63 protein-coding genes and 1 tRNA gene (2 of these 64 running past the window's edge) are annotated in these 56,576 nt (G+C 37.3%); 43 read left to right on the forward strand and 21 right to left on the reverse strand.

The features are described 5' to 3' along the window. The 5 genes from JU57_RS02945 to JU57_RS02965 all read left to right on the forward strand — a co-directional run. Positions 1-292 carry the end of a formate dehydrogenase subunit alpha gene (locus tag JU57_RS02945; RefSeq protein WP_294875528.1) on the forward strand. 2,570 nt of this gene lie to the left of the window's left edge, so the window shows 292 of its 2,862 coding nt (coding positions 2,571-2,862); its start codon lies off the left edge, out of view; it ends in the stop codon at positions 290-292. Between the two features lie 10 nt (positions 293-302). Continuing rightward, positions 303-905: a formate dehydrogenase FDH3 subunit beta gene (gene fdh3B / locus JU57_RS02950; protein WP_037956910.1), complete on the forward strand. Its 603-nt coding sequence runs from the start codon at positions 303-305 to the stop codon at positions 903-905. An 11-nt stretch (positions 906-916) separates the two neighbouring features. After that, positions 917-1,816 carry a formate dehydrogenase subunit gamma gene (locus JU57_RS02955; RefSeq protein WP_037956732.1) on the forward strand — a complete coding sequence of 300 codons (900 nt, stop codon included), beginning with the start codon at positions 917-919 and terminating at the stop codon, positions 1,814-1,816. A gap of 360 nt (positions 1,817-2,176) precedes the next feature. Then, positions 2,177-3,493 carry a 2-isopropylmalate synthase gene (locus tag JU57_RS02960; protein WP_051906528.1) on the forward strand — a complete coding sequence of 439 codons (1,317 nt, stop codon included), beginning with the start codon at positions 2,177-2,179 and terminating at the stop codon, positions 3,491-3,493. Positions 3,494-3,576: 83 nt separating this feature from the next. Further along, positions 3,577-4,194, forward strand: a complete 618-nt coding sequence (locus JU57_RS02965; protein ID WP_037956733.1) for a LysE family translocator — start codon at positions 3,577-3,579, stop codon at positions 4,192-4,194. A 4-nt stretch (positions 4,195-4,198) separates the two neighbouring features. Here the strand turns inward: JU57_RS02965 and JU57_RS02970 are convergent, their stop codons facing one another. Together JU57_RS02970 and JU57_RS02975 are read right to left on the reverse strand one after the other, a co-directional pair. Continuing rightward, positions 4,199-6,403: a PAS domain S-box protein gene (locus tag JU57_RS02970; protein ID WP_051906530.1), complete on the reverse strand. Its 2,205-nt coding sequence runs from the start codon at positions 6,401-6,403 to the stop codon at positions 4,199-4,201. A 119-nt stretch (positions 6,404-6,522) separates the two neighbouring features. Further along, complete coding sequence (locus JU57_RS02975; RefSeq protein WP_037956736.1) at positions 6,523-8,130, reverse strand: methyl-accepting chemotaxis protein; 1,608 nt, start codon at positions 8,128-8,130, stop codon at positions 6,523-6,525. A gap of 335 nt (positions 8,131-8,465) precedes the next feature. Between JU57_RS02975 and JU57_RS02980 the strand changes: the two genes are divergently transcribed. Next, positions 8,466-8,708 carry a helix-turn-helix transcriptional regulator gene (locus JU57_RS02980; RefSeq protein ID WP_051906532.1) on the forward strand — a complete coding sequence of 81 codons (243 nt, stop codon included), beginning with the start codon at positions 8,466-8,468 and terminating at the stop codon, positions 8,706-8,708. Positions 8,709-8,734: 26 nt separating this feature from the next. Here the strand turns inward: JU57_RS02980 and JU57_RS02985 are convergent, their stop codons facing one another. Further along, on the reverse strand, positions 8,735-9,445 hold the full coding sequence (locus JU57_RS02985) for a YebC/PmpR family DNA-binding transcriptional regulator (protein ID WP_037956740.1): 711 nt from the start codon (positions 9,443-9,445) through the stop codon (positions 8,735-8,737). 122 nt (positions 9,446-9,567) lie between these two features. On the opposite strand from JU57_RS02985, the gene JU57_RS02990 reads away from it, so the two are divergent. The 5 genes from JU57_RS02990 (at position 9,568) to JU57_RS03010 (ending at position 14,635) form a co-directional block, all read left to right on the forward strand. Beyond that, positions 9,568-10,164, forward strand: coding sequence for a lactate utilization protein (locus JU57_RS02990; RefSeq protein WP_037956743.1), 597 nt, complete (start codon positions 9,568-9,570; stop codon positions 10,162-10,164). 181 nt (positions 10,165-10,345) lie between these two features. Continuing rightward, the gene (locus JU57_RS02995; RefSeq protein WP_037956745.1) at positions 10,346-11,287 is read left to right on the forward strand and encodes a TAXI family TRAP transporter solute-binding subunit; all 942 of its coding nucleotides are present in this window, start codon (positions 10,346-10,348) and stop codon (positions 11,285-11,287) included. Positions 11,288-11,321: 34 nt separating this feature from the next. Then, positions 11,322-13,388 carry a TRAP transporter permease gene (locus JU57_RS03000; RefSeq protein ID WP_037956748.1) on the forward strand — a complete coding sequence of 689 codons (2,067 nt, stop codon included), beginning with the start codon at positions 11,322-11,324 and terminating at the stop codon, positions 13,386-13,388. Next, the gene (locus JU57_RS03005) at positions 13,385-13,762 is read left to right on the forward strand and encodes a DUF1850 domain-containing protein (RefSeq protein WP_037956750.1); all 378 of its coding nucleotides are present in this window, start codon (positions 13,385-13,387) and stop codon (positions 13,760-13,762) included. Before JU57_RS03000 ends, JU57_RS03005 begins: the two co-directional genes overlap by 4 nt. 39 nt (positions 13,763-13,801) lie before the next feature. After that, positions 13,802-14,635: a YitT family protein gene (locus tag JU57_RS03010; protein ID WP_037956753.1), complete on the forward strand. Its 834-nt coding sequence runs from the start codon at positions 13,802-13,804 to the stop codon at positions 14,633-14,635. Here the strand turns inward: JU57_RS03010 and JU57_RS03015 are convergent. The 3 genes from JU57_RS03015 to groES are packed head-to-tail and all read right to left on the reverse strand — an operon-like array spanning position 14,632 to position 17,406. After that, entirely contained in the window at positions 14,632-15,414 is a 783-nt protein-coding gene (locus JU57_RS03015) for a hypothetical protein (protein ID WP_037956755.1), read from the reverse strand. The two genes, JU57_RS03010 and JU57_RS03015, sit on opposite strands and share 4 nt — an antisense overlap. 58 nt (positions 15,415-15,472) lie before the next feature. After that, positions 15,473-17,113: a chaperonin GroEL gene (gene groL / locus JU57_RS03020; protein WP_037956758.1), complete on the reverse strand. Its 1,641-nt coding sequence runs from the start codon at positions 17,111-17,113 to the stop codon at positions 15,473-15,475. 26 nt (positions 17,114-17,139) lie between these two features. Further along, complete coding sequence (groES, locus tag JU57_RS03025) at positions 17,140-17,406, reverse strand: co-chaperone GroES (protein ID WP_037956760.1); 267 nt, start codon at positions 17,404-17,406, stop codon at positions 17,140-17,142. Positions 17,407-17,615: 209 nt separating this feature from the next. Here groES and JU57_RS03030 point away from each other — a divergent pair. After that, positions 17,616-17,692 (forward strand) — tRNA-Met (locus JU57_RS03030). A 324-nt stretch (positions 17,693-18,016) separates the two neighbouring features. On the opposite strand, the gene JU57_RS03035 is transcribed toward JU57_RS03030, so the two are convergent. Further along, positions 18,017-18,211: a hypothetical protein gene (locus tag JU57_RS03035; protein WP_037956764.1), complete on the reverse strand. Its 195-nt coding sequence runs from the start codon at positions 18,209-18,211 to the stop codon at positions 18,017-18,019. 90 nt (positions 18,212-18,301) lie between these two features. Next, the gene (locus JU57_RS03040; protein WP_037956767.1) at positions 18,302-18,931 is read right to left on the reverse strand and encodes a prepilin-type N-terminal cleavage/methylation domain-containing protein; all 630 of its coding nucleotides are present in this window, start codon (positions 18,929-18,931) and stop codon (positions 18,302-18,304) included. 58 nt (positions 18,932-18,989) lie between these two features. Here JU57_RS03040 and JU57_RS03045 point away from each other — a divergent pair, with 58 nt between their 5' ends. Further along, the gene (locus JU57_RS03045; protein ID WP_037956770.1) at positions 18,990-19,298 is read left to right on the forward strand and encodes a hypothetical protein; all 309 of its coding nucleotides are present in this window, start codon (positions 18,990-18,992) and stop codon (positions 19,296-19,298) included. A gap of 23 nt (positions 19,299-19,321) precedes the next feature. Here JU57_RS03045 and JU57_RS03050 read toward each other — a convergent pair whose 3' ends face one another. After that, on the reverse strand, positions 19,322-20,164 hold the full coding sequence (locus JU57_RS03050; RefSeq protein WP_037956774.1) for a DUF3800 domain-containing protein: 843 nt from the start codon (positions 20,162-20,164) through the stop codon (positions 19,322-19,324). A 510-nt stretch (positions 20,165-20,674) separates the two neighbouring features. Here JU57_RS03050 and JU57_RS03055 point away from each other — a divergent pair. From JU57_RS03055 to JU57_RS03075, 5 genes are all read left to right on the forward strand, one after another. Continuing rightward, the gene (locus JU57_RS03055; protein ID WP_037956776.1) at positions 20,675-21,430 is read left to right on the forward strand and encodes a DNA/RNA non-specific endonuclease; all 756 of its coding nucleotides are present in this window, start codon (positions 20,675-20,677) and stop codon (positions 21,428-21,430) included. An 11-nt stretch (positions 21,431-21,441) separates the two neighbouring features. Next, positions 21,442-21,708: a hypothetical protein gene (locus tag JU57_RS03060; RefSeq protein ID WP_037956779.1), complete on the forward strand. Its 267-nt coding sequence runs from the start codon at positions 21,442-21,444 to the stop codon at positions 21,706-21,708. A gap of 441 nt (positions 21,709-22,149) precedes the next feature. Beyond that, positions 22,150-23,091, forward strand: coding sequence for a hypothetical protein (locus JU57_RS03065; RefSeq protein ID WP_037956782.1), 942 nt, complete (start codon positions 22,150-22,152; stop codon positions 23,089-23,091). A gap of 202 nt (positions 23,092-23,293) precedes the next feature. Then, positions 23,294-25,864, forward strand: a complete 2,571-nt coding sequence (locus tag JU57_RS13635; protein ID WP_051906536.1) for a hypothetical protein — start codon at positions 23,294-23,296, stop codon at positions 25,862-25,864. Next, entirely contained in the window at positions 25,809-27,281 is a 1,473-nt protein-coding gene (locus JU57_RS03075) for a hypothetical protein (protein ID WP_037956785.1), read from the forward strand. Before JU57_RS13635 ends, JU57_RS03075 begins: the two co-directional genes overlap by 56 nt. 100 nt (positions 27,282-27,381) lie before the next feature. Here JU57_RS03075 and JU57_RS03080 read toward each other — a convergent pair whose 3' ends face one another. Together JU57_RS03080 and JU57_RS03085 are read right to left on the reverse strand one after the other, a co-directional pair. Next, a complete protein-coding gene (locus JU57_RS03080) occupies positions 27,382-27,639 on the reverse strand; it encodes a hypothetical protein (RefSeq protein ID WP_037956788.1) in 258 nt (85 codons plus the stop codon). A 5-nt stretch (positions 27,640-27,644) separates the two neighbouring features. Continuing rightward, positions 27,645-28,205 (reverse strand): ParA family protein, encoded by a 561-nt coding sequence (locus tag JU57_RS03085; RefSeq protein WP_037956791.1) that lies wholly within the window; start codon positions 28,203-28,205, stop codon positions 27,645-27,647. Positions 28,206-28,576: 371 nt separating this feature from the next. Between JU57_RS03085 and JU57_RS03090 the strand changes: the two genes are divergently transcribed. The 4 genes from JU57_RS03090 to JU57_RS03105 all read left to right on the forward strand — a co-directional run bounded on the left by JU57_RS03090 (position 28,577) and on the right by JU57_RS03105 (position 29,746). Beyond that, on the forward strand, positions 28,577-28,951 hold the full coding sequence (locus tag JU57_RS03090; RefSeq protein ID WP_037956794.1) for a hypothetical protein: 375 nt from the start codon (positions 28,577-28,579) through the stop codon (positions 28,949-28,951). Then, positions 28,948-29,259 carry a hypothetical protein gene (locus tag JU57_RS03095; RefSeq protein WP_037956798.1) on the forward strand — a complete coding sequence of 104 codons (312 nt, stop codon included), beginning with the start codon at positions 28,948-28,950 and terminating at the stop codon, positions 29,257-29,259. The genes JU57_RS03090 and JU57_RS03095 overlap by 4 nt, the downstream gene beginning before the upstream one ends. After that, positions 29,256-29,438: a hypothetical protein gene (locus tag JU57_RS03100; protein WP_037956802.1), complete on the forward strand. Its 183-nt coding sequence runs from the start codon at positions 29,256-29,258 to the stop codon at positions 29,436-29,438. Before JU57_RS03095 ends, JU57_RS03100 begins: the two co-directional genes overlap by 4 nt. Positions 29,439-29,557: 119 nt before the next feature. Beyond that, complete coding sequence (locus JU57_RS03105) at positions 29,558-29,746, forward strand: hypothetical protein (protein WP_037956804.1); 189 nt, start codon at positions 29,558-29,560, stop codon at positions 29,744-29,746. A gap of 540 nt (positions 29,747-30,286) precedes the next feature. Here the strand turns inward: JU57_RS03105 and JU57_RS13960 are convergent. After that, on the reverse strand, positions 30,287-30,457 hold the full coding sequence (locus tag JU57_RS13960; RefSeq protein ID WP_294875560.1) for a hypothetical protein: 171 nt from the start codon (positions 30,455-30,457) through the stop codon (positions 30,287-30,289). A 67-nt stretch (positions 30,458-30,524) separates the two neighbouring features. Between JU57_RS13960 and JU57_RS03110 the strand changes: the two genes are divergently transcribed. Further along, a complete protein-coding gene (locus tag JU57_RS03110) occupies positions 30,525-30,707 on the forward strand; it encodes a hypothetical protein (protein ID WP_037956808.1) in 183 nt (60 codons plus the stop codon). Positions 30,708-30,939: 232 nt separating this feature from the next. Here JU57_RS03110 and JU57_RS03120 read toward each other — a convergent pair whose 3' ends face one another. Next, positions 30,940-31,194, reverse strand: coding sequence for a hypothetical protein (locus JU57_RS03120; protein ID WP_037956814.1), 255 nt, complete (start codon positions 31,192-31,194; stop codon positions 30,940-30,942). A gap of 229 nt (positions 31,195-31,423) precedes the next feature. Further along, positions 31,424-32,365 (reverse strand): Dna2/Cas4 domain-containing protein, encoded by a 942-nt coding sequence (locus tag JU57_RS03125; protein WP_037956819.1) that lies wholly within the window; start codon positions 32,363-32,365, stop codon positions 31,424-31,426. A 1,175-nt stretch (positions 32,366-33,540) separates the two neighbouring features. Between JU57_RS03125 and JU57_RS03130 the strand changes: the two genes are divergently transcribed. The 3 genes from JU57_RS03130 (at position 33,541) to JU57_RS03140 (ending at position 35,501) form a co-directional block, all read left to right on the forward strand. Further along, positions 33,541-33,720 (forward strand): hypothetical protein, encoded by a 180-nt coding sequence (locus tag JU57_RS03130; protein WP_037956822.1) that lies wholly within the window; start codon positions 33,541-33,543, stop codon positions 33,718-33,720. A gap of 152 nt (positions 33,721-33,872) precedes the next feature. Next, the gene (locus JU57_RS13640) at positions 33,873-34,670 is read left to right on the forward strand and encodes a DUF2971 domain-containing protein (protein ID WP_051906537.1); all 798 of its coding nucleotides are present in this window, start codon (positions 33,873-33,875) and stop codon (positions 34,668-34,670) included. A 363-nt stretch (positions 34,671-35,033) separates the two neighbouring features. Beyond that, positions 35,034-35,501: a hypothetical protein gene (locus JU57_RS03140; protein ID WP_037956825.1), complete on the forward strand. Its 468-nt coding sequence runs from the start codon at positions 35,034-35,036 to the stop codon at positions 35,499-35,501. Between the two features lie 16 nt (positions 35,502-35,517). Here the strand turns inward: JU57_RS03140 and JU57_RS03145 are convergent, their stop codons facing one another. Then, positions 35,518-37,830, reverse strand: a complete 2,313-nt coding sequence (locus JU57_RS03145) for a hypothetical protein (RefSeq protein ID WP_037956828.1) — start codon at positions 37,828-37,830, stop codon at positions 35,518-35,520. A 114-nt stretch (positions 37,831-37,944) separates the two neighbouring features. Here JU57_RS03145 and JU57_RS03150 point away from each other — a divergent pair, with 114 nt between their 5' ends. The 3 genes from JU57_RS03150 (at position 37,945) to JU57_RS03160 (ending at position 40,341) form a co-directional block, all read left to right on the forward strand. Next, the gene (locus JU57_RS03150; RefSeq protein WP_037956830.1) at positions 37,945-38,583 is read left to right on the forward strand and encodes a tyrosine-type recombinase/integrase; all 639 of its coding nucleotides are present in this window, start codon (positions 37,945-37,947) and stop codon (positions 38,581-38,583) included. 112 nt (positions 38,584-38,695) lie between these two features. Continuing rightward, entirely contained in the window at positions 38,696-39,031 is a 336-nt protein-coding gene (locus tag JU57_RS03155) for a hypothetical protein (RefSeq protein ID WP_037956833.1), read from the forward strand. Next, entirely contained in the window at positions 39,028-40,341 is a 1,314-nt protein-coding gene (locus tag JU57_RS03160) for a type II toxin-antitoxin system HipA family toxin (RefSeq protein ID WP_037956836.1), read from the forward strand. The genes JU57_RS03155 and JU57_RS03160 overlap by 4 nt, the downstream gene beginning before the upstream one ends. A gap of 188 nt (positions 40,342-40,529) precedes the next feature. Here the strand turns inward: JU57_RS03160 and JU57_RS03165 are convergent, their stop codons facing one another. From JU57_RS03165 to JU57_RS03175, 3 genes are all read right to left on the reverse strand, one after another. Continuing rightward, positions 40,530-41,540, reverse strand: a complete 1,011-nt coding sequence (locus JU57_RS03165) for a hypothetical protein (protein ID WP_037956839.1) — start codon at positions 41,538-41,540, stop codon at positions 40,530-40,532. Beyond that, complete coding sequence (locus tag JU57_RS03170) at positions 41,533-42,069, reverse strand: hypothetical protein (RefSeq protein WP_294875570.1); 537 nt, start codon at positions 42,067-42,069, stop codon at positions 41,533-41,535. Before JU57_RS03170 ends, JU57_RS03165 begins: the two co-directional genes overlap by 8 nt. A 126-nt stretch (positions 42,070-42,195) precedes the next feature. Beyond that, entirely contained in the window at positions 42,196-42,573 is a 378-nt protein-coding gene (locus JU57_RS03175; protein WP_037956844.1) for a DUF2513 domain-containing protein, read from the reverse strand. A 579-nt stretch (positions 42,574-43,152) separates the two neighbouring features. Between JU57_RS03175 and JU57_RS03180 the strand changes: the two genes are divergently transcribed. The 5 genes from JU57_RS03180 to JU57_RS03200 all read left to right on the forward strand — a co-directional run bounded on the left by JU57_RS03180 (position 43,153) and on the right by JU57_RS03200 (position 49,086). Then, positions 43,153-43,647, forward strand: a complete 495-nt coding sequence (locus tag JU57_RS03180) for a hypothetical protein (protein ID WP_037956846.1) — start codon at positions 43,153-43,155, stop codon at positions 43,645-43,647. A 52-nt stretch (positions 43,648-43,699) separates the two neighbouring features. Next, positions 43,700-43,981, forward strand: coding sequence for a hypothetical protein (locus JU57_RS03185; RefSeq protein WP_037956849.1), 282 nt, complete (start codon positions 43,700-43,702; stop codon positions 43,979-43,981). Between the two features lie 94 nt (positions 43,982-44,075). After that, a complete protein-coding gene (locus JU57_RS03190) occupies positions 44,076-45,665 on the forward strand; it encodes a conjugal transfer protein TraH (RefSeq protein WP_037956851.1) in 1,590 nt (529 codons plus the stop codon). Between the two features lie 148 nt (positions 45,666-45,813). After that, entirely contained in the window at positions 45,814-46,260 is a 447-nt protein-coding gene (locus JU57_RS03195) for a hypothetical protein (protein ID WP_037956856.1), read from the forward strand. A gap of 9 nt (positions 46,261-46,269) precedes the next feature. Continuing rightward, entirely contained in the window at positions 46,270-49,086 is a 2,817-nt protein-coding gene (locus JU57_RS03200; RefSeq protein ID WP_037956858.1) for a conjugal transfer protein TraG N-terminal domain-containing protein, read from the forward strand. 40 nt (positions 49,087-49,126) lie between these two features. Here JU57_RS03200 and JU57_RS03205 read toward each other — a convergent pair whose 3' ends face one another. Continuing rightward, on the reverse strand, positions 49,127-49,930 hold the full coding sequence (locus JU57_RS03205; RefSeq protein WP_037956861.1) for a PIN domain-containing protein: 804 nt from the start codon (positions 49,928-49,930) through the stop codon (positions 49,127-49,129). A 126-nt stretch (positions 49,931-50,056) separates the two neighbouring features. On the opposite strand from JU57_RS03205, the gene JU57_RS13965 reads away from it, so the two are divergent. The 3 genes from JU57_RS13965 to JU57_RS03215 are packed head-to-tail and all read left to right on the forward strand — an operon-like array spanning position 50,057 to position 51,004. Further along, positions 50,057-50,209, forward strand: a complete 153-nt coding sequence (locus JU57_RS13965) for a hypothetical protein (RefSeq protein ID WP_294875579.1) — start codon at positions 50,057-50,059, stop codon at positions 50,207-50,209. Continuing rightward, positions 50,209-50,766, forward strand: coding sequence for a hypothetical protein (locus tag JU57_RS03210; protein WP_037956863.1), 558 nt, complete (start codon positions 50,209-50,211; stop codon positions 50,764-50,766). The genes JU57_RS13965 and JU57_RS03210 overlap by 1 nt, the downstream gene beginning before the upstream one ends. A 37-nt stretch (positions 50,767-50,803) precedes the next feature. Further along, positions 50,804-51,004, forward strand: a complete 201-nt coding sequence (locus JU57_RS03215) for a hypothetical protein (RefSeq protein ID WP_037956864.1) — start codon at positions 50,804-50,806, stop codon at positions 51,002-51,004. Here JU57_RS03215 and JU57_RS13645 read toward each other — a convergent pair. After that, the gene (locus tag JU57_RS13645) at positions 50,990-51,412 is read right to left on the reverse strand and encodes a helix-turn-helix transcriptional regulator (RefSeq protein WP_051906540.1); all 423 of its coding nucleotides are present in this window, start codon (positions 51,410-51,412) and stop codon (positions 50,990-50,992) included. The two genes, JU57_RS03215 and JU57_RS13645, sit on opposite strands and share 15 nt — an antisense overlap. A gap of 78 nt (positions 51,413-51,490) precedes the next feature. Here JU57_RS13645 and JU57_RS03225 point away from each other — a divergent pair, with 78 nt between their 5' ends. Genes JU57_RS03225 through JU57_RS13655 form a run of 4 tightly spaced genes read left to right on the forward strand, consistent with a single transcriptional unit; the run spans position 51,491 to position 54,193 of the window. After that, on the forward strand, positions 51,491-52,105 hold the full coding sequence (locus tag JU57_RS03225; protein WP_037956866.1) for a hypothetical protein: 615 nt from the start codon (positions 51,491-51,493) through the stop codon (positions 52,103-52,105). Positions 52,106-52,107: 2 nt separating this feature from the next. Then, on the forward strand, positions 52,108-52,866 hold the full coding sequence (locus JU57_RS13650) for a helix-turn-helix domain-containing protein (RefSeq protein ID WP_051906542.1): 759 nt from the start codon (positions 52,108-52,110) through the stop codon (positions 52,864-52,866). Further along, a complete protein-coding gene (locus tag JU57_RS03235) occupies positions 52,863-53,108 on the forward strand; it encodes a hypothetical protein (RefSeq protein WP_037956868.1) in 246 nt (81 codons plus the stop codon). The genes JU57_RS13650 and JU57_RS03235 overlap by 4 nt, the downstream gene beginning before the upstream one ends. Continuing rightward, positions 53,105-54,193, forward strand: coding sequence for a site-specific integrase (locus JU57_RS13655; RefSeq protein ID WP_051906544.1), 1,089 nt, complete (start codon positions 53,105-53,107; stop codon positions 54,191-54,193). The genes JU57_RS03235 and JU57_RS13655 overlap by 4 nt, the downstream gene beginning before the upstream one ends. A gap of 217 nt (positions 54,194-54,410) precedes the next feature. Here the strand turns inward: JU57_RS13655 and JU57_RS03245 are convergent, their stop codons facing one another. Continuing rightward, positions 54,411-55,931: a hypothetical protein gene (locus JU57_RS03245; protein ID WP_037956870.1), complete on the reverse strand. Its 1,521-nt coding sequence runs from the start codon at positions 55,929-55,931 to the stop codon at positions 54,411-54,413. A gap of 192 nt (positions 55,932-56,123) precedes the next feature. Here JU57_RS03245 and JU57_RS03250 point away from each other — a divergent pair, with 192 nt between their 5' ends. Together JU57_RS03250 and JU57_RS03255 are read left to right on the forward strand one after the other, a co-directional pair. Further along, positions 56,124-56,330, forward strand: coding sequence for a helix-turn-helix domain-containing protein (locus JU57_RS03250; protein WP_037956872.1), 207 nt, complete (start codon positions 56,124-56,126; stop codon positions 56,328-56,330). Beyond that, positions 56,327-56,576: the 5' portion of a hypothetical protein gene (locus tag JU57_RS03255; RefSeq protein ID WP_037956875.1), read on the forward strand. Its footprint extends 221 nt past the window's final position; the window shows 250 of its 471 coding nt (coding positions 1-250); the start codon lies at positions 56,327-56,329; its stop codon lies beyond the right edge, outside the window. Before JU57_RS03250 ends, JU57_RS03255 begins: the two co-directional genes overlap by 4 nt.

A 56,576-nucleotide genomic window follows, 5' to 3' on the forward strand; every position in this document is an offset into this window, starting at 1 on the left:
AGCCAGTCAACATGGCATTAAAAACGGTCAGATGATGTGGGTACACTCTCCTGCAGGCACGAAAATCAAAGTGAAAGCGAAGTACTCGCATACGGTTTTACCGCATATGGTCTTTTTACCGTTCCACTTTGGCGGATATATGCAAGGTGTGGATATGACGGGTAATTTCCCAGCAGGCACGAAGCCTTATGCGAGTGGTGAATGTGCCAATACGGTTGTCAGTTACGGTTATGACATCATGACGCAGATTCCTGCATCTAAAGCGGGTTTATGCCGCGTAGAGAAAGCGTAGGGGGTGGATGATGGAAAACGCTAGAATGAAATTTTACTGCGATGAGAGCCGATGTATCGAGTGTGACGGTTGTACGATCGCATGTGCGGAAGCGCATGAACTTCCTGTAGGCATTGCACGACGAAAAGTTATTACCATCCATGAAGGCATTCCAGGTAAAGAGGTTTCGACTTCGGTTGCGTGTATGCACTGTACGGACGCTCCGTGTGAGCAGGTTTGCCCCGTAGATTGTTTCTACATCCGCGAAGACGGTGTGGTGCTTCACGATAAAAACAAATGTATCGGTTGTGGATACTGCTTATACGCGTGTCCGTTTGGTGCGCCACAGTTCCCAAGAGAGGGCATTTTTGGCTCTAAAGGTGCAATGGATAAATGTACCATGTGTGCAGGAGGTCCGCTTACGACCAATTCACATCATGAATTTGAACTCTATGGTCAAAACCGTATCGCCGAGGGTAAAGTGCCTGTGTGTGCAGCGATGTGTTCAACCAAAGCATTGCTTGTAGGAGACGCAGAATCTGTGTCCAATGTCATTAGAGCACGTGTCACCGCTCGTGGCGGAAAAGGCGTGAACTCATCGTACGGATGGGACAAAGCCTATAAAAACCAATGAAAGGAATAGCAATGAGAAAGTATATTTACGCACTCATTGCGCTCCTAAGTTTGGCTACGGTGGCATTGGCTACCGATAGTCAAATCTGGGGTGAAATGCGTATACAAAATATCTTAGGATACGGACAAGAAGAGAGTTTAAAACTAGGCGTTTGGTTTACCTTTTTGCAGAGTAAATACTTTGCATGGGTATTTTTAGGTGTTTTAATAGGCGTTCCAACGGTCTTTTTCTTACACTATAAAATTGTAGGACAAAAAGTATTTCCACACAGCCATAAGAAACATTATGCTTTTAACCTGTTCCATAGAACCATTCACCAAGTAGCAGCGGTAAGCTTTATGGTGATTATTCCTACAGGATTTATCATCGTATTTGGTGACTTTTTTGGAGGCGGTACGTTGGTGAGAGCGGCGAAAAACCTTCATGGTATTTTTACCATTCCTTTTGCCATTGTCATTATTCCTATGGCGCTGATGTGGATTAAAGAGGCGATTTTTAATCTGGAAGATATTAAATGGTTTATGATTTTAGGCGGTTATCTCTCCAAAGAGAAGCAGATCATTAATGCAACCCAATTTAACGCAGGTCAAAAAATGTGGTATTGGGTCTGTGTTCTTGGTGGTTTAGTGATGATCCTCAGTGGCGCCATGATGTTCTTCATGGATTTTAAAATTGAGATGTTGCATAATCTCACAGGCTTAAGCCACATTGATATGTTAAGGGCTTCTGCGATTATTCATAACGTGATGGGCTTTATCTTGGTTGCTGTTTTCTTTACCCATATTTATATGGCAGCAGTGGCGATTAAAGGGGCAATTCATAGCATTATTACAGGCTACGTGGAAGAAGAGGAAGTCAAATTCCTTCACAACGCGTGGTATAAAAAACTCAAAGAAAAAGGCAAGTTTTAGTCTTTACATGTAAGGAGAAATCTCTCCTTACATGACCTCAAACGTTTTACATGTAAAACCTCTTTTGCGATTTTCAAACTTCTGTGCTATACTTTTGTCAAATTTTCTTAAAGGAGACCCGATGGCAACTTTTATATCCCATCAAACCATACACCAACCTCAGAGCATTGCGCAATTTTCTAACGCATCACTCGTCGTCGTCCTCCTCCTGAAGCTCCGTTAACACTTCACACTCACCCCTTTTATTTTTCATTGTTCATTGTTTAAATTGGCTTTTTAGCCCTGAGGATACTTCTCTCTAAATTGCACAATTTTTTATTAATTTTTTACATCTATCATGATGTCCATAAGGATATTTCTATGCAAAGTACACAAACATTTAAAAAATACAAACCGTACCCGTTGGTACCTTTAGCACACCGTGAGTGGGCAAGTAACATTATAACCAAGGCGCCCATTTGGGTTAGTACCGATCTTCGAGATGGCAACCAAGCCCTTGTAGAGCCGATGAATGCGACTAAAAAATTGGCGTATTTTCAAAAATTGGTGGAGATGGGATTTAAAGAGATCGAGATCGCATACCCGAGCGCTTCGCAAACGGACTTTGACTTTTGTCGTATGTTGATCGAGCAAGATTTAATCCCTGAAGATGTTAGGGTTGCAGTTTTGATGCCTTCCATTGATAAACACATCAAAAGAACCTTTCAAGCGTTAAAAGGGGCTAAAAAAGTCACGATGCACCTTTACAACCCAACGGCAGACAATCAGCGCAAAATTGTGTTTGACAAAAGCAAAGCGGAGATTATCGCTTTAGCGGTTGAGGGCACGCGCATCATTAAAGAAGAGGCGGCAAAATTCAAAGGCGATGTGATGTTTCAGTACTCGCCTGAGAGCTTTTCGCAAACCGAGTTGGAGTTTGCACGCGATGTGGTGAATGCGGTTATCAGCGAATGGATGCCAAGTAAAAATGCACCGATGGTGATTAATTTGCCCAACACCTTAGAAGCCTGTACACCCAACATCTATGCCGATAGAATCGAGTGGATGAGCAAACAGATGTTGGAGAGAGACGCGGTAATATTGAGCGTTCATCCACACAATGACAGAGGCACAGCGGTTGCGAGTGCGGAGATGGCGATCTTGGCAGGGGCGCAAAGGGTTGAAGGAACGCTTTTGGGCAATGGCGAGCGAGCGGGCAATGTTGACTTGGTTACGATGGCGTTTAACCTTTACTCTCAAGGGATTGACCCGATGTTGGACATTTATAACATCGATACGATTTTGCAGGAGATCATCACGTTAACGCACAGCACGATTCCTCCCCGTCACCCCTATGTGGGCTCTATGATCTACACGGCTTTTTCTGGGACGCATCAAGACGCTATAAAGAAGGGTATGGAGTTTCAAAAGGTGAGCTTAGATGGCTATTGGCACGTGCCGTACCTTGTGATCGACCCAAAGGACATTAAGAGAGATTATAAAGATGTGGTGCGCATCAATTCGCAGTCGGGCAAAAGCGGCGTGGCGTATGTTCTCAAAGAGTTTTATGGCATTGAGACGACCAAAGCGATGCAAACTGAAATTGCTTTGGAAGTACAAAAGTTATGTGATGAGAAAGGAATCGAGGTGAATGCGGAGGAGATTTTCAAAGTCTTTCGCCAAATGTGCAAGCTTTAGTGCTTTACATGTAAAGATTTTGAGGTAAAGAAAATAGGTCTTGTGGTACACTAAATCAATCATTTTAAGCAGGAGTTACCGTTATGATAAGCATTGAATTTCTGATCACCTCTTTGATTGTGGTGCTGATTCCTGGTACGAGTGTGCTGTTTACCATCTCGACAGGATTGGCACAAGGTCGAAAAGCCAGTGTGTATGCCGCGCTTGGGTGTACCTCAGGGATTGTGCCACATCTTTTAGCGACGATTTTTGGGCTTGCTGCCATTATGCACACGAGTGCGCTGGCGTTTGAAGTCTTAAAAATTGCAGGGGTTGTGTATCTGTTTTATCTGGCACTCATGACATGGAGAGACAAAAGTGGGTTTGAAACTCAAGCAATCTCTTCGCGATCAACGGCGCTCTCTTTGGCGACCAAAGCGTTTTTGCTCAACATCCTCAACCCCAAATTGACCATCTTCTTTTTGGCGTTTTTACCGCAATTTGTCTTGCCTGAAACGACGTCGCCGCTGGGCGATATGGTAGTTTTAAGTGCGGTATTTATGTTGATGACGTTTGTGGTGTTTGTCTTGTATGGTCTTTTGGCACATGGTTTTCGCCATCGTGTTATGGACTCACAGCGTGTTCAAACATGGCTGAAACGTGGTTTTGCGCTAAGCTTTGCAGGACTTGGAATAGAGTTGGCTTCTTCAACGCAGAAGTAACCCCTTAGATCGCGTAGTTGATGGAGTCTTTTAGGCTATCGCGAATGGCTAAAAAGTCCTCTTTCGCGCTGAGGAAAAGATCGACGATTTGCGGGTCAAAGTGTTTCCCACGCTCGTGTTCAAAAAATTCAAAAACAGCTGCATCTTCCCAAGCTTTTTTGTAACAACGATCATGACTCAGCGCATCAAAAACATCGGCGACGGCGACGATGCGCGCGTAGAGATGAATGTCTCTTCCTTTAAGATTGAGCGGATAGCCCGTTCCATCGTACTTTTCATGATGCTCTTTGGCGATGATGGCTGCGGCTTGAAGCAGTGGGCGTGTTGAGTTTTGCAAAATCGTGTAGCCCAGCATCGCGTGGGTGCGCATGATCTCCCACTCTTCATCGCTCAAAGGTCCTGGCTTTTGCAAAATCGAATCAGGAATGCCCACTTTGCCGATGTCGTGCATTGGAGAAGCAGAGCCTATGAGGTCGGACTCTTTTTTATCCAGTCCGTATTTTAAAGCTAAAAGGCGCGAGTAGGCGGCGACGCGTCTGACGTGATTGCCGGTCTCTTTGCTACGACTCTCCGCAATCTCGCCCATGCGGTAAATAACCTCTTGTTGGGTTGCTTCAAGCTCTTCATGCAGGTTGATAATTTCCGTGATGTCGCGACGAATTGCCATGTATTCAAGGGGAATATTGTGCTTATTGCAAATGGGCAAAATCGTGGAGTAAACCCATGAAGCATTGCCATCTTTGCGTTGGTTTTTAAAGACGCCTCTCCAAACATTTCCCTCTTTGAGCGTTCGCCACAAATCGGCAAAAACTTCGTTGGGCGTGTCTTTATGGCGAATAATGTTGTGATTTTTACCGATGACTTCGTCTTCGCTAAAGCCGGTTGTTTTATAAAAATTTTCATTGGCAAAGGTGATGTTACCCTCTAAATCGGTACGGGTTAGGATGGTGCTTTCATTGATGGCGTGTTCGTATTGTTTAAACATGTGGTACGCATCTTCAAAGTTTTTCTCAGAAATTTTGAGTTGATTTTGCAGCGAATCATGAATCTCATGCACACTGCTAATGTCGGTTCGGATGCTGATAAATTCGATAATAGTGCCATCATTATCAATGATGGGATTGATCACGGCATTGACCCAATAAGCTGAGCCATCTTTGCGTCTGTTTTTAACGACACCTTCCCATCTTTCACCCTTTAAGATCGTTTCCCACATCTGTTTGAAAATCTCTTTTGGCATACTGGGATGGCGGACAATGCTATGCGGTCGCCCAATGAGCTCTTCATAACGATACCCTGAGATGTGGCAAAATTTGTCATTGGCATAGGTGATGATGCCTTCTTTGTTGGTTTTTGAGACAATCGTACTGCGATCGATTGCATTTTTATACTCGTGCAACACGGTTCTTTGATAGCTGTTTTCTTTGGTTTTACGCCCAAAATCGATCCAAAAATTGACTTTTAAGAGCAGCTCTTCTTCAATAAACGGCTTATGGAAAAACTCATTTGCCCCTTGTTGGATGTGCTTTCTAATCGTGTGGGCATCGTAATGCTCGGTGAGCATAAAAATAGGGATGTGCATGCTCTGTTTCATGTTTCGAAACTGCACCAACAATGACGCTCCTAGGCTATTTAAAGCAGACGCATCTACGATAATAAGATCAAATGCGGTGATGCAGAGGAGTTTTTGAGCAGTCGCCTGATCGTAAGCAATCTCAACATCGTAATGATGTGGACGCAAAATGGTCTGAAGGTACTGCGCACTGATGGGCGAATCATCCACCACTAAAATAGAATAAAGGGTGTTGTACAACAGTGTTTTCATCGTTTTATGAATCTCTTTCATCACAACAGGCAACGCAGAAGTTTTACACAAAGAGCCCAAAACGCCATACTCTGACCACGTCTCATGCAGGGTTGCTGTGGCATCGGAAGTGTAAATAAAAATTTTAGGATTTCCAAAAATATGCAGATTTTGCAGAATCATCTCCCCTTCACCATCCGGAAGGCTCAGATCTACAATGATAAGGTCAAACGAAAAAAATGTGAGCAGTTCGATGGCAGCATGCAGTGTGCTTACATGCCGCACAGGATACCCTAGCGCTTTGAGCTCTCTTTGAAGCATTTTTGAAAACATTTGAGAGCAATCGATAAGAAGAATTGAGCCGATCCTTGGCTCTCCCAAAGTAGTATTTAGGGCGACAGTCATGCACATTCCTCATAAAGCGTTAAATAAAGGGTTAATTATACAGAATTGAAAATTTATTCGGCTGATATTTTACATGTAAAGAGAGATTTTCCTCCTTTACATGTAAAGATTTTATCTTTTTACTGAAATTGCCCTAACTTCACATTGAGATTTTCCGCTAGCTTCGAGAGATGATCCGCCGCAGAGGCGATCTCTTCCACACTTCTAGCATTCTCAGAGGTAATGGAGTTGATATTGGTCACAAGATCGACGATCTTATCGGTATCTTTTGCGATCTTATTGGAGTTATTCGCACTAATGGTGACCGATTTTACACTTTCATCCATCACCGATGTGGTACTGATGATGGTCTCTTCGACTGTCGTTGAAACTCCTGCTAAACGTCTAATGTTTTGAGCATTTTTGGTCATCTTATCGGAAGAGTTCACAATGGATTGAACAATGATATTAATCGTTGCATTAATCTCGGTTAAAGAAGTTTGGGTACGTTCTGCTAACTTTCGTACTTCATCCGCAACCACCGCAAAGCCACGTCCATGATCTCCTGCTCTGGCTGCTTCAATCGCAGCATTTAATGCTAGTAAATTGGTTTGATCGGCAATATCAGAGATCACAGTCAAGATTTGTTTAACTTGTTCGGCATCTCTACTCATCTGTTCTAATTGCTGTGCTAGTGCGGTTTCAGCTTCACTTGCCAGTTCGACTTCATCTTTAAGCATGATGACCTCTTTCTTAGCCGATTCTAGTTTATCACCTGCTAGGGCAATGCTCTTTTTCATCTCTTCGGAGAGAATAGCGGTCTCTTGCACAAACTTCTTAATCGTCACGATCTCTTCAATCGTGTTGTTCACGATGACCGTACTGTTTTCAGCATTACGTCCAATTTGCATACTCGTGGTAGAGAGTTCATGCGAAACCGAAGCATTTTCACTGGAAGAGCGCTTCACATCATCAATGATGACCTCTAAGGTATCCACCAAGCTATTAAAGCTATTGACGATCTCTTGAATCTCATTGTTTTTACCGTATTTGATTCTAAATTTGAGCTCTTTGTTTTGCACGAAACCACTGATGCCATCACGGATCAGTGAGACACCTTGCATGATGTTATTGCGGATCATGATGCCTATGATGATCATCACAAGGGCAATGAGCAAGGAGAGTCCTATCATCATGGTGCTGGCATTACTTTTTTCTACTCCAGCTTCTTGTGCACCTTTAAAAGCTCTCTCTTTCTTCACATCTATATACTCGTAAAGTGTTTTGGTTGCAGCTGTAACCGTAGCACGGTTTTCATAAATCAGTGCTATCGCCTCTTCTTGTTTTCCCTCATACGAAAATTTAAATACTTTTTCCGATAACGCCGTGTACGAAGCAAAAAGATCTTGAATCTTTTTAAAGTACTCTTTTCCCACTTGTGTGAGAAGATAAGGCTCGTATTTTTTAGAGCTCTCTTCAAAGAGACGTTTATTGTCATAAAATTGTTTTTCGATGGCTTTCATCTTCTCTTTATCGGAATTGGCAACGTGCTCCCATACACGAACCCTCATAGAATAAAAATTTTCTTGCATATCATTCAAAATCAAAATACTCGGTAGTGAATCGATATTACATCGATTGGTCTCTTCGTACACATTATCCATTTTACTTAGCCCGATTGTAAAAACGGCAATAATTCCTAAAATGGCAATGGAAAGCATTGTCATCAACTGTTTGGATAGACTCATATGAACTCCTTTTAAATTTTTAACTAAAATTAATGTGTGGGAGTGACGTTAAAATTACAATTTTGCCCCCATTGTATTTAACCTGAAGATATTTTCAATGCACTAAAATAATAAACCTAATAATTTGATAGAATACGAGAGTTAGACGGCTTTTCCTTCCGTAACTTGGCTATTCGTTTATGCACAACTAATAATAAAAAATTAATATTTTGAGCATTGTAAGCCAATACAAAAAATACTGCAAAGTCCTATAGGACATTGAAGCAAACGCGTTATCAAAGTAAACTCACCCAAAAATCACCTATGCAGGTGTTGTTTTGAAAGAGCAGAGGATTATGTGTCAATATGATGTTGAAGAAATACATGCTCAAATACGCCATAATGTAAAGCTATTGAGGGAAAAGAGAGGAAAGAGTCAGCTTGAAATGGCGCTTGCTATCGGACACTCATCGGCAGCATTTTACGCCAAAGCAGAACTCGGAATTCAGCGCAAAAAATTCAATGTTGAACATTTGTGTAAAATTGCAAATGTTTTAGAAGTGGATATTCGGGATTTTTTCGATCATTTAAAGGAGTAGGGCTTTACATGTAAAGCCCAAAAGTGTTAACCAATATTCGTGTAAACTGCCTGTACGTCGTCATCGTCTTCGATTTTTTCGATGATCTTTTCAACATCCACCATCTGCTCTTCGCTAAAGCTGACCGGCGTGTTAGCGATGCGCTCCAAGTTGGCTTTGGTAAGGCTAATGCCAAGGCGATCAAACGCGGCGTTGAGTGTTCCAAAGTTGGTGTAGTCAGCATACACCAAGACCACGCCATCTTCTTCCTCAATCTCTTCAAGTCCAGCGTCGATCAGCTCAAGCTCTAGCTCTTCGATGTCCATCTCAGAAGTCTTCGCGAACTCAAAAACCGCTTTGCGTGAGAACATAAATTCGAGTGAGCCATTATTGACCATCTCTCCGCCTGCTTTTTTAAACGCGCTTTTGATGTTCGCAACCGTTCGTGTGTTATTGTCCGTTGCGCATTCCACAAAAAAAAGTGAACCGTGCGGTCCTTTGCCTTCAAAGGTGACTTCGCTAAGGGTTTGTGCATCTTTGCCAAGGGCTCGTTTAATCGCCGCATCGATGTTGTCTTTGGGCATATTTTCCGCTTTAGCGTTGAGGATCGCTGTTCTGAGTTTTGCATTGCTCTCAGGGTCTCCGCCGCCTTCTTTGGCCGCCATCATAATGGTTCGGCCCAGTCTTGGAAATACGCGTGACATATTTCCCCATCGTTTCATTTTTGATGCTTTTCGGTATTCAAACGCTCTTCCCATAGGGGTCAATTCCTTGTTATGATGTTCTTAATAGTGCATTATTATAGCTTGTTTAACCCTTGTTTAAAATAAGAGTTTCTTCTATAATAGTTCAACAGTTCACACATTCAAAGGATGATACGATGGAAAATTTAAAAAAAATCTATAAAAAACATGGCTTCGAGCTCATTTGTGTTCCCACGCAAGAAGAAGCGCTGAGTGTCGCGATGAGTTTTATTAAGCCGCACATGAGCATAGGATTTGGCGGATCGACGACGGTTAAAGAAATTGGGCTGTATGACTATGTTACTTCTCGTAAAGACATCACACTTTTTAATCAATATGAAGTGGGCATCAGCATGGAAGAAAACAGTGAGCGAAGGCACAAAGGCATTCTCGCAGATCTTTACATCACGAGTACCAATGCGCTGACGAAAAATGGAGAACTGATCAATGCCGATGGTAGTGGAAATCGGGTCGCTGCACAGATCTTTGGACCTAAAAAGGTGCTGATTATTGCAGGCATCAATAAGTTGGTTGCAAACGTGGAAGAGGGCTTTGCGCGCATTCGCGATGTGGCAAGTCCCAAGAACATTGAGCGTATGAATAACCTTGCCATCAGTATGGGAAAAGAGCCACGCCATAACATGGGTAACATCGGTCGAAAATTTGCCTACATCAACGGCGATGACGAAGGGCGCACGACGATTATTTTGGTTGATGCGGTGCTTGGCTATTAAAATGCTTCGCAGGGAAACACTTTACATGTAAATTTGTTATGGTGTGACTTATTTAGATTTTCCAAGGAAATTTGCATTAAAGTAAAATTATAAGAAGTTTATGGAGCCTTGGTCGTTAGAATAAGACTAACGGGGCTTCATAAGCCTTTGGTGTAATATCAAATTTCATAAGGAGCAATGGATGAAAAAATCACTTTTAGTAGGTGCATTAGCCGTATGTTTGAGTGTTTCCGTGTATGCGGCAGAGTTTATCAACGTTTTGACGGGTGGAACGAGTGGGATTTATTATCCTCTAGGTGTCGCACTTTCGCAGATGTATGCCAAAGCACTTCCTGATTCTAAAACAGCGGTTCAAGCAACTAAGGCAAGTGTCGAAAACCTCAATCTTCTCCAAGCAGGAAGAGGCGAGGCAGGTATCTCTTTGGGTGATTCGTTTTCTGATGCGTACAAAGGCGATGCCGATGCTGGCTTTAAAGCGCCACTCGATAAGCTTCGTACCATTTCAGCCCTTTATCCCAACTACATTCACTTTGTCGCTGCTGCGGATTCTGGCATCAAATCTTTTGCTGACATCAAGGGCAAACGCATCTCTGTGGGTGCTCCAAAATCAGGTACGGCTTTGAACTCTAAAAAGATTTTAGAAGCGGCTGGCATTAGCTACAAAGACTTCTCCAAGGTTGAATACCTCTCGTATGCTGAGTCTGTGGAGCTGATGAAAAACAGACAACTCGATGTGACACTGCTTTCATCTGGTGCTGGTGTAGCTGCCCTTCGCGATCTTGCGACCTCTCAAAAAGTGGTTTTCTTGACCATTCCTGAAGAGATTGTCAAAAAAATCGATGATCCAGCGTATCAAGTAGGCATCATTCCTGCCAACACCTATGAAGGTCAAACAGCAGATGTTAAAACCGTTTCTGTTCAAAACTTCCTTGTCACACACTCTGGCGTTTCGGAGCAAACCGTGTACACGATGACCAAAACCATGTTTGAAAACTTAGACCAAATGGTCGCAGCGCACGCCGCAGCCAAAGGCATTAGTTTAGCCAATGCCGCAAAAAATCCTCCTGCACCCTTGCATCCAGGAGCAGAGCGTTACTACAAAGAAGTGGGTGTTTTAAAATAAACGTGAAGTTTTATCAAACATGTAAGGAATAAGTATGTCTGCCTTAGTAAACGAGGAAGTCCACGAAGAGACTTCCGATTTTGAAGAACACGGTCACCAACGTTCGCTTATAGGTTGGGCGTCGCGTTTGGTGATGGCTGGAGCGCTCGCTTTTTCGGCCTACCAGATCTCTGTTGCGGCGTTTCACCCGTTTTCTAGTTTGATTATTAGAGCTTTACATGTAAGCTTTTTGGTCTTCTTGATTTTTATGCTTTACCCTGCAACCAAACGTGGTCGAACACAGCAAAGCATCCCTTGGTATGATCTTTTGCTCTCCTTTTTTGGTTTTGCCCTTGGCTTTTACCATCTCGTTTTTGAAGCAGATCTCATTGAGCGCTCAGGCGATCCGACAACGATGGATCTTTTCGTGGCAACGGCGGCAAGTCTCTTGGTCTTTGAAGCAGCACGTCGTGTTGTGGGTTGGGCGCTGACGTTTGTGTGTGGGCTTTTCTTAGCGTATGGTTTCTTTGGGCAGTATTTGCCACTTTCCATCGCGCATCGTGGGTTTGGGTTTGACCAGATCGTAGGGCAACTCTACCTTGGAAGCGATGGTATTTTAGGTACACCAACCCTTGTGTCTGCGACGTACATCTTTTTGTTTATTCTCTTTGGAACGTTTCTGGAAAATGCGGGCATGATTCGCCTCTTCAATGCCCTTGCACTTGGTCTGGTTGGACGCGCACAAGGCGGACCTGCTAAGGTTGCGGTCATCTCTTCAGGACTCATGGGAACCATCTCAGGCTCAGGCGTCGCCAATGTCTTAACCGTTGGGCAGTTTACGATTCCGTTGATGAAACGTTTTGGATATACCTCTGTTTTTGCGGGTGCTGTTGAAGCTACTGCTTCGATGGGTGGGCAGATTATGCCTCCTGTTATGGGTGCGGTAGCGTTTATTATGGCGGAGACGCTGAATGTGGCATACTCAGACATTGTGAAAGCGGCGATTATTCCTGCGATGCTGTATTATTTCACCGCTTTTTGGATGGTGCATCTCGAAGCAGGGCGGCTCAAACTTTTAGGCATTCCCGCCGATCAATGCCCCAATCCATGGACAGAGCTTAAAGCCAGTTGGTATTTAGCGCTTCCATTAGCAGCACTCGTGTACATGCTTTTTCATGGCTTTACCCCAATGTTTGCAGGCATGATGGGCTTAACACTGACGTCCGTGCTTATTTTGGGTGCCGCGATTGCAGTGCGCATTTCTCAAACAGCACTGCGGTATGTCTTTTGGTTTGCGCTTGGGCTTAGTGCCGCTTCATTTATCGAGTGGGGCATTGTGCCTGTGTTGGGCGTCATTGTCGTTCTTGTGCTTCTTAACTTTGTGGTGCAAGGTGGACGTGATACGCTTAGAACGATGAAAACCGCCCTCATTGATGGGGCGAAACAAGCCCTTGGCGTGGGAATTGCGTGTGCGATCGTGGGTGTCATCATCGGTGTGCTAACGCTGACAGGTGCGGCATCGAATTTTGCAGGGTTTATTTTGGAAGTGGGCGAGAAGAGTCTCTTTCTTTCGTTGCTTTTGACGATGGTGGCGTGTATCATCTTGGGTATGGGCATTCCGACCATTCCGAATTACATCATCACCAGTTCCATCGCAGCACCGGCACTTTTAAAACTGGGTGTTCCTCTCATCGTAAGTCACATGTTTGTTTTTTACTTTGGCATTATGGCAGACCTCACACCTCCTGTCGCTCTTGCGGCTTTTGCGGCGGCTTCCATCGCCAAAGCTTCCGCGATGAAGATCGGCTTTAAAGCAACGCAAATTGCCATTGCAGGGTTTGTTGTGCCGTTTATGGCGGTGTACGATCCTGCCTTAATGATGCAAGGCGATCCAACATGGATCGCGGTGGTTTACATCGTGCTTAAAGCGCTTCTTGCGATCTTCTTGTGGGGTTGTGCGGCAATTGGGTATCTGTGGTCACCGCTTCACATGTTTGAGCGTGTGTTTGCTGCAGCCTCAGCGGCACTTTTGGTCGCGGCGATTCCTGTGACCGATCAGATTGGATTTGTATTGGGCTTTATGTTTATCGCGTGGAATGGGTGGAAAAACCGTAAGCGATGATCGCTTTATGTATGAGTTCAGGAGCCGTGAGCGTTACACTGTTCCTAAACTCCTTTACCCTCGCTTGGATGCACTCCGTTGAGAAAATTCGCTGGGAAGAGCAGTGGCAAATCGAGGGAAACTCTTTACATGTAATTCATGCCAGTGTGCGTGGAAGCGGTGCAGGGATGGAACCGCCACCTGATGCTCTGTTTAGGGAAGGTGCTTGGCACTACACACCGCATATGCTACCACAGCAAGAGCTTCGTTTGGCGCATTCACCGTTTACCAAAGAGTACGAGCTCTGTTTTGATGGCAGGTGCACGCCTCTGAGTGACTTCTTCTTAACGCTTCCTTCCATCGACACTATTGTTCTTGAAGCCTGCGAACGCTAAAATAGCGCCATTATTTTCTTACATGTAAGGTTTTTCCTCTTGAAATCAGAACTCAAAAATTACAGTTATATTTTCTTAGGTTCGCTCTTTTTGAGCTTTGGTGTCGTGGCTCTGTTTATTCCCAATGCGTTGGTAACGGGCGGAACATCGGGTATGGCGCTTTTAGGGCATTACCTTTTTAAACTGCCCGTGGGCGTGCTTATGATCGGGATTAATGTCCCACTGCTTTTCTTGGGCACCAAATACTTTGGCAAGCATTTTACCCTTCGCAGTATCATCGCGATTGGATTTACCTCGGTGTGTATCGACTTCATGGTTGAATTTTTACATGTAAACGCACTCAGCCACGATGTGATTTTAGCCTCTATCTTTGGTGGCATTGCGGTTGGCATCGGTTTAGGGTTTATCTTAAGCGGTCATGCTTCGGCTGGAGGTTCGACCATCATCGCCAAAATCGTCGCATCAAAGACAAGCATCAAAGCCTCTTCGGTGATGCTTTTTATCGATATGCTCGTGATCCTTGCGATTGCGTTTATCTCTCAAAACATCGATTTAGCGCTTTGGAGTATGGTGAGCATTTACATCAGCGCGAAGAGCATCGATATGTTTTTAACCCGAGGTCCTTCTAAAAAAGTGGTGCACATCGTCTCCACCAAAATCGAAGAACTCTGCGCTCAAATCGTGCCGTTGCTTGGTAAAAATGGAACGATTGTTGAGGGGGATGGTATTTTTGAGCATGAAAACAAACGTATGATCTTTTTAGTCGTCGAAAATCGCAAAATCCCGATGCTCAAAGAGCTGATCCAAGCCGTGGATAAAGAGGCGTTTATGGTGGTGATGGAAGCTTCCGAACTCTTGGGACGAGGGCATTAAAAATTGCTTTTGAAGTTGATGCTAAACTGATCGTTTTGTTTATCCATGCCAGTTTTATCGTACGAAACGCCTAGATTGAGCCCTTTGGAAATTTCATTGAGTTGAAAGTTACTGTAAACACCCGTGTAGGAGAGATTGGTTTGCATTTCTGTGGCAACAACATAGCGAGAGCCTAGCGTAATGTCTTTGCGAGGCGAGTAGTTCAGATCAACGGCGTATGCCTCTGTATTGGGCGTGTAGTTGTTGGAGCTGAGCACAGAAGAGGTGGGAAGAAGGTGATCTTTGCCATCCAAGTCGCCACTCGCACTGTGAGTGCCTTCAAGTACCTTTGAATAAGCAACATAACTTCCAAAATTTTCATAATTTATTTGCGCTTTAACCCCAAACGCATTGGTCGTTGCAATCCCACTTTGCTCCATACTTTGACGATACGTATCGGCATAATAGTTGGCTCTTAGCTTATACCCAATCTCTTCCGCCCTGCCATCATAAATCGCTTCCGTGTAATAAATGGTATTATCAGTGCTGCTTTGACGGGTTTCGGTGGCAAACGATTGGGTGGCAACTTCTAGTCGTATGCCTTCCACGGGAGCTGTTTTGTAGTGAAAAAGAATTTTTTGCGTTTTGGTGCTCGAAAAGGGGCTTTCGTCGTCGCTTGCTTCGTTGTAATTGGCATTGACTTTGTGCGTTAGATTGCCATCAAGGAGTGCATCCATAAGCGAATCGGCTGCAAAGAGTGTTTGGGTTACAAAGATGAGAAGAAGGGTCAGTTTTTTCATGATGTGTGAAAGCGTAAAGCCACCGAAATGGCTTTACATGTAAAGCAGGAGGGAATGATTACATCATTCCGCCCATGCCTCCCATTCCGCCCATGCCACTCATATCGGGCATTGAAGGAGCTTTATCTTCTTTTGCATTGGTGATAGTAGCTTCTGTTGTCAAAAGTAGACTTGCGACAGAAACGGCGTTTTGAAGTGCGATGCGAGACACTTTAACCGGATCAACGATGCCCGCTTCAAACATATCAACATACTCACCCGTTGCAGCGTTAAAGCCATAGTTTGGTTTGTTGCTAACAAGAACATTGTTCGCCACAACACCTGCATCAAAACCCGCATTTTCAGCGATTTGTTTAAGAGGTGCTTTAAGGGCACGTGTAACGATCTCAGCACCAATCGCTTCATCGCCAGTAAGGTTTAGTTTGATTTTTGCGTTTGCAAGCAAGAATGCAGAACCACCACCCACAACAATACCTTCTTCAACCGCTGCTTTGGTTGCTGAAAGTGCATCATCCACACGGTCTTTTTTCTCTTTCATCTCAGTTTCTGTTGAAGCGCCCACTTTAATGACCGCAACACCACCGCTGAGTTTGGCTAAACGCTCTTGAAGTTTTTCTCTATCGTAGTCACTGCTTGTTTCTGCGATTTGCGCTTTGATTTGACCAACACGAGCGTCAATGCGCGCTTTATCACCATTGCCATTGACGATGGTTGTGTTGTCTTTATCGATCACGATGCGTGCTGCTTGACCAAGGTCTGCCAAGGTAGCCGCTTCAAGTGTGCGTCCTAGCTCTTCACTGATCACTTCACCACCACTGATGATCGCGATGTCTTCAAGCATTGCTTTTCTTCTATCGCCAAAACCGGGTGCTTTAACCGCAGCGATGTTAAGAACACCTCTGAGTTTGTTCACAACGAGCGTTGCCAATGCTTCACCGTCGATGTCTTCAGCGATGATAAGCAAAGGTTTACCTGTTTTTTGAACTTGCTCAAGGACAGGAAGAAGATCTTTAAGGTTAGAAACTTTTTTGTCATACAATAAAACATAAGGATGCTCTAAAATCGTCTGCATTTTCTCAGGATTGGTCACAAAGTAAGGAGAGAGGTAACCGCGATCAAACTGCATACCTTCAACAACGTCAAGTTCGTCTTGGATGCCTTTTGCTTCTTCAACGGTAATAACGCCATCTTTGCCCACTTTTTCCATCGCTTCAGCGATCAATTCACCGATAACCGTGTCAGAGTTGGCAGAAATCGTTGCAACTTGTGCGATCTCTTTTTTATCTTTAACCGCTTTTGCCATCGTTTTAAGCTCAGCGATAATCGCTTCAGCCGCTTTGTCCATACCACGTTTCACTTCAATAGGATTGGCTCCTGCGGTGATGTTTCTAAGACCTTCTTTAAAAATTGCGTGGGCCAAAACCGTTGCCGTCGTTGTGCCATCGCCTGCTTGATCCGCTGTTTTTGAAGCCACTTCTTTAACGAGTTGAGCACCCATGTTTTCGATGGTATCTTTAAGTTCGATCTCTTTTGCCACAGAAACACCGTCTTTGGTGATGCTTGGAGCGCCAAAACTTTTTTGGATCAAAACATTGCGACCGCGTGGTCCCATGGTAACTTTTACAGCGTCATTGAGTTTTTTAACACCTTCGTAGAGTGCATTGCGAGCATTGTCTGAAAATTGAATCTCTTTTGCCATGGTTATTTCCTTTTTTTATTGATTGATTATAAAACGCCAAGAATGTCGTCGATAGTCATCACCACGTAGGTTTTGCCATCAAGCGTAAGCTCTGTGCCTGCATATTTTGCAAAGACAACCTTGTCACCAACATTTACAAGTCCTTTTTCTTCAACTTTAGGACTGACTGCTCTAACAATACCGCTAAGAGGTTTTTCTTTGGCATTGTCAGGAATGATAATACCTGTTGCTGTTGTTGTAGCTTCTTCAACTCTTTCAAGAAGTACACGTTTTCCAAGTGGTTTGAAAGTCATTTGTATGTCCTTTTGACTAAAATTTAGCACTCGTTTGTTTCGAGTGACAAAATTTTACACAAATACGCCTCAAAAGTCAAGAAAAAAGCGGTAAAAGTTTAGTCTTATATACTCAATGTTTTCAGCTTTTTTTCATGTTTTACGAAAGATACTATAATTAACCAAAGTATAAGTTTTATGACTATATAATGCCAACCTCTTTTAACCATGTCAAGGTAGCTCAGCTGGTTAGAGCGCTGGTCTCATAAGCCGGAGGTCGAGGGTTCGAGTCCCTCTCTTGACACCACTCCTAAAACTTCGAAAAACCCCTTAAAATAGGGCTTTTTTAGTATTTCATTCAACATCACCAATAGCGGTTTCTTTTGCACTATACTGTCATAATGACAAGTTTTTGACAAGATTTAGGCACAAAGTTAGACACATTGTGCCTAAACTTAATTTGTTGAACTCATATTAAGGATGCTATATTTAATTTCATTAAAGCCAAGTAGAATTATGTTGAAATAGGAGAGGGTGCCCCGAAGATTAAAATTAAATATACATCCCTAAAGATATAATCGTATTTTAGTCTCTAAATATGACTCAATTTTCACTTCACTTGCCATATATCCTAACCTTGAATAAAGGACAACCAATATGCCAATGATAAACTAGCAATGCCAGAAAGGATTAACTCCGTAGCAAAGTGGATTAGATTATTGTTGCCTTTTTCTATCCTCATAGCACCAATGAATTTCATACAAATGATCACGACAAGTGTCAGTAGGCTAAAGAGCGAGACAAAGCGTACAATGAAATCTATCATTTAGCATCCTTTCCCGATAACATATGTTTAGTCACTTCCCTAAATAAATTGTTTAGCGCAATGGCTGTTTAGTTAAATAGCTAAACAGAATTAATACTGCCTCACATACCCTGTTTCAGGCGATAGTTCTATCGTGCGAGTTTGTGTACCATTTGTGATAACAATGGTGCATATTGCAGTAATCAGGTTTTGATGAGGAGCAGTAGCAGGAAAGGTTGTATCGTTATAAGGACGACCCAGATCATCAAAGAATATTCGTCCACCTGCTAAAGCACAATTATTGGTCACTAGAGTAATTCCATATTTTTTAGTTAAATCTAGGCTTAGGTCACGATTTGCTAAGGATGAATCACCTGAAAGAAGTGTCGTAGAATTTTGTGGGTCTTTCGCATACTCTGTTAAATCATTCAGAGCATTATCTTGATCTTTATCTGACATAATCCAATAAACCCAATTTCCATTACCTGTACTATCTGTGGTAAAACGAATTTGCCAACGTTCTCTATAATACGTTGCATCCGCAGCATCAAACTTATTATCTTGCATTGCTAGGTGTTGAGTATAACGAATATGACTTACAATTTGATCAGCAGCTTCAACAACAGTATTACGTTGAAAGCCAGATGCTGCAAAATAAGACAGTATGCCTACAACAACAATAACAAAGACAAGCTCAAGCATTGTAAAAGCTTTACGTGTGATAGTTTGGGAGTTTTTCATGAGGATTATTCTAACATAATTTTGATATTATGGCTGGAAAACAATACAAGGGATTATCATGCATCCTTCGCTCCAAAACATAACTGCTATCACTATAATTATTGCTGGCTTGATCCTAGGTGTTACAACATTTGATACTTACCTCTACAATTACCATACCAAAGAAGCTACTCAAATCATTCTAAAAACAATGGCAAAAGAGTGTCAAATGATTAAAGAGAGAGAAGGACTTGATGATAGTTTTGAGCAAACAAGTATGGCAGTAGATCAGATGTTAGGACAAGGGAATCACACTCTTACTCAAGAGTCTTACTTAGAGTTGATCTCTTTGTGTGTGGTTATGCAAAAGAATAAAGTTAAGATTTAATGTAAAGTATTAAAACACTATTTTTATATAAATAAATGTCCACCGTGTTTTCTATTTACAGGATCAGATACGACAAGCCCACCCATCGATTTACCAAGACCTTGATATCTATATTGCATGCTTTTAATTCTTGCAGCAAAATTTTGCTTAACTATGGCAAATTTAGGTTTTACAAAATTAGGCTGATAAATAGTTGGTGTCAAAAAAGATGTTGCAACTAGAGGATAGATAATTGATGAACATAAAAGATCACAAATTTGTAGGCCTGCATGGTTATCACTAATACCGAAAGATGGCATTTCAATAATTCTTGAGTATTTATTTCCAGAGGAACAAAACATTTGGGTAAATATAGAGTGTGCTATATTTAAATTTTTTCCGTGGTCTCTAGAATCTAAAATCATTATTCCATATCCATCACATGAAGTCAAAAAATTCTGAAATGTTGCTGCAATTGTTTGTATAGCTGTAGAATACATTGAAACTTCACTAATCGAAGTATTGTATTCTTTTATATAAATTTTCCCAGCAATTTTTGCATCTAAGGATTCGATTATAGTTAAAGTATCTTTCATGAAATTTGTAGATATTCTTCTAATATTTCTTGAAGAATCTACCATGTTTCTTCTAATTTGAGTGCCTTTAATTTCATGAAGGATAAGATTAAGATCGTGATTTACAGGAGGTGACGGAGGAAAATAAGTTTGTTTTAGACCCAAAAATCTCATTGTAAGTAAATTCAAATTTTTGAAAGGTACAAAAATACCCGATACAACTAATACTGGTTGATTTTGTTGATGATTTAACGTTGTAAGAATTTGACCGTTTCCAGACTCATCTACGTAACAAACATAAAGATTTTGCATTATTGCTCATTATTTGGACACTAGGGAGAAATCTCCCTAGGATTTGTCGACCACAAATTAAATTTGCGTACAACGTATCTTTAATAGATAGTGAAATAATAGCGATTTTTTTCTTTTATGTCAAACAACGCTTTGATATTCATGTTTAATCATCAAAACTAAATAGTATTTTCTGTTTGGCTCTCAATTTTTTTAATGGCCTTTAAAAGTCGCTGATTGCCGTTTTTTGTGCTGCAAACTTTTCAGCATTTGACCTTCTTTCATAAAATAAATTATTAAGCATTAGTATAAAACATATTATATGCTAAAACGATGAGATAGATGTTATATGGCAAGCTTATTTATTTAGTCAAATAGAATTCCAATTATGTTTATATCTAAGTCTCAATCAATCTTTATCACTAGCTGTATAGTTTGGCTATATTTTGATTCGTATTGACCACAAATATTACGTCAGTATGGTAATATTCCGCTCTGAAAAGCATCTTCACTTTGTCATAGGATCTTATTATGAAAAAAGCATTACTCCTTATCTCTTTATGTTCTATTATGCTCTATGCAGCACCAACAGCTTGTCCTAAATTTTACGTGGAGGGAGAAGCTCCAACAATCATAAATGAGAAGTTGGCTTCTAAAACCAAAGAATTATGTTTTGAAGCATTTGTTGTCATGCACAGTGGTGTTGCAAAGACGCCATTATGGAGTGCCGAATATTTAACAGCAACAGCCATTGATGCAGATATCCCACGTAAAAACAAATTCCATGAAGAGACACGATTACCTATAAACGAACGTGCTCAGATCAATGATTATGCAAAGAGCGGTTATGATAGAGGACATATGAGTCCATCAGCTGATATGCCAACCGAATCAGCTCAAGCGGATAGCTTTAGTTTAGCCAATATGGTTCCCCAAGATCATAATAACAATACAGGTATCTGGTCTAGTATTGAATCAGCTACACGTTACCTTGCAAAGAAAGAAGGCTCTCTTTATATTATCACTGGCCCTATCTTCAAAGGTGATATCAGAGCCATTGGTAATGGCGTTTTAATACCAACCATGATTTATAAAATTATCTATTCACCTAAACAACAAAAAGCAGCAGCATATCTTACCAATAATGCTCCTCCTGGACGAGAGTATCAAGTCATCTCCATTAAAGAGTTAGAAGCATTAACCGGTATTAGCTTCTTTCCAAAGATGAGTGAAGAGAAAAAAGCACAACTGCTCAGCTTACCAGAGCCTAAAGAAATGAAGCACTAAAAGGACAACTCGTGTCAAAAGAAAAACTACTGTGTATTACACCCTTCGAAAATGAAGAAGAAGTTATTACCATACAAGAACTCTCTATTGAAAACAGACTTGATAGAGTCTCCATAAATGGCTCTGTAGACATTACAAAGGATAAACAAGGCTTAGAGTATGCCTTTGCACTTAAACGTCAAATAGACACCATTGTGGAGTATTTAAAAAAGCAAGATTTGTCTGATAAGATTAGTATTGAGAATGTTGACAGAGTTGTGAAGAATCCATTTGAGTAGAATATAAATAATATTTATTTATATTCTACTCAAATTGTCAGACGAATTATAATTTTAGGCATATAAGATTCTATAAAAAGCCTAAAATTCGAGCAAACCTTTAAAAATATATGCCAATTTTTGCACTTCGTTTGGCAAATAATGTTGGAATCTAATTTTATCTCTTACTATAATCAAAATCAAGAAGTTTTTTTTCATTATAAGCTCTTCAAAATTAAATAATATTTTGAAATATTTTTATCACTAAATTCAACTATTTTGTGGCCGTTCATTTAACTAAATCCAAGCTCTGTAGTATATAATATTCGTTGAATAAATAGCTAAATATATAAGGGTGAAAAAATCGAGTCTTTCATTAAGAAAAATCGTATTTTTGTTTTAGGTGCTGGATTCTCCGCAAGTGCTGGAATTCCACTAACTGCAGAACTTCTGAAGTTAGCAATGCAGAAATTTTCTCAAGAATGCCCTGGTCTATTTGAACGAGTAGATGCATATGCTCACGAATGTTTTCAAGATTATAATAATAGTTGTCTTGACTACTCCAAAGTTGATTTTTCAGAATTATGTACGTTTCTTGAATACATTGAGTTGAGAGAATATGGTGGTGGCGAAAGATGGAAGAATGAAGGATCAAGAGAAAAACTTGCATTACGATTTTACCTCGCGAAAACAATTGCAGAAAAGACGCCGACTATAGATAATATTCCCAAAATATATTTAGATTTTGTAAGGCAACTTCACGAACATGACGTTGTCTTTTCATTCAACTGGGATTGTTTATTAGAAATTGCATTAACGAAGATTGGTAAAGCGTATACATATAATTGGAATAATGCCAAAGCAATTAAAATATGTAAAATGCATGGATCAGTAAATTGGCGCCTTAACGAACCACGTTATAGAGGCAAGATGACCGGTGCTTTGCAATGGGAGTCTATGCAATCTACTAAAGGCATGATGAAAGATGAACTTTTTCATACATCAACTCTTTTAGATTATAAAGCATGGCATCAGTTTTCACCTTTGGGTGAATTAGAGCCATTCCTTGTATTACCAGGTTATGGTAAAGCCTTTGATGTTCGTTCCAATGCAGTTCTCTGGTATAAACCTGAGTCAGCATTTGGATTTACCCATGATGTTTATATTATTGGTCTTAGTCTTGCTCCTGACGATTTTTTCATACGAAGTCTATTCTTGTCAAACTTGCCATATATTGATAGTTTTTCTGATATTGAAGAGAGAAAAATTTTCATTATCAATCCAGATCAAAATGCAAAGAAAAACTATGAATTTGTATTATCCCGTGGGCAGGCAGAACTCATTAATGAAAAATTCACCACAGAGCATATAAATTTAATGAAAGAACGGATCAAAAATGTTTAACAAACCAAGATGACCAATCGAAAATTCACCCGTCGGTTTTTCAATTGGTCATTTTGAACGTTATTTACAGATGAAGAAAATCAAGTGAAAGGAGCAATGCAATGCAAAAATACGATAATTTTTCCTATTGCCTATTGCCTATTGCCTATTGCACTAGTATTACCTGTTTGTATTTTGAAACTGCACTTGAGGAGTAATCATAATGGACGATTTTGAAGACACCTATAAAAAAGCAATAGAGGCAGGCGAGCGCAATCTCCGAGCAAAAAAGCTATTAAGCGATTGGTGTTTCTATGCCGAGTTCGCAAGGTCTCCTGGAAGGGGGATGATTGAAGAATCAACGGGTCTTCCTATAGGACATATGGGCGTCCAGTGTAAATTCTCCAAAAAAAACTCCATGCATTCTTGGTTACTGGAGGATTCAGTTTATGACTTCTATCAGAACAACTGTAAGAGTTGTACAGAACGTGTTCCCGTTGGGTTTCCAAATATTATGGATTTTGTTGGTCCAAGAGAAAAAGCTGCAGAAGAGAGAAAAAAGCAACGAGAAAAACAAGAAAGAGAGAGGAAACAGAAACAGAACATTAGGAGGCAAGAAAGAGCACAGCTTCGCCATGATCTTTCTCTGGAAGAGACCTTTGTATTCGATCTATTGGATGAACTTGATCAGGAAGATATAGCAGGGGATGATCCACGTCTGGAGCAACTTGCAAATCTAGCCCCTGAGACATTCACTAGAAAAGTAATACAACATCTCTTGCCAGCAGTGCTGCATGAACACCTACCGTATTCAACACCCGCTATAAAGGCATTGCTCAGAGCGTCGCTGAAACAAGAAGAAAAGCTCTTAGTGGCAGTGTACTTGGTAACCAACCATGAGAAATCGCCTGCGGCTATCGATATAGTTCTATCGGGCGTAGAAAAGCTTTCTCACGACGATCTAATAAAGGTTTTGTATCGCTTTGTGTTTATAGCTTTAGGGCCACCACCTGGTGGGATGTATTATGGAGGGGAAGATCCAATAAGACTTGATTCTACGCCGATTAGTACACTTATCCAGAAAAGACGCACCGATATCTGTACTGAGGTGGATGTACTTATGAATGATGCAAATCCAGAAAGCATCAGGGCTGCCGTTGAAATTATTCTTGCAACAGATGATGACGAATTACTTTCTAAACATACGAGAACTATTTTTGCCAAATTGATTCGGAGGCGAATACTGCTTCATGGAGAACGACAAGATAGTTATGTGCTCCACTATCTTCGAGAAGTGGCATCAAAGTGTTTCGAACGCTTTCCTGAGAAAACTGATGAGATCATCCAATCGTACCTCATTGGCATTGACGATACAGGGAAAAATGAAGCTCATAAAACTTATGCTTCGGTACTAAAATACCAATATACGGGAAAGGTACAAATAGGAACTGCACAACAAATAGCATTCAAAAGATTGCTATGGGCAGCGGTAGAAAGCCCTGATAACTTTGAAAATGACGCTAGGAATTTCTTCAGCTACTCTTGGAATGAATTGTCACAACTTGCAGTCGAACATTTTGATGATCTAATCGGTGCAGCTGCAACACTTAGCGAGAAGTATGATCAAATTGACGCAGAACCCGCTTTCGCGGAGCCTAACAATGTACTTGCCCAAATAGAAAGAAGCAACAAACGCTCTGCTATTGATAGCTTACAAGAGGCCTTCATCGAGTGGGCTACAGTTGGGGCGAGAGCAAGAGGACCTAAAGGGATTGAAGAATTTCTAGAGCTGTATCGTAGGTTGCCAGAAAATCAAACGCAAATGCGTGGAAACATGATAGCTCATGTCTCAAAATTGTTGAGCGGGGTTGAAAGTCTTACACAGGTACTCTCCGATTGGTATGGTGCACTAATGGATGAGAACACACTGATTCGTGCAAAAGCTGCACAAGCATGGGAGTATGTACCATATAAGTTGGTGAAAAACTTCCCAAACCTATTCTTCGAGGCATTTTCCGTCCTGCTTTCAGATCCATATGTGATTGTTCATCAGTCAGCCGTTCATTCGCTTAAGCGCAGATCATTTCCTGAAGAAAAACGAAACCTCATTAAGGGAGGTATTTTGAACATGATTGTTATTTATGCACAAGGAAACAAACAAGAGGAATTCATTATCGATTGCATTGATACATTTGCGTCTCTCTGTCTTTCTCCTGAAGAAAAAAATGGGGAACTCGGGAAGCTACTTTCACATATCTTGCACAGCATGGAAGGGCATGCCCTCTACCATGCTGTTAATCGGTTACACTATAGCTTTCAGAACATTCCTGGCTTTGCTAAAGTGGCGTTGAAATCAATTCAAGATGATTATACTCGTTCCATTTCTATCGATGACTGTGCGTCTTCGATCTTAAGAGCTCCCCAAACTGAACTTCAAGACTGTATATCTGACATCAAAAATGCATTCGAAACACTCAGTCCATTCAGGCGAGAAGATTTTATTGAAGCTCTACTATATGCTGCCGCGTTATCCAAGGCGGGAGATCATTCTGGGACAGCTACTTGTTTTAGAAAACTAATTGCAAGCATTCCAGTAGAAGATAGGAATGAATATTGGAGAATTGAAGCAGCATTAGTTGCATCGGCTTCCGAGATTGAACACGCAATAAAAGAAGGAGAATCATTTGTCGAATTAATCAAACAATGGAGAACCCTTCTATCTGATTTGGAGAAAGAAAATGAGGAAAGAGCTAAACTTCGAGATTTTCCACCGAGCTTTTTATTCGAGAATTGAGATTATAGAAGTACTTGAAGGGGCGCTAAGTCCTTCGCCACATGATTTTGAACGCTTAAAAAAAGCTTCTCTGGAATTCGAAGCAATAATTTTTGAGCTTGGTCAAGGTGATGTAGAAGATCAGTACCGTGCATATCACACTGCCATTGCAATCTTTGTTTTCTTAGTTGAGTGGAAGCATGCCATACGCAATGCCGAACTGGATGCCCAAAGATTCTTAAGTTCGGCAAAACTAAAAGTATCAGAGATTGACAAATCTTTGAGTTTCGCTTCCAATGAGCAGCTGGATATATTTTTGAATCAGGTCAAAATTCTCAAAGACGTGGGTGAATTGACTGCCATCAACAACCATTTGAAACGATGGACATTGCCTCTTCTCTTGTTCGCTAATCTTTTGGTTAGAGATTATGCGGGTTTTCGTACTTCTATCTCCAATGGAAATTCGGAGAAGCCTGAGAAACTTGAAGCGACTGTGGCGTTTTTAAAATTTGACATTGATGGAGAGCCAGCGAAGCATTGGAACTACCTCAAACCAGGGACATCTTATGATCTTACAATAGAGGTCAGAGTCTCAAATTGGCTCCAAGGTGCAAACGAACTTTTATTGACACCTGTAACAATCGATATTCGTGAGAGAGACTGGTTACCTAGTTTCAGGTTTAATAAGCCTGAAGGAGATGGTCCATTCACTCTTACTGGTACCGGTCGAGCAGTTCTAGAGGTAGCTCATTCCTTCGGTTCTAGACCATACGAGTTCCTTTATGCGGCTGAGTTTGATGATGCGAGAAATGGACAAGATGTTGTGATTGTAGGACATCGGCGTCTACTCTTGGAAGGAAGTGATGTTACTTCAAATCCCTTAACTGGGTTTTCAAATGTTGATCGGCATCTCCTCAGCATTCGAAACAAGTTGAGAGCCTTCCCTGGTTTGCATTCAGATGATCTTGCCAACACAATGATTGTACTTAGCGGGTTGGGCAACATCGCTGCACAAGCTCTGAAAAGCAGCATTTTCGAGTATGGTACATCAGAGGCACAATTTCAAAATAAAGCCTCTGAGATGCTTCGAAATAGGCGTGATATTGGAGAGCATTTGCAAGGTCATCCCGAGGCAGCAGGTGGGTTCACTGATCTTACATTCCGGGATATCCCAATTGAATTGAAAGTTGAAAACAATAAAGTTCTGTTTCCAAAAGATTTTAAGAGGTACTTCAACCAAACTGCTGCTTATGCAATCGGTTTAGGAAAAAGAATTAGTGTATTGTCTGTACTCGAAACCTCACCGAAAAAAGAGCCTGTTGGTGCCGTAGAAGACGATATTGAAATCTTTTTTCATCAGACGGGTCAGTCTCAAATTGTAATTGTTGTGGTTGTTATTCGGGGAGGTTTTCCTAAACCTAGTGCTTACTCCAGATAAAACCATCAAATGAAGTGCAAAGGATCCTTTTGTAGTGTGAAATAATTAATATTTATTTTATAACAGTTTTATAACACTATAAAACTGTTATATTTTGGATTTACTTCTCTGCTTTTGCCATTCTAAGTGCTGCCATTTTTATAAACTTCCCAACGGTCATCCCATAGCTATTAGCAGCTGATTCAACAATAGCTAGTTCGCTTGGACTAAAGTATGTAGCATAGCGATTCTCTTTAGCATGTTCGCTTTCAGGTTTCTTAGGTCGTCCACCCTTTTTACGTTCACTCTCCGCAAAAGTAGAAGTTACCGTTGTCTTTGCTTTGCCTAACATAGAATCAATCGATTTTTTCTCTGCCATGATGTTTATTCTCCTTTGAAGAGATCAAGAATGGATGTATATTGTTGATAGACGGTTTTATAAGCACATTTGGAAAGTGGTGTCTCGTTATAAAGCTCTGTGATACTAAGTCCTGTTTCAATAGTATTTTTAAATGCTTTTGAAAGTCTCAATTCAAAAAATTCTAAATTTTCAAAATGAGTAGAGATAGCATCCTTGACCGCTTGAAAATCACTCTCTTTTTCTGTTTTAGTGACAATGATCAAAAGATTACTATTGTAAGGTTGTATCTCTTCAATCGTTTCTACGGTTCTTAAAATGGAGTTATAATCATTAGATGTTGGTATCAGTACAACAGAACTTGCTTTTAAAATTGGGAGTACTCCAGCTGAGACAAATCCTCCAAAATCGTACACACAGTTATCAATGACCTCTGGATTTAATGATATCTTTGCCATATCAGGATAAATGGACTCAATGACTGAATTATCATTGGATTGTAGATAATAACCTAAGTCTTTAGCTAGAGAAAATGCTATTGGTGTTTTACCAACACCACCTTTTTTATTAATGATTGATAAAACCATATATAACCTTTTTATAGCGTTATTTAACATCTATATTATAGTTAAATATCTGTTATATAGCAATAAAAATAAACAACTATGTATATGTCATAAATTATGGCATTCATATATATTTTCTGATGACACATATCCGATAGTGTGACAAATTCTTACATGTTATCTTCAAGTTATGTATCGACTAAAAGGTATTAAATGGCATTCTTTTTTACATTTTATGCTTCTTTGTAATAAAAAACTCTTGATTTTTTCAGCCAAAGTAGTAGAATAAGTTTTACATTCAAAAACAAACTTCCAAAAACTTTTTGACTTCATTTTTTAAATCAAATGAAGAGCTCTATTCAAACTGAATAGTCTCAAAAAGGAGTTTTTACATGTCACCAATCCAACTCACTGTTTTAGCTGGAGTGCTCATGCTCATTACAGCTATGAACCTAAAAATAGCAATATGGTATATTGATCGAAAGCAAGCGAAACGCGCGCTTCAAGATTATTCCAATCAAGAACAAAGTGAAAATACAGCACAGGTAGATGTCCCTTTCACGCTGAATGAAATTAAATGTGTTGATAGCATTTCTAACAATATGGATCAGTATCTTGATGCCTTAAAATCAAAGGAAATGGAAAAAATTGGTATCATGAAGGATGATAAGCTTGTGGCAGTGATGATACCAATTGAGCGATACGAAAAACTTCTTGAGTATGTCTCGCCAGCGCAAGATACTACAGAAGAAAAGGTAAAGCTATGATAGATATTTCTTTACCAACACTATTGTTTATTTTTGCGATTCTTGCAGCACTTGTTATCTATACGTTTATGATGAGATCATTTAATAAGCGCTATAAAATAGCACTAAATCGCTTTTTAGCAAAAGAGATCGCACGCCGTAGCTATCAAAGGTTATATCCTGAATTTAAGTATGAGGTGTACCATATCGATGATCAAAACGAAAGATATCTTTTAGACGAAGCGCTTAAAGAATTTGAAACTTTGATGCAAACGCAAGAATCTGTAACATCAGTGGACGATGTCACTGAAGATAAGGCAAAGCAATGAAAATTGATGGTCCAACTATCGCATTAATACTGAGTATTTTAGGTCTGATGGCAACATTATTTCTTACAAAATTAGGGAACGATGTGAGAAAAAATCGTATTAAAAATCAACGATTATCCTATAGAGAAAAAATTAGCCTAGCAGTTAAAAAACGTTGGCAAGCAGAAACGGAAGGATAAAGCTATGGGGATTAGAGGAGAGAAAAAATGACGTTAGAAAACATTTTAATGATTTTACTGGTATTTGCAGGCTTCTTGGCATTAGGTAAACTACTCCATGAGAGGAAAAATAGATCCTCATGAGCATTACCAAATATGCCTATGGTATTTTTCTCTTGGTTGCAGCGTTGCTTGTCAGTGTGATTGATACTTCATGGAAAGGTACAGTGTTGTGTTGGTTTTTAGTCATGATCGGGATTCTGTCATGCTTTATTGGAAGATATTCAAAGAGTTTTTGGCTTAAAAATTGGCTCAATCGTTATTTTTGAGCTTGTTGACTTTTGATTAACAAAGGATTACGAAAGCATTTAATCTATTCTTCTATACTTTCAGTACCAAGACACTACCTCCTTTTTGTGAATAACCTACCAATTTTTAAGATGATCGCTCGAATTGCCCGGTTCGAGCGTTTTTTTCTTTCTTCAGCTCTAACATCATTAAAACGATTGCCATCTAATACTTCAGGGAATGCCAAATAATACCTTTTAATTGATATCTGATTTGGGAATATAGTACAAGAATTTGACACGCTATCGAATGTGTGTTATTATTCAAAGATAGGCGAATGCCATTTAATACCTTGAGCGTATTCAGCAAATAAATACGTTTGATCTATCTTGGATATAAACGAAAAAGAAGACGCGTACAAATAAATCTTTTGTAGTTCCATTGGAGCTATTGCAAAAAAGGATTAGCTCTTTTGTCTATCAAAAGGCTATATTTGAAGATTTTTAAAATCCTACATGTAGAACTTTAAAAAACCTCAAACTTAGTTGAGGAAAACTTGCTTGAACTTAGCCAAGCGTTTTTTAATTCATTTCAATCTTTTCGCCTAAACTGATTACAAAATGAGTGATCTCATGCAGATCATGTTTGACTCGAAGGTAGGGAATGACTTCGCCTACTTCTTGAGCTTCAACATCTTCAATAATGAGTCCTCTATCTGTGACCAATACAGCGTTAAAAAGTTGTATATTCATGGGATTTTCCTAAAGATAATTTGGGGGAACTTTGCTATGATTTCAAAAATAGATCAAAAGGTATTAAATGGCATTCGTTTCAAAATACGCACTTATATTCTTTTGTGTATCAATGACGCTCATTGCAATGTTTGCATTTTTGCTAAACCAACTTCTTTGGTTCTATGTGAGCTTAGGAGCAATGGTTATCATGCTTGTTGCACATAAATACAAAGATGGATTTGCAAAAAAGTTCGGGTTTTTATTCTAAGACAAGAGTGCTACGCTACCACCCAATAATAAGATCACTGATGAGACCAGAATAAAAAGCACCACTATGACAGATTGAACAACAAGAAGCCTTGTCGTATCATCCTTTCGTTGCAGCCACTCAACATAAAGTATTGTTAAAACTAGTACCGAAATCATGTAAGGAAATAACCCACCTTTTACTAAGATTGCAAGAGGTGCTAAAACACCCCAAAAGAGTGTCTTTAGACTCGCTAGCATAATCTTTTCCTTGCGTGTTGTTTGAACTCTTTTTTTGCGATTTTGGAAAGAAAATTGAAGTCTTCCAGTGCTTTATCTGCATTGCTGTGTTTATACTCAAGGGATTCTTCATCCTTCTCAAGATAATGCACAATAAAATTTCCTTTGCCAAGAAAGGCACTGCTAGGAAACAGTAATTCGGTTAGAACAACTTTGATCTTTTCTCCGAAATTCACCTCGTGAATGATTCTTTCTGCTGTAGCTGACATAATGTCCTCCTTTGCACCTCAAACCCTTCAAAAACAATCAAATAGCACTGTAAAATCCCTATCGTTTCAGGCCTGCAGTTTTGCTTGAGTTTATGTGTTTTTGAGAGAGAACTGTGAGGTGATGTAGAAAAGGACAGACCTATCCCATAAAGGGATAGATAATATCCCCTTATGGGTAGGCTCAATGAGCAACTTTATTTATGAATTGAGTATGAAGCTTGTTTATTTTTCACACAACTTTGAGCTTTTTATATGGCTTACCAGCCTCGATGACTTTATTGGCTACTTCAGGATAATTAGCTTTGAGAAATTGTACGGATACCGTCTCTCTGCCTTTTATCTCTGACATCATCACACTATATTTCACACCGATGCCTTTTTTAATTTTGGCCGCTTCCATAAAAGCTTTAATGTTCTCTTTCAAGTTAGCTGCTTCATTTTCTAAAGGAGAAAGTTCTTTTAGCCTTGTGACCATCGCATCTACTTCATCTGGTAATTTCTCTCCATTTTTTAGCAGTGTTGAGCATTGTGTTTTAAAAGAACAATAAGCGCATAGATCCGAAACTTCGCCTTCTGGTTCTGTTTTAGATTGTACAGCCTCCCATAGCTGTGAAGCTCTTGATAATGCAGTATTTAAAAGCACCTCAGAGAATTCAATGTCAAAGGCAGAATATTCACCGGTATTGACATTGACAGCTACAATAATAGCCCTTGTGTCTCTACCGCTTTGCAATTTTGCCAATTTCAGTTGCAGTTGAACTTGATAAAGCCAACTCAAGCGTGGCTTGTCATCAGGCAAAGGAGAACTGATAGACTTGCATTCAAGAATCACATCTTCCTTTGGAAAACTGACCAAAAAATCGATATGCGATTGAACGTACGTCCATTGACCGTATCCTTTTACTTCAACTTGTTCTTGAAGCCCAATCTTTTTAGGATGATTGGCTAAACCAGCTTTGACGATTCCTTCTGCTACATGACCTCTTTGAAAGATCAACAACTGTTTTAAATTGTGCTCTTCACCTAGTGTTTTGGACAAGTATGATTTCTTCATACATTGACCAATATCAGAAGAGCCTATATATGTTGAACGATCTCCTAGTCCTGAGTCTGTGTTTTGCAGACCTTTCTCTAAAAAATCGAAAATGGGATGTCTATTTGTACGTGACATCTTCTACCTCCTATTGTTTTTTATCGAAACGTATGGTTCCACTAAACCGACCAGGAGATAAATAGACAGATGTATGGCTACTAAGCCGATAAATCTGAGATTACTCTCTGTATCGGCTTAGTGCAGCCATTGAAATGATGAAGTTAAAAGAGGGATAGCCTTTGCTCGTAAGAATACGAATCCCTCTTGAAATCCTATGAGTCATGTGCTAGAATTACACATAGACTTTGGAATCAAAGTAAACCTTGCCCCGAAGGGCAAGGGGTTACGAAACAGTGGGCTAGACTATTTCAATAACAATTACGACTTTGATTCCAAATGCCTTAAACTCAATCTTTAATCTTTTACTCATTTCCCACACCTCCTTTCAGACAGACAGAAGTACCTCATTGCACATAGCACAGTTTTGGAATAACCGTTTGGGGTTAACTATGATTTTGTGAGATTCTTTTTTGTGATTTGTAGTTTCCAATTACACTGTCTTGGACTCAAAAGTCCTTATCGAAGGCATAGATTTATCCTTTAAGAGGGCAAATATATGCCCTCTGTAGGGATTTCTTGGATGTGAAGTATCCTCTGAACCCAATCAGTGGTTTAAAAAAACAATGGAAAGTTTTTTGAGGATGTGTGTTTTATTATTAGAACTCTTCAATTCAAATAGCAGTATGAATCAACATTTTTATACTTAGATACCAGGTTGATTTCACTATTGATTGTAGAGAGTTAGATTAGGAGGATAAAAATACTGCACTTAGGCAGTCAAAGGCTAGAACACCTTTAATTGTAGTATTTTCTGCTATTTGTCACGATCACTTAGGATAATGTGTGTGCTTAGACACAAAATAGCTTTTATTGTATCGGTGATTTTCTTTTCAGTGCTACTTAGAGTCACTGCATATACTTAGATATGGGGAAAACACCATTTTGTTTTCGTTTCGCAAGCGAAACATTAATGCTCTTCTTTTAGCGAGTATGGCTAAGAATGGGCGAGTGCCTCTATTTCGTCTTGATCCTGTGTCAAGCGCACGACTTCATACCAAATCGTTAATATAAATTAAAAACATCATTATAGCATTTTGAGTGATTGTTGTAGAAAGTTTTAAAAAATATAGGAAAATCCCGTAAGTTTAAATTGTGCTAGAATATTACGAATTATTCATCTGAAAGGACATCTTATGGCAAAGAATACTGGTAAGGATTATAGGATAGGATCTGTTGATAATCGAAGTCAAACATACAATCCCCAAAATGATACTCATGTTAAGAGAGATACTACAACTGGACGTTTTATGGATGTGAAACAAGGTGATAAGTTTAAAGGTGTTGCCAAAGAACCTGACGAAAGAAAAAAATAGTTGTAAGGCAAGAGCATAATGATCAATACTGATTGAGGATATATAAATGGAAATGCTAAATGAGGCATGGAAGATAGCACTGAAAAAGGTTCAAGGGCTAAGAATTATATTAAAAAGAAATCAATAGAATAAGTCATGGGGAGTGATCTAAAGTGCAAGATATAAAAGAGGACTTCAAATTTTATAAATACAGACCGTTCAATGAACACACTAATGATATTATCATTACTTCCTCTATGCGTTACTCAAACCCTTCTTCTTTTAATGATCCTTTTGATGTAAGTCCTTCATATATGAAAAAAAAATATACAAAAAAAGAGAGAGATACGTTTATAGAGATGTCCGCAAAGCTAGGTAAATCGTTTAATCATTCTGATGAAATCAGAGAAGACTTTATTCAAAAGTATAAAAAGGAATGCAATTCAAATAGTAAGTTCATATCGTTTGGAAAGAAAATAAATAGAGAACAATTTGAAAGAATGGGAGTTATGTGTCTCTCTAAAGTTAAAGATAGTATTTTAATGTGGTCACATTATGCTGAAAATCATAAAGGGCTAGTATTTGAATTTGATTACTCATGTCTGCAAAAAATACAAGCAAATGAATGGCCATTAGAAATCAAATATGAAAAAAATAATACTTTAATATCATTAGCTCCAAAGAGTCATGAAGAAATGAAAAAACAAATGGAAATTATTCTATTGACAAAATATAGTGATTGGGCTTATGAAAAAGAGTATAGAATCCTTGACCAAGATTTTCAAGGGAATAAAACTTTTGAAAAAAAATTATTGACTAAGATAATTTTTGGTTTTAAAACCTCAAAAAAAAATATGCAACATATGATAAAATTATGTAAACAATATGGTTTTAAGCACGTTAAGTTTGAAAAAGCAGAAAAAGTTGAAGGAACTTTTACGCTAAGAATGGTTCCCTATAATGCTATTTGATTTGACAAAATCAAATACTTCAAATCCCTTGGGAGTGCTCAAAATTCTGTGTCAGCATCCAGTAGTTCCTAAAATTGTATCATAAATTTAAAGCCTTATTGAGTCTACCCTCGAAATAAATCGAGAGTTGTGTGAAGGTAAAGCTTCAGTTACGTATTAGCATAGTCATTGTTGAAGTTTTTTACCATGTTATGTAGGTAGATATCCTCATTGGATATTCAACAAAATAGCCCATTTTGTGGAATATCATTTGAAGATCCAATTCGTTAAGCTATATATCTATCCGTGAAACATTATTTCAGTTACTCAATTTTCAACATTTAGATAAAATGTGGAAAACTAATTTTTGATAGGAGCTATATTATGTTTAAATTTTTGAAGGAAGAAAGCAGACGTGATATTAATATAGCAACGCTTAATGAAATCAAATCAGAAGAAATACTTGAAGAAGAACATACTCACATTAATAAATTGATTCAAGACAATCAAGCAGCTGGAAAGAAATTTCTTTTAGTTTGGGTTCCTTTACTTATTGCTGGTGTTGCTTACAGCTTCAATATAGTTGCTAATTTTGCAGTTAAACTTTTTTTTAGTCAATATGAACTGCAAAATATAAATCAAGAACAAATGTCTAAAGATATGCATTCATTATTTGATTTTTTAATGCCATTCGGGGGTATTCTATTGTCCATTACAGTATTCTTTTTTGTCTTACATGTAATTCTACATTTAAAACTTAGTTCAGATTTAAAGAGACAAAAAGCAACAGTGATTCAATTACGCTCTAAAATTTCTAACCAAAAAGAAAGAAAAGAAAGATGGAGAAAATGATACTTGATTATTTAGTTTACTGATAAACACCTATTAATGCATAAGCTATATCTTCTCTATCAATATTTAGACCAATTGCAACACAATATTTCACATGTGATGATTCTAAAGACATAGATGCGGCTTCTTCACAAAATTTATATCTATCCTCTTTATTTTGTTCATTAAAGATAACAAAACAAAATGCATATTCAGAAGATAATGGGGGAGTATAAATAAGCAAATTTTTATGCCCAGTTATGCGCCAATTTTTTCTAACATTAGTTTTGAGTTTTTTTAATTCAGTGACTATTCTAACTTGATCTTGAGGCAATAACCTATAAATAATACTTCCTATTTCTAACCAACGTGAAGGTTTTCTATTCTCTAATTGTAATAAAATATTTTCGAAAAACTGATTCATAAGCGGTACAGGTTTTGAGATCGTTATTCCTTCTGCAAGAGATTCATAATATGCATCAATTTTTTTTGATGCACCTGAAATCATTAAAGTACCTTGAGTATTTATATTAGAGAAATTAAAATGATTTTCCATATAAAGCCCCATTAGGTCTAGCTCATCTCCTTTGTACAAAAGTGTACCCTCAATTTCAGATCTTTGCTCCAAATAATTTAAAATCTGGATTGGATGTTCAAAGATATCAAATAATGTTTCAAAATCAGCAAGATTCATTGTTGGGCAAGGTAAATAATCTTTAGGTATCCATCCAGTATCTTTTAATTCATATACATTTGTTTGAAGCGCAGCAAAATATTCTAATGTAATAGAAACTCTAAGTATCTTGTGAATGGTTGATAAATCAATAGGCATTTTTTTCCTAAGTGGATCATCAATATGCGGATTTTTAATCAAATATTCTAATTTTTGCTTAAACCTATTGGATTGAAGGTTTGGTTCAACTAATATTTCATGAATCTTTTTTTTTAACCTACCTGGTGCTCCTCTGAGTGCCTCATCGGATATTGTATGTGATTTGGCTTCAATAATAACAGCATAAGAACCAATAAAGGCTATCAAGTCTGTTTCATATTCAATATTATCTAATTTCCATTTTATACTTGATACTGTTAATTGTTCTGGAAATTTTCTATGCACTATCTCTTGTATTTTATTTTCTAAATATTTGGCTTTAACATGAGATAATTTAATACTATCAATTTGGTTTATCAAGTGATCAAAAATTTTTAAAATAAAACTAAAGAATAATTGAGGAAGTGGGCAAAATATTTTCTTATGAGGTAATTTAACAATTGGTTTTAACCAAATTGGATTTGCTAAAAAGATATGTTCAATTGGATAATCAACTAATGCACCCTCCGAATAGCTAAGATACTTAATTATTGCTTCTATTATTTCTAAAGGAAGATTAGTTAATGCAGAAATTTCATCTTCTGAAAATGTATAATAATCAATCAATGTTAAATCATTATGTGCTAATAAATGATAAATAACCTGTTGTTTCGGTATATCTAAACTTTCATACATAGCGATTAAATCATCAACATGATCTCCTAGTTGCATTGCTCGATGATATTTTTTGAGGATATCTTGAGTATCTTTTGTATTATTTAAATCTCGTAAAAAAGTCATTCGCTCATTCGTTGATTTTTCAATATCTTGAAGTAAACAATTAAAAAATTGAATGAGATTTGAGCAACTAAAACCATAGATTTCTACTAAATTTGAGTCAAAATTGCTATAAATTTCTTGAGAAATATTTTTTACTTGAAAAATAAAACCCCAATTTCTAACGGTTTGAGTATGCGCTTGCACCCAAGATTGAATCCTCTTTTGAACTAATTTTTCTTGAGATAGTTCTAAATCTTCGGGATCAATATTTTTATTATATATCGCTGTTGTTAATATCGGTAAAGTATCTATAAGCTCCTGCGTAATATGTGGAGCAAAGATTCTATTTTTTAATAACGATGGATTCATTCGTAATAAAAGAGCTTGCATGATTTCAATATGCGATTGATTTATATTTTTTTCTTTTCTATCAACACCATTCTGTCCAATATTAGAAGTTAAATAATAATTTGACAATATTGACATAAGCAATGGAGCATCGTATTCACGAATCATTTGTTGGATTTTTTCTAAAGATTCTTGATAATTCTTTTGCGCTTCTTCTTTTATCTTTTGAAGTAATAGTTGTCTCTGTTCGATAGAAAGATTAGCTAAGGGATTAGGAATAGCTGTAAATTTGATAGTGTTTTTTTTTTCTTCTTTTGTATGGATAGTATTAATTTGATTTAGCGATTTTTTTTTCTTTTTTTCAGCGATTTTTTTCTTTTTAATTCGTCGTTGTCTATTTAATATGCCCATTTTAATAATCCAATATATAATTTTTAAAATCTTTTAATTATATCTCAACATATAATTAAAATACTGCCAATTTCAAAACGAATAGTATTAAATCTATTTATTTTGGAGCAAACTATGACATACGAACTTATCGAAGCAGAAATCATTGAGACGTTGCCTATCAAAAGAGGCAAACAGGAGATTGTACCTATTCAGCAAGACGATACTGAAGATGACATCAAATACCTCTCAGTTACTGAGTTGAACACTTTACTATCTATCAGCGATTCATTCTACCGCTTAGCATGGCTTGTATGTTATGAAACGGCAAGCCGTATTTCTGAAGCACTCAAACTCACATTTGGAGATCTCAATTTAGAGACCAATCGATTGAAAGTTATTAACCTCAAGCAGCGCAAGAAAAACAGCTTTCGCCTCATTAAAATCAGTGACCGGCTTAAATCATTGATATTGCAAGAGCAACTCTCACGCAATGTCGCCAAAGATGACTTTATCCTCAAAAATCGTGATAGAACAACTTACAACTATGCGTTTATTAGATATGCCACTCAAGCAAATATTGAAAGAGAGCGAGCGCATCCTCATACGTTACGCCACTCTCGTGCTATTCACCTTTTGGACTCAGGCGCTAATATCATTTTGGTCAGCAACGCTCTTGGTCATAAAAATATCAAGAGCACTTTGATCTATTTGAAGTATTCTAATCAGGAGTTGGATAAGGCGCTAGATCATGCTAATGCACGATTGTATTAACGTCTAGTTCTTGTATGTAAATCATTAAATAGTGATTTATATACCAGTTGTATCTATTTTATATCATTATTTTGTGATATAATTAATTCATCTTTTGTTGCAAAGGGATACAATGGCATATACACTCTTAACGGACGATGAGATTGTCCATGATTTGGGGAAGAAGCTCGATACGCTTCGTCGAACTAAAGAAGTTCCTATTAGTGAGCTTTTAGAAAAAAGTGGTACCAACCATAATACCTATGATCGGTTTATCAATGCTAAAAGTGGCATTAGCCTCAAAAATTTCATTCGTCTTTTACGAGGGATTGGAGCATTGGATAAACTCGAAGCGCTTTTGGATGTTTCTCACGCTTATAGCCCTTTGCAAGAGCAGAGCATCCCTAAAAAACGCATACGAAAAAAACCTGCCTCTAACACAACCTTTACATGGGGAGAAGATCGATGAGTGGACGTGTAGAAGTTAAATTATGGGGTACGACCATTGGTTATTTAGGATACGCTCCAGGGCAAACAGAGATAGCAACGTTTGAGTACACAGAAGCATTTATGCGTTCAACGATTTATCCCTCTCCTTTAAGGATGCATTATCCTCCTAGTCGCTTTAGTTTTCCAGACATCAGCCTTCGAACCTTTAAAGGTATTGCAGGGATTTTTGCTGATTCATTACCTGATAAGTATGGTAATCAATTGATTGATATTTTCATGGCTGAAAAAAAGATAGCACCCGAATCTATCACTACGTTGGATCGCCTTTTATATGTCGGAACACGAGGCATGGGAGCATTGGAGTACCATCCATCAGAATTTGATGACTCGCCACAAGAATCTAACACTGTGTTAGATGTGCATCTTCTCTCAGAACTTGCGCAGCTGGTTCTATCAAAGAAAGAAAGTTTACATGTAAACCTTCAAAAGGCGAAAACTAAAAAAGATGCGCTCAATCTGATTCGTGTGGGTTCAAGTGCAGGAGGGGCACGTGCTAAAGCGTTAGTGGCACGAGATACAAAAGGGAATTTTTACGATGGAACCATTGATCATGGCTCATCTTATTCATACTGGCTTTTAAAGTTTGATTCGGCTCAAAACAGTGATAGAGATGCTAAAGATCCTAAAGGTATGCCAAAAGTGGAGTACATTTATGCTCAATTGGCGAAGTCTTGCGGCATTGATATACCAGATGTAGATTATATACAAGATGGTGAAGATTTTCATTTCCTGATTAAACGTTTTGATCGAGATACAAGCACCTCAAAGCTTCAAAAAGTTCATTATGCTTCATGGAGCGGGCTTGCTCATGCCGATAGAGATGCTACGGGAGCTTATTCTTACGAACAACTTGTTTTAATGGCAAGGCAACTAGGCTTAGGTCAAGATGCTATCACCGAGTTGTACCGAAGAGCACTTTTTAATATCGTTGGTCGCAATCAAGATGATCACACGAAGAATTTTGGTTTTTTAATGGATAAAACAGGCTCTTGGAAGCTTGCACCAGCCTTTGATATGACCTATGCGTATGATCCAACAGGGAAGTGGACGAGAAGCCATCAAATCAAGCTATCAGGTAAACAGGAAGATTTTATTCGTGAAGATTTAATCAAATTTGGTGCGTATTGTAACCTCAGTGCCAAAAAAGCACAAACCATTCTTGATGAAGTGATCAGTGTTTTTCAAACCTTTGAAGCGAAAGCTAAAGTGTTAGATATTGCGCCACCGTTGAGGGAAACTATTTGCAATGCTTTGCGGCTGAAGTGGTAGCTATTATGCATTTTGGAAAGATTCTCCTTTGTGTATCTCACGTGTAATCTTTTGAAAAAAGGCTACCATGAAAAAAATAGAAGGTGGAAATATCGTTACTCCGTCTCTTTTTTTAAGAATGATAAAGTGTATCAGCCGAAGCACAATTCTAGGCATATGAAATTTTTCTAACCAGAGAAAAATTAATGTCATTTAATTGTGTAAACATGAGTATTTGAATCTAGATCATAATCAATATTCTTCCAAAATGGTTTTATCCAAATTGTTTTAAACTGCTTTTCGACATTTCTTTGACCTATTGGCTGTCTTCGCCAATGTCCTCGAACTAAAGTCATTTTATTTTGTTTTGAGTTAGATGCTGAAGATGCACTTATCGTTTTAGCCTTAGAATCCTGATTATTAAGAAGAATATAGTGATAGGCTTTTAATCTTTTAGCGTTAAATTCGGTTGTTGAACTTTTTGCTGTTCTAAAGGCATATGGTTTCCATTCATTTATTTCACTAATACTTGATTTGAGTTCTCTTTGGGCGTGATCAAGATAAAATAGTGCAGAAAAAAGCTTCACGATTTGACTAACAAGACCCTTATCTTTTTCTTCTAAAAATGATCTCGCGTTATTGTGAAAAAATTTTGAATACGTACTATCAAAAAAATCTTTTGCTATTCTTTCGATTTGATCTTGAATCGGAGTATTTTTGAAAATTGTAAAATAAATTAATGATGGCATATTGTTAGATTTATCGATTTCCATAGCATCGATCAATACCCAATCATTAAAGTTTTGAATTATCGCCCCTTCGATAATATGTTTTTGATCAGAAGCAAAATGGTATTCCAGATTAAGCTCAATGTAAAAAGTATTGAAAGGTAAATTCAAGTCATTCAATAACATATTGCCAATATCTGTATTAAAAATATCCTCTTTAAGTCTTTCATCAGCTATTTTAATGAACTTTTTACCATCGTTACATAAAATTGCGTAATTTGAAAAAAAGCGCATAAAGTCGTTTATTAAAAAATTGAAATCATAATCTTTTTTTACTCGTTCATTCAAATAGGCGATAAATCGCTTTTCATCTTCACCATCTATGGTTATTTCTGTTTGCTGTCCTCCTTTTATATGCGAAAAATACTTTTCTCTAATATCAGATGGCATTTTTTCGTACAAAAAACCTATTCTTTCCAAAGCATTATTCATTTTTTGATACCTCTTTTGGTGCAATTATAGTAAGAATTGTTTTTTGTAATTCACTGTAGTTATGGGAGGGATAGAGGATTGGATCAATAAGTAGATATTGATTAGCAAGGAGGAATATCTCCCTATCATGTGAAATTTTTTCTTCGTAACTTTTAATCACAAAAGAAATCAAACGATTATATAGTGCTTCATCCTCTTTTTTTACAAAAGTTACAAGATCAGGTTGTTCATAAGCACGCATACCTAATAACTTTGAATGAATATCTGGGCAATGTTTTAATAAAATATTTGTAAATTCTAAAAAATCTTGTGCATATGAAAGATTATATTCTCTTGTGTCTGTAAATATACGTGATTGTAAAAAAGAAAATTCGCCTATTGGTAAAACTATATATCCTTTTTTATTCCAATAATTAATGAGTGCAACATAAATAGGTGGGAATTTTGGACTTAAAGTTTTTAATATTTCGAAAGCAAATGAATTTGTATTTCTACTATAAACATAACTTCCATTTTGTGAATCACACAAGGTAATTCCATCATATAGTTTTTTATGTGGTCGAATATATTTGCTATCAAAGTTAAATACCCTAAAAAGTAGTGGAATATCGAATAGTTTATCCCAACAAATGTTACCTTCTATTGATAGCATATCTTATAAACCGAATTTTAACTTGAGATATGATTTACCAAGATCGATTAATAGTGAAATGGTAAAACCTCCTACAACAGAAGCTTTTTCTTTGACGTCCTTCCAAACTGTATCATTTCTTAAAATATCTAAAAAGTCATATCCTTTTGATGTAATCCTAAATATCATGAATTCTCTCAAACCACTTAAGTCTTTGAGTGGCTTTGCCTCAATCAATTCATTTTCGAGTAGTTGATTTATGTGTTCAAGTAAGACTTGGAATTCTTCATTGCTACTCTTGTCATATAACGATAGATCTCTCGCATTAATAATGGAATTCGGAACCAAGTGCTCTTCAAGATGAAGCATAATATTTCTAATAAGTTCTACATCTCTTTTCATAGACGCCCTTTATAGTATTTTATAAAATTATATCTAATAAAGAAAAGTAAAAATTACAAAATAATTTTCCGAATAATAGTCCACTTGCCTTGCAAATAAGCAAGTCATTTAAAGTCGCATACGAACAATCAAATTCAGACGATTCTTGCTCTAGGAATAAACTCCCGATCACCTCAGCTAAAACATAACCATTTTCCTTTTCTCAATCACCGTTACTTTCAAATTCAGATTTAGTCGAATGGCGGTTTTAGAACGTAAAAATCACTCTTGAAAAGTAAATCCTCCTCATTTTTTAAAAACACCTCCAAAATAAAACGAATAGTCATATACACCAAAATTACAAGGAGTTTTTATGACTATTTACTTCACCACTTTCTAAACCATCCAAGAGCAAAAAAGCACCAAACAAGGTTACTAGTTTGGTATGTATACGTAGAACGTAAATGTTTAGAAGGTTACGATCTGCTTTTTAGGTGACCAGTTATCAGGTATTACATTAAAAGGTTACAGCAAAAAACACCTCAATATCACTAGTTACGAGGTATTACGTTAAAGGGGTACAACCCGAAAGGAGAAATCATGAAGGACCATATAAAACCATTCGAAGAATTTGATCAAAGCGAGGAATATCCAGTAGCAGAAAAAACAGACAAGCACATGCTCACAATCATTCGAGGTACGATCAAAAAAGAGCTCATAAAACGTCTTGAGAACCAAAGTGAGATGTTTCCCTTCCGCAATAAAATTACCTTGCATTATGTGAATTACTACATCATCAAAAAATGCTTTCTTGATGCTCCACAAGCTGTCAAAGATTCAATTTTGTCTAATGCAAGATCAATCCATCGAAAAGAGATACGCCGTATTCAAAAGGCACTGCGCACCATTGAATCCAATGTCATGAATGAATTACCCAATGAGCTTGAGAAACGACTGCTCAAAAAAATTATCTTGTACATCTCCTACCTGTGGCTCAAAAAAGAGTTTTACATCTCAAAAGAAGAGATCAGACGCTTTGTTTTTGGCTTTAGCATCTTTTATCCTGAGCTAAAACCAAAAAGTACCCCAAAATAAAACGAATAGTCATAACAGAAAGAAATTTCTGAAAAAAACAAAGGAGTTACCCATGAATCAACAACAAGAGGAGCAATTATTTGCGGAAATACTATCGGAAGAAAATATTGCATTGTATCAAGCAACGGAGAGTGTAAAGGATATCGATCAATTTTGCATGAAGCTAGAAAAAGAGTTTCCGCAATTTTTCTTTATTGGTGCACCAAGCGATGACAATGCGGTGATTAATATGTACGATAAATCAAAGTTGAGAATTAAACGAAGAAAGACATTGCTTGAGCGCGCGATACTTTCTCAAATTGAGCCTAATTTTGTCATTGATTTTGAGCAGTAGCCAAATAAAAGTTAGGAGAGACTCAAAATCTCTCCCAAAAAAAACGAATAGTCATAACAGAAAGAAATTTCTGGAATTCTTATGAGGAGTTGTTATGAGTCAAGCATTTTTAAATGGCATTTTTTCTCAAGAAAATATGCGGAGAATAATCTCTGTATTTTGTACGATTACTTTATTGTCTCAATTACATGCAAGTACAGGATTGGATGATATTTTAAGCTCATCAAGCAATGGTTTTGATTTTGCTGGTACGTCTAGTCTTAAAACGCAAACAAGAGGTTACTATAATTTTGGTGGTATGTCAGTTAGGACAGATATTGGTGGCGCAATTAGACCATTTAATATTCAGATGCCGACTATTGCTTCTGGTTGCGGTGGAGTAGACATAGGCTTTGGTGGATTTAGCTTTTTGAATATTGATCAATTAGTTGAAAAACTTCAAAAGATTGCTAGTGCCGCACCAGCTTTTGCATTTAATATGGCACTTTCTGCACTATGCAAGGACTGTCAATCCATCATGGATCAATTAAATGCTGTAGCTGATTCAATCAATGGTTTAAACTTCGATGCATGTAAATCAGCAGTTGGTTGGGGCAAAACTGTGGGCGGTGCTTTAAATAATGCTCTTAAGACCAAAGATGATGCAAAATCTGGTATTGAAGGTGTTTTAGGTAATTTGCCAGGAGCAATTACATCAGCAGCTGACAATATGCAAGCATTTATTAACTGTGGTTCTACAAGTGGGGAATGTACAGATACTTCATCTGATGCCGCTAAACAAAAAGCCTTGGAAGCACTTAAATTTCAAGGATCACTTATACATAAAGTCTTTACTGACAACCAAAGTTTTCTGAGTGCAATAACGGATGGCAGTGACTCTACAAGTTCATATTCCTATTGGTTTAAAGGCTTGTCACAACAAGATGCAGAGGATCTTTTTAGAAATATGATAGGTGATTTTTATGGATTTGTAGATCCAACATCATGTGGAGGGACTGGCACGGAAGGAGAGCCAACCGCTTATATGGTTGCAACAATATTGCCATTAATGAGTGCTGATGAGGCAATCAATGTATTTTTGGGTGACACAAGTGGTGGAGACCAAAAACTCAAGGGGCTGTCTGTAAGCGATAGCGAGAAGATATGTAAAGATCACTATGGTCCACCAATAATTGCATCAACGCAAAGAGTCTTAAGCAGTACGATGAACGCTTCTACTATAAGAAAAACTGTTGCTGATCGGCTTACCGATATCCTTGGCAATATGGCGACTTCAAACAGTAATGCTCTAAAAACTGATGCAAAATTCCTTTCAAATATAAGGTATCCAGTATACAAAGCACTCAATGTCGCATCAATAACGAATGATCAGCTTTTGATAGGGTACATTGCTGATGTAATCGTGGCACAAGAATTGGTAGGACTTGTGAATGAGCTTGCAAGTAAACAAAGAGCTTTTACCAACTACGGGACCATTACAAAATCAACAGTAAATATTCAACCGGCACATATCAAAGCAATTGAGGATAGGGTAGTTTTGATTAACCAAAAAGCTGAAGCAGTTAAAAATACCGTAATGAGAAATATGGAGAGTAGAGTTGCTCAAATTTCTGTTCTCGATGATGTAACAAAGCGCTACAAACAAGAGCTTACAAAAAAAGGAATGTATCGTCTTGGGCACTAAAAGCTTTTTATTTTGTGTTTAGGGCTGTCTTTTGTCGTATTTCTTAACCATACGATGATCGAGTTATCACTAGAATTGGGAGATTTTCAAATCTCTTTCCATTTAAAACGAATAGTAATGTAAATTAAAAATACACGAGGAGATAATTATGAACTCAACACACAGTCTAGCACTTGAGCAAAGTGCTTCAAATGAAAATTACTTTGGGCTTTTTGTCACAATAGGCTTATTTGTAATCATGCTTTTAATGATGAATTTTATTTTTTCACTCATTCTAGAAAGTTATTGTTGGATCAAGCACAAACGAAAAGGAGAAGCTTATACTGTTCGTTTCCCAAATCCCGTAACTGCGATTAAAAACCGTTTTATTCGCGCAAAAAATTGGCTTAGTCATAAAATTAAGCAAATTCAAACAGCCGTGCAAGCAGTTAAAGATATTCAAATTCTCATTATTGAGACATCAGGAAATGAGCAATTAAAACATGCTTTTATAGCGTATACATTCATTGTGGCACTGACTGCAACAACGGCATATAATTTTTTGGGATTAGCCTTTAAGTATGACTTTATAGCCATTTTCAAGCAACTTTTTTAGGTCGTCGTGATGAAAAAAATACTTTTTATCTTAACAATACTGTCATACAGCGTGTTGTTTGGCGCGGATAACTCAGATATCATTTGGACCTGGGGCAATGGAAGAAACATTGCCTCTATTCTCTCATTTTTGTATTTCTTACTCAACATCGATACATTAGCGATTATTATCAAATATGCTGGGTTGATTGGTATGGCAGTTGTTTTCATAAGGGAGCTTGCAAAAGGTGTTGGTTATCAGCCCGGAGCTGCTGCCATCAAAATGCTCTTCTTTATCATTGTATCACAAATTACCATTTATGGGTTTCTAAGTGTTAAAAGAGATGATGCACACCATGTCTATATCTTATCAGCCAATGAACTTTCTGCCGCATCATGGCAAAAGTGTCGTCCTGTTAGCGGAGATAATGAATGTTATGCTCCCATTGGTGTTAAACTTCTAATGACATATGCCACAAATTTTGAGAGAGCAGGTATTGGCATGATGGAAAGTTCTATGATGGATGCTAATGCTATGACCTATTCATTCTCTCGCATGGGCTTGGGATTTGGCTTTACCTTCTACGATCATATCTCCAAAACAAAAGGTGATCCATACACTTACAACACCTTTATGGAGTTTTATGAAAACTGTATCATCTATGATCTAGCTGATGGCACAAAAAGTGTCGATGGTATCTATAAGAGCAGAGATCTTGCTTCATACATTTTAAGCCCCAATGCAAGGCTTACAAACGTCTACTCAGCCTCGAACCCTAATGGAACCCTCAAAACGTGTTATGAGGTCTCTAGCGCTTCGCTATGGGGTAATATTAATTGTAATAAAACTGCAAATCAACTTCACGCAAAAGCTAGTGGATCTGCTGCCTCTGAAGCGACTACAGATGACATTTGTTTAGCCGCTGAAAACTTCGGTCAATTAATGTTCAATAGCACCAAAGATGCTTCTGCTCAAATTGAACAACGAACCATTATGAATCTTACCAATGAATCCATCGTTAATAGTGCCATTGCAAGTGGTATTGATCCTAATGTATTGGCATATGGCACGACTATGGCAGATCGAGAGCAAAGAGGCAAATTTATGGTTCTAGGTGTGATGGCTAAAGAGTGGATTCCTTCTATGAGAGGAATGATGCAAGGTATTGCACTTGGACTCATTTGGGTGTTAGCAATTCTTAGCATTATGACGGCCTCTCCAGCTCCTTATCTTGGGTCCGTGGTAGGATTCCAAGTCACATTGATTGTTTGGTCATTTATCCTTGCTTTAATAAACTTTATGACGATAGATCAAATGGCAGAATCATTGCCAAATATCTTCTTTTCAGACTTAGGAGCAGGAGATCAAATGACACTGTGGTCCCAACCAACGTTTGATGAAGAAAATCAAAAGGCACTTGCATTTTTAGGCTATATGGGATTTGCAAGTTATGGGATTGCTGCTAGTTTGGTTTATATTGGAGGGAACAAACTGGCTTCTTCTTTCAGTGGTGCCGTTGGTCAACTCTCTGTTGGTATGGGAACATCTGCCAATATGGCTAAAGGGCATTTTGATCATGGCATGGATAAATCGGATTCTAGTGGTACTCAACACCATAATGTGAGAACCGGTGATCTTGATCGATGGAATCCGGATGGTTCAACATCAAGAGACAACCTAAATGGTATGAACACCAGTAAGAAAGTGGATAGCACAGGAACACTAGAGACTTCAACATCAATCAATGGCAAAGAGACAACGCAAATTGATACTACTGGCGGAAATTCTGCAAAGTATGATGGCCAAAATGTTACAGGTACTAAATTGGGATCTGGTACTACTGGTCAACTTCAGTCACAGGTTATTGCCTCCGCATCAAAGGAAGCAGCGAAAGCTAGGTCTGATGTAGAAACAGCCGAGCATAATCTTCAAAATGCAACCCAAAGCCAACATCAAGTTGCTACGGATGCTATAACAGCTGCATCAAAAGCAGAAGGTACTGACGCTTCGATAACAGAACAAAAAGCAGTTAAAGAAGCTTTACAACATACATTAAACCAAATGGAAAAAGAAGGCAAAATAACTTCCGCGCAAAGAGCAGAACTATATCAGCAAATTAGCAAAGATGCTATTTCAGCTGGCGCTACTATCGATAGCAGTAAGAGTGCTTTGGGAAAAGTAGTTGCAGGAGCAACTGGCATAAGTGTTGGCGGTGGTTATCAACATGAATGGTCCGACCAAAAAAGTTCACAAGAACAACTTCAACAAGCAAAAAATCTTGAGAAATCGTTTGCTGAATCATTTTCAAAAAATTATAGTGAAGAATCTTCAAAAGTAGTGTCCAATTCATCTAAACTTGACGCTACACTCAAACAAGACTTTACTACCAAAATAAATGATTCATTTGCATCAACGCAATCTGCAAGTGATTCATATAAACACGCTCAACAAGTTTCAGATACTGCAACCAAAAAGGAGACCTACGTTAAACAAAATTCAGCTACTGTTGCTGAAGATATGGCAACAAAATATCTTCAAAATGTTGCAGATAATGCAGGTAGCGGTGAAGCAGGTAAGGTAGCAGTAAGGTCAGAGTTGAATAAACTTGAAAGTTCAAGATATACTCAAGATGCTTTTTCAACTTATGCTGATTCTATTAAAGATACAACGAATGTTGATACAAAAATCAATGATACTCAGGCTGTAATAGATCATAAAAAATCAGAATTAGCACCTGTGAAGCAACAAGATCATCAAGAAAATCAAAACCAAGTTATTGAACAACACTGGTTGAATGAGGGAGAAATAAAAAGTCAAAATCATAAAAATAAACCAGTCGAACGGTAAACAAAATTGAAGAGGGATTTATTTCCTCTTCGCCTTCGTATTAACTCAATTTTAAATCTGAAGCACCATGATTGATATTACCATAGTGTGAACTATAGATTGGGTCTGTTGTATAGTCACTTATTTTCCCAAAGTCATTAGATGCTTCACTATTAATTCCTTTTGCTTCTTTGAAAAAATCTGCGAGTGATTGCTTTTTCATTTTTGCATAAAGAAAATTCATTAACACTGTCATTGAAACAAGCAAAGCCAAGTATGATAGAACAAGGACAATATTTGATGGACTAAATTTAATTCCAAGGAATCCTAAAAATAATGGCGAAAAAAAAGATAGCACATAAAATGGCGAAAGAACCATTAAAGCTGTTTTGTATTGATTTTTTGTTTCTTTTTCCTGCGCTACTTTTAAAGTTTCCACGTTAACCCCTTCGCTCATCGCTCTAACTCTTTGTGCCATATCAAGTGTGACCAATGTCATATTATAATCTTTAGCAACTTCAATAATCTTGGAATCGTTAATATTTTTAGTTTTATAAAACTTGCGAACAATTACATGTAAAGGAGTATTGCCTAAAGTCATTTTTCTTAGAGTATCACCTTGTTCCAATGGCATATTAGACAAAGGCATTGCATGTAACTCAACACCATTGCTATTACCAAGTCTCCTAAAAAACTCCCTTGCTTGAAAAGCGACAGATCCATTTGCATTGTTCTTATGACCATCTAGCTCTTGCAACACAATATCTGTGACGAATACTGGAGCTATCTTTTCAAGTTTAGCGATGATTGCCTCACCACCCTCTACTACAATTGATGTGTCGATTAAAATTCTTTGTGTGTCCATATCTAATCCTATTATTTTCGTATACAGTATTTTTACACGTATTTGAATTTAATTCAAGAGTTTTTTGGATTTTGACCCCAAAATAAAACGAATAGTCTATATAAACAAAAAAACAAGGAGTTTCATATGGACAATTCAACAACAATCAACCAGGTGGCTTTTTACAAAAGCTTTTTCGCAAATATGAGTGATGAGGATTTTCAATCTGTTTCTAAAGATGAGATTGTGCAAATGTTTGAAAAGCTCGAAGCTGAATTCAAAAAAGAGAGGGAGAAGTAATGCATAGCGACAGAGATGCTTTGAAAAACATTGCTGAAAAAAAGTATTTTGAACTTTTACAATATTTTGAAAATGATCGAAGTATCGCTAAAGCCTTAACTCCACATTATGGACGTTCTAACAGCGTCTTAAAACGGAATTTAGGCCTCTTTTCTTTTAGGAACCAGAAATCAACTCAAGATTTCATAGATGCTGCTAATGTTGTATTGGCAAAGATTAAAGTTCAAGAAATCAATGCTACAGCGCTTCTTTTTATAGGGTTCGACATGAGCCCTATTGTTTTAGTAGAACAAGCAAAGAAGCTTATTGACTTGGGTATTAACGTGATTGCACCACAAGCTATTATTGAAAATACACATGAGCAATTTTGGGAATATGTTAAAGCAGATATAGCATTATCTGACTTTATTGTGATATATGAGGTAAATGACGTAGAAAATACTTTGCTACAAGATACGGCAAAGGATAAAGAGATCATTGATATACAAGATATTAATGATCTTAAAGCATATGCAAGAAGAGTTACTTTGAAAAAATGCAAATCTCGCGTGAAATAAAACGAATAGTAGGTATACATAAAATTTAGGAGTTAAAATGGAAAGCATTACTGATGTTAAAAAGGCAAAAAAAAGAAAAGCTAGTGTATTTGAAAACCATAAAAAAGAAATTTTACAGCTCTTGCAATTAAAAATAAGCATACCAGCAGTTTACAAAATTATTGAACCAAAACTCGTAGAAAAGAGGAATCCAAAATCCCTATATATGTATTTAAAAAGAAACTTACTTGTTGAATGAATCTAAAAAATTAGCAAGTTGGTCTAGAAGGTTTTGGAAGTTATCATCGTTATTTTTATTGTCATTAAAAGTTTTTGCAAGTTTTTTAATTACCGTACTAGTATCTTTTTTAAATTTTTTATCAACTTTGAACTCAACAAAAATTGAAGTAGGTGGTTCATGTGGCATAGTAACTATTGGAATGAGTATAGGTTCAATCCCTGTAAGGATATATGCATAATTAATACCTGCATATTTAAGTTGCTCAAGCACATTAAATGAAGGAACTCTATCCCCACTTTCATATCTTGATATTGTTGCTTTTGTAACCTTCAAGGCATTGGCCAAGCCTTGCTGGCTAATGCCTGCTTCATTTCTCGCTTTTTTTAATCGCTCTGCAATCTCATTTTTTTTACTCACTTCTAACATGATGAAATTGTCCTTTTTAAGCTTCAATTAACAAGGAAACAGTTACCATAATGGTAACGTTACCAAAAAGGAGAAAACATGAGTTTAGCCGGCCCTGTTAATCTCCTTAACCCTGTGGTTAAGGAAAATTTTAACATAAAGTTATTAAAAAAACATTCTGTTTCGCAAGTGAAACAAGAAAATATTCTGCAAAAGCTAGCTTTTATGTCAACATTTGAAGAAATTTCAGATTGGGTTTCAACCCACTCAAATGGTCAAAAATACATCGCAAATCCTATTAGTGCAGGGGATGCCGATCGACTTGACTGCCTTTTTGCAATACAAGAACCGCTTGCTTTGGCTTTAAAACCACTCGAAAATCGTCGAAAGAATGGACGTGATATACGCCTTTTGGAGGCCACTGAAACAGATAATTACGCTGTAATTGCTGATATTCTTGCCAGTACCGCTTGGAGTTATTGGCAAAATCACAATTTTCAAACTTCCCAAGATGTCCGCGTCAACATTAGCGTAGTTTGCCAATTCCAAAACGATGAAAATATTCAACAAAAAAAAGAATTCAAAAAAGCTCAGATAGAGCATATTGGTGCAATTGTTGACTTTTGCAAAGCCAATAAAAAGGGTGCATTCCAAGAGTGTTTGGATTTTAAGGAAACCGAAGAAATTCTTGGAATTAATGATTTTGAGGATTAAAAATGAGCATTAAAATTATGTCGCTTGTCTGGGAGCTATCGCGAATTAATGCTGAAATTAATAGAGATGATAAATTTTTGCTTCTTGCTCTTGCTGACCATGCTAATGATGATGGTGAATGTTATCCAAGCTTATCTAAAATCCAAAAAAAATGCTTCTTTTCAAAACAAGGGCTCTTGAATAGCATGGACCGAGTCATTAAAATTGGTTATGTCTCTAAAAGCAAAAGAAAACGAGAAAATGGTAGTAATACATCAAATTTATATCAATTGCACGAAGACCTTTTTAGCTTTAAAATTGAAGAAGCAAAACTACTAGAAGATATGAAAAAATTTAAAAATACTAGCACTACACAGGTAGTCAATGCTGTTGACAAGGGTAGTCTACCAGATGGACTAGGGGTAGTCAACGCCATAGACAAGGGTAGTCTACATGGTAGACAAGTATATGAACCATCAATTAACCATCATTATGAATCTTCATTTAACCTCTCTCTAGAGAGAGTTGATTTTAAAACTTTCAAAAAGCGTCTCATTACGTTTTGCCCTGGTTATATGTTTAAACTCAGAGAGTTTTGTGGACAAAAATTAATTGATACTCATGCAGGTTTTTGCTTTCAAAACGGCTACATATTCAACTTACATACTCAAAAGCTTTTAGATAAAGAAGAAAGTTTTGGTGTATGGCAATATCTTTATGAGAAAAGAATTCAAGTTTTTGAACAAGCACAAATTCAAAATCATCAAAAGAGTGCGTCATGAGCAGTGAAGAGTTTTTTGAATTAAAAAATCTATTATTGGAGCAAAGGGCACTCCTTAATATACTAATTCCAGATGATGTACCGCTTTCATTCATTTGTGATCGTACTGGAAAATCACGTCAAGCAATACGAGATTATCTTCATTACAATTATAAAGAAAAGAAAGATTTTTACCTCAAAAAAGGTAAAATCTATGTTGCAAAAGAAGCCGCTATTCAAATTTTGCAAAGGAGCAAAATATGAAAATTAGCGGCAAGGTTTACACAAGAGGTAGTAAACTTTGGGTAAGTGCTTATACAGATGAGGGGAGGGTACGAAAACCAACTGGCAAAGATGATACACCAGCAAATCGTAAATGGGCTGAGAGAAATTTCCATGACCTTATTACAGGTCAAAAAAAAGAAATTCCTAAGACATTTACACAATTTGCCCATATTTGTCTTGAGTCAACTAATCATAAGCGTGATATTGCGTGCCAAAAAGACTATTTAGCTAAATTAAGATTACATATTGCACCTGTTTTTTCAAAGTATGAGCTTAGAGATATTAAGGCTCTTGATATTGAAAAATGGCAAAATATGTTGCTAAATAAGGGGCTGAGTCAACAAACAGTAAAAAGGTGTAGATCAATTTTATCAATGGTCTTGAAAAAGGCAGTTGGGAATGATTTAATTGCAAAAAATCCATGTGATTATGCAGAACCAATAAGTGTGTTTCACAAAAAGAAACCGCCTTATAAAATAGATGAAGTGAGGTCTATTTTTAAAGCTGCCGAAGGTAAGGGCTTTATTGAAATATATCTCAAGATTGCATTTGGTACAGGAATGAGAGTTGGTGAGATACTTGCTTTAAAATGGGAAGATATTGATTTTTCAAATAATGTCATATATCTTTGCAGATCGATCTCAAAAGGCAAAATTAAAGGTGATACGCATCAGAAAAACCATAAACGCTTGGTTGTGATGCCACAATTTGTTTCTGATGTGCTAAGAAAGGCTAGTTTGCTTCAAAGTTGTGAATGGGTATTCCCATCTCCACGGACACAAGAGCCTTATGCTGAATCAAAAACGCTCGTGAAATATCATTTCAAACCTTTGCTAGAAGAGGCTGGGGTAAGCTATAAAACTTTAATGGCAACAAGGCATACATATATTTCAACAATGAGAAATCAAGGGTTGGATAAAAGTCTTGTCCAAGAGATTGTGGGACATGCTGAGGGATCAGGAGTCACAGATAAGCATTATTTCTTACCAGAAATCAATGCTTTAAAGGTTCAAAGTGTTAACAATATTTTTGAGCAAACACTTTTAAAAAAGACACAAAATTAGAGAATTTTAGGCACAATGGTTTTAAAATATCTATCAAAGCACGTATTTATAGGCTTTTCAAAGACGAGGACGTAATCCTCATAAGCCGGAGGTCGGGGGTTCGAGTCCCCCTCTTGACACCACTCCTAAATCCCTTCAAATAGATATTATTGTTATAATTTGAAAATAAAATATTGTTTAAGTTTTTACTAGGTCCCCCTTTAGGTCCCACTTTTTATCATCTTATTTTTAAATTATCAGATAAGATAATACTCGACACAGGACTTTTTTTAAATTCACGAAGAAATTTTGGGTTCTTTATGAAGTCAAGATAAATTTCTTTAAATCTTGTATTGTAATGTAATGTATTGGTTAGTTCACCCTCTAATGAATCTAAAATCATATATTTGATAAGGTCTCTAATAAAATACTTATCATCCATTGAGAGTTTTATATTTAGACTAATAAGCGCTTGCTCAATCATTTGTGAAAATGAATTGCGTATACTCAGTAAAGATTGATTTTGCTGATCTTTGTTTAAAGCAAGTAATGTTACATTCAAGACTTTTTCTATTTCCAATTTATCTTCGTTTGAATAATTTTCGAAAGGAAAATCATTAATAGTAATATTTGATGATTTGGTTAAATATTGAGCATGTAACAATAAAGTTTTCAATGCAGATATTCTTTTTATTATTTTAAGATTTGTAATATCTTCGTGTAGCTCATGATTTTTTATTGATTCTCTCCAGAAAGATTTTATACGGGTTTTTTGATAGTGTTCTTTATCTCTTGATTTAAATATGAAAAAATCATTTATGAGGTTTTGTTGTTGAATTTTAATTACATGAAATTGTATTTCATTTAAAATATTTAAAAAATTACAAATAAAGTCGTTCTTATTTTGTTTGGGAAGCTTATTTTGGAGACTAATAAAATCATTGAAAAATTCTTTTTTTAGTAGAATAAATGGATCAAAGTAAGCAATTGAATCTTCATATGAATCTGAAAAATTCGAAAAGTAATCATTTGGTTCAATTGATGAAGGCATATTATAATAGTTTTGAACGTTTTCAATCAAGTCATTTTGATTAAGCCAGTTTTTAAATAAATTAATTTCTACAAGTTGAGCATTTCGTTTGAAAAAATCAGGGTAAAATGATGTTTTGTAGAAAATTCCTATTTCATTAATTTGTAAATTTTTTCTATTATATTCTTCAAGAATATTTCTTTGGATATCTAAAAATTCTTCAGTACTTGATTCATAGTTTTGAATGATATCATTTATGAAATTATTTTTTTCTACTGTATTTAATAATCCAAATTTTTTAAAAATATTTTTTAAATCAACAATACACGTCAAATTTTCAGTAATAACTAAATCTAGTGAAGTAAGTAAATTTTTAAGTAGTAGTTTATCTTTTTCACAAGTATTTTGACTAAAATACTCTCCAAAATGAAATATTGATGATTCACAAAACAGAAGATAAAAACTAGGAAAATTAAATTTTTCAAATGAAGTGTTTTCTTCTGGTCTCAACGGTTTTATCTCATCGTATTGATTGTTTGCCTTTTTAATTAGATAAAAAGAAGATGCATTTAACTCTACAAAACTTTGTTTAGAACTAGACAGCAAAGTATCGATTTGCTTACTAAGTGGGATAGCGTTTGTTTGAGAAAAATAAATGTAATTTTTTTTATTCTTAAGAAACAATGTAATGATGTCAATATCTTCATTTTTTATTTTATATCTTCCCATAATCATCCTTATCACAAATTTTTTATCTGAATATAATAACAAAAACAATATCAAACGCCTAATATAAGGCTACTTTAGTTGCCTTAACCGAAAAATGTACCATTTTTAAAAAAAAGCTTCATATAAAATTTTGTCACCGAATCGGAATTCAAAATAATTTAAAAAGGTACCTTTTTAAGCAAAGGGAAACATATGGAGACAATTAGCAAAAGGTGGCTTACGCCCAATGAACTTGAAGCAGAATATGGTTTTAGTAAGAGTACACAAGCAAAAATGAGGATGAGTGTCAGTAAGTGTAAAATCCCTTTTTGCAAAATCAGCAGTAAATATATCCGTTATGATCGAGCAGAGATCGATCAATGGATAGAAAAGCATAAAGTTGTCGGAGTTGGGTCATGAATTTAGCTAGCACAATGATTGAAAATATTACAAAACAAACCTATGAATCTCAGAACCAAAGGTTACGACTTTTTGCAAGGGTTGATTTAAAAATGAAACTGCATATATTGCAGCTTCAAAAGCAATTTTTCCACAAACTAAAAAGTGCTTATGGTGATGTTGATAATACAGTCTTGACCTTGTCATCACTTATTGTGGCGATTGATTCCGTTATAAAAAAACTTGATATTGCCAATCTAAACGCAA

This window comes from Sulfurospirillum sp. SCADC, from assembly GCF_000743525.1.
Taxonomy (GTDB): Bacteria; Campylobacterota; Campylobacteria; order Campylobacterales; family Sulfurospirillaceae; genus Sulfurospirillum.

Bases quoted from the DNA above. Each gene is read 5' to 3' on its own strand.
- fdh3B (WP_037956910.1), top strand. From the start codon at position 303: ATGGAAAACGCTAGAATGAAATTTTACTGCGATGAGAGCCGATGTATC.
- JU57_RS02955 (WP_037956732.1), top strand. From the start codon at position 917: ATGAGAAAGTATATTTACGCACTCATTGCGCTCCTAAGTTTGGCTACG.
- JU57_RS02960 (WP_051906528.1), top strand. From the start codon at position 2,177: ATGCAAAGTACACAAACATTTAAAAAATACAAACCGTACCCGTTGGTA.
- JU57_RS02965 (WP_037956733.1), top strand. From the start codon at position 3,577: ATGATAAGCATTGAATTTCTGATCACCTCTTTGATTGTGGTGCTGATT.
- JU57_RS02970 (WP_051906530.1), bottom strand. From the start codon at position 6,403: ATGACTGTCGCCCTAAATACTACTTTGGGAGAGCCAAGGATCGGCTCA.
- JU57_RS02975 (WP_037956736.1), bottom strand. From the start codon at position 8,130: ATGAGTCTATCCAAACAGTTGATGACAATGCTTTCCATTGCCATTTTA.
- JU57_RS02980 (WP_051906532.1), top strand. From the start codon at position 8,466: ATGTGTCAATATGATGTTGAAGAAATACATGCTCAAATACGCCATAAT.
- JU57_RS02985 (WP_037956740.1), bottom strand. From the start codon at position 9,445: ATGGGAAGAGCGTTTGAATACCGAAAAGCATCAAAAATGAAACGATGG.
- JU57_RS02990 (WP_037956743.1), top strand. From the start codon at position 9,568: ATGGAAAATTTAAAAAAAATCTATAAAAAACATGGCTTCGAGCTCATT.
- JU57_RS02995 (WP_037956745.1), top strand. From the start codon at position 10,346: ATGAAAAAATCACTTTTAGTAGGTGCATTAGCCGTATGTTTGAGTGTT.
- JU57_RS03000 (WP_037956748.1), top strand. From the start codon at position 11,322: ATGTCTGCCTTAGTAAACGAGGAAGTCCACGAAGAGACTTCCGATTTT.
- JU57_RS03005 (WP_037956750.1), top strand. From the start codon at position 13,385: ATGATCGCTTTATGTATGAGTTCAGGAGCCGTGAGCGTTACACTGTTC.
- JU57_RS03015 (WP_037956755.1), bottom strand. From the start codon at position 15,414: ATGAAAAAACTGACCCTTCTTCTCATCTTTGTAACCCAAACACTCTTT.
- groL (WP_037956758.1), bottom strand. From the start codon at position 17,113: ATGGCAAAAGAGATTCAATTTTCAGACAATGCTCGCAATGCACTCTAC.
- groES (WP_037956760.1), bottom strand. From the start codon at position 17,406: ATGACTTTCAAACCACTTGGAAAACGTGTACTTCTTGAAAGAGTTGAA.
- JU57_RS03035 (WP_037956764.1), bottom strand. From the start codon at position 18,211: ATGATAGATTTCATTGTACGCTTTGTCTCGCTCTTTAGCCTACTGACA.
- JU57_RS03040 (WP_037956767.1), bottom strand. From the start codon at position 18,931: ATGAAAAACTCCCAAACTATCACACGTAAAGCTTTTACAATGCTTGAG.
- JU57_RS03045 (WP_037956770.1), top strand. From the start codon at position 18,990: ATGCATCCTTCGCTCCAAAACATAACTGCTATCACTATAATTATTGCT.
- JU57_RS03050 (WP_037956774.1), bottom strand. From the start codon at position 20,164: ATGCAAAATCTTTATGTTTGTTACGTAGATGAGTCTGGAAACGGTCAA.
- JU57_RS03055 (WP_037956776.1), top strand. From the start codon at position 20,675: ATGAAAAAAGCATTACTCCTTATCTCTTTATGTTCTATTATGCTCTAT.
- JU57_RS03065 (WP_037956782.1), top strand. From the start codon at position 22,150: ATGCAGAAATTTTCTCAAGAATGCCCTGGTCTATTTGAACGAGTAGAT.
- JU57_RS13635 (WP_051906536.1), top strand. From the start codon at position 23,294: ATGGACGATTTTGAAGACACCTATAAAAAAGCAATAGAGGCAGGCGAG.
- JU57_RS03075 (WP_037956785.1), top strand. From the start codon at position 25,809: ATGAGGAAAGAGCTAAACTTCGAGATTTTCCACCGAGCTTTTTATTCG.
- JU57_RS03080 (WP_037956788.1), bottom strand. From the start codon at position 27,639: ATGGCAGAGAAAAAATCGATTGATTCTATGTTAGGCAAAGCAAAGACA.
- JU57_RS03085 (WP_037956791.1), bottom strand. From the start codon at position 28,205: ATGGTTTTATCAATCATTAATAAAAAAGGTGGTGTTGGTAAAACACCA.
- JU57_RS03090 (WP_037956794.1), top strand. From the start codon at position 28,577: ATGTCACCAATCCAACTCACTGTTTTAGCTGGAGTGCTCATGCTCATT.
- JU57_RS03095 (WP_037956798.1), top strand. From the start codon at position 28,948: ATGATAGATATTTCTTTACCAACACTATTGTTTATTTTTGCGATTCTT.
- JU57_RS03100 (WP_037956802.1), top strand. From the start codon at position 29,256: ATGAAAATTGATGGTCCAACTATCGCATTAATACTGAGTATTTTAGGT.
- JU57_RS03105 (WP_037956804.1), top strand. From the start codon at position 29,558: ATGAGCATTACCAAATATGCCTATGGTATTTTTCTCTTGGTTGCAGCG.
- JU57_RS13960 (WP_294875560.1), bottom strand. From the start codon at position 30,457: ATGAATATACAACTTTTTAACGCTGTATTGGTCACAGATAGAGGACTC.
- JU57_RS03110 (WP_037956808.1), top strand. From the start codon at position 30,525: ATGGCATTCGTTTCAAAATACGCACTTATATTCTTTTGTGTATCAATG.
- JU57_RS03120 (WP_037956814.1), bottom strand. From the start codon at position 31,194: ATGTCAGCTACAGCAGAAAGAATCATTCACGAGGTGAATTTCGGAGAA.
- JU57_RS03125 (WP_037956819.1), bottom strand. From the start codon at position 32,365: ATGTCACGTACAAATAGACATCCCATTTTCGATTTTTTAGAGAAAGGT.
- JU57_RS03130 (WP_037956822.1), top strand. From the start codon at position 33,541: ATGGCAAAGAATACTGGTAAGGATTATAGGATAGGATCTGTTGATAAT.
- JU57_RS03140 (WP_037956825.1), top strand. From the start codon at position 35,034: ATGTTTAAATTTTTGAAGGAAGAAAGCAGACGTGATATTAATATAGCA.
- JU57_RS03145 (WP_037956828.1), bottom strand. From the start codon at position 37,830: ATGGGCATATTAAATAGACAACGACGAATTAAAAAGAAAAAAATCGCT.
- JU57_RS03150 (WP_037956830.1), top strand. From the start codon at position 37,945: ATGACATACGAACTTATCGAAGCAGAAATCATTGAGACGTTGCCTATC.
- JU57_RS03155 (WP_037956833.1), top strand. From the start codon at position 38,696: ATGGCATATACACTCTTAACGGACGATGAGATTGTCCATGATTTGGGG.
- JU57_RS03160 (WP_037956836.1), top strand. From the start codon at position 39,028: ATGAGTGGACGTGTAGAAGTTAAATTATGGGGTACGACCATTGGTTAT.
- JU57_RS03165 (WP_037956839.1), bottom strand. From the start codon at position 41,540: ATGAATAATGCTTTGGAAAGAATAGGTTTTTTGTACGAAAAAATGCCA.
- JU57_RS03175 (WP_037956844.1), bottom strand. From the start codon at position 42,573: ATGAAAAGAGATGTAGAACTTATTAGAAATATTATGCTTCATCTTGAA.
- JU57_RS03180 (WP_037956846.1), top strand. From the start codon at position 43,153: ATGAAGGACCATATAAAACCATTCGAAGAATTTGATCAAAGCGAGGAA.
- JU57_RS03185 (WP_037956849.1), top strand. From the start codon at position 43,700: ATGAATCAACAACAAGAGGAGCAATTATTTGCGGAAATACTATCGGAA.
- JU57_RS03190 (WP_037956851.1), top strand. From the start codon at position 44,076: ATGAGTCAAGCATTTTTAAATGGCATTTTTTCTCAAGAAAATATGCGG.
- JU57_RS03195 (WP_037956856.1), top strand. From the start codon at position 45,814: ATGAACTCAACACACAGTCTAGCACTTGAGCAAAGTGCTTCAAATGAA.
- JU57_RS03200 (WP_037956858.1), top strand. From the start codon at position 46,270: ATGAAAAAAATACTTTTTATCTTAACAATACTGTCATACAGCGTGTTG.
- JU57_RS03205 (WP_037956861.1), bottom strand. From the start codon at position 49,930: ATGGACACACAAAGAATTTTAATCGACACATCAATTGTAGTAGAGGGT.
- JU57_RS13965 (WP_294875579.1), top strand. From the start codon at position 50,057: ATGGACAATTCAACAACAATCAACCAGGTGGCTTTTTACAAAAGCTTT.
- JU57_RS03210 (WP_037956863.1), top strand. From the start codon at position 50,209: ATGCATAGCGACAGAGATGCTTTGAAAAACATTGCTGAAAAAAAGTAT.
- JU57_RS03215 (WP_037956864.1), top strand. From the start codon at position 50,804: ATGGAAAGCATTACTGATGTTAAAAAGGCAAAAAAAAGAAAAGCTAGT.
- JU57_RS13645 (WP_051906540.1), bottom strand. From the start codon at position 51,412: ATGTTAGAAGTGAGTAAAAAAAATGAGATTGCAGAGCGATTAAAAAAA.
- JU57_RS03225 (WP_037956866.1), top strand. From the start codon at position 51,491: ATGAGTTTAGCCGGCCCTGTTAATCTCCTTAACCCTGTGGTTAAGGAA.
- JU57_RS13650 (WP_051906542.1), top strand. From the start codon at position 52,108: ATGAGCATTAAAATTATGTCGCTTGTCTGGGAGCTATCGCGAATTAAT.
- JU57_RS03235 (WP_037956868.1), top strand. From the start codon at position 52,863: ATGAGCAGTGAAGAGTTTTTTGAATTAAAAAATCTATTATTGGAGCAA.
- JU57_RS13655 (WP_051906544.1), top strand. From the start codon at position 53,105: ATGAAAATTAGCGGCAAGGTTTACACAAGAGGTAGTAAACTTTGGGTA.
- JU57_RS03245 (WP_037956870.1), bottom strand. From the start codon at position 55,931: ATGGGAAGATATAAAATAAAAAATGAAGATATTGACATCATTACATTG.
- JU57_RS03250 (WP_037956872.1), top strand. From the start codon at position 56,124: ATGGAGACAATTAGCAAAAGGTGGCTTACGCCCAATGAACTTGAAGCA.